51 protein-coding genes, 3 pseudogenes and 1 riboswitch (1 of these 55 cut by a window edge) are annotated in these 56241 nt (G+C 72.8%); of the genes and pseudogenes, 22 read left to right on the plus strand and 32 right to left on the minus strand.

Annotated elements, in window-relative coordinates; all coding sequences use genetic code 11:
• Positions 1-83 carry the start of a hypothetical protein gene (locus ACWC94_RS18110; RefSeq protein ID WP_450797582.1) on the minus strand. The gene continues 337 nt to the left of window position 1, outside the view, so 83 of the gene's 420 nt are visible here — the first part of the coding sequence; it begins with the start codon at positions 81-83; the stop codon falls past the left edge of the window.
• A 174-nt stretch (positions 84-257) separates the two neighbouring features.
• Here ACWC94_RS18110 and ACWC94_RS18115 point away from each other — a divergent pair, with 174 nt between their 5' ends.
• Positions 258-743, plus strand: coding sequence for a heme-binding protein (locus ACWC94_RS18115; protein WP_450797583.1), 486 nt, complete (start codon positions 258-260; stop codon positions 741-743).
• A complete protein-coding gene (locus ACWC94_RS18120; protein ID WP_450797585.1) occupies positions 674-1687 on the plus strand; it encodes an aminoglycoside phosphotransferase family protein in 1014 nt (337 codons plus the stop codon). The genes ACWC94_RS18115 and ACWC94_RS18120 overlap by 70 nt, the downstream gene beginning before the upstream one ends.
• A gap of 25 nt (positions 1688-1712) precedes the next feature.
• On the opposite strand, the gene ACWC94_RS18125 is transcribed toward ACWC94_RS18120, so the two are convergent.
• The 6 genes and pseudogenes from ACWC94_RS18125 to ACWC94_RS18150 form a co-directional block, all read right to left on the minus strand.
• Positions 1713-2417, minus strand: a complete 705-nt coding sequence (locus ACWC94_RS18125) for a hypothetical protein (RefSeq protein WP_450797586.1) — start codon at positions 2415-2417, stop codon at positions 1713-1715.
• A gap of 207 nt (positions 2418-2624) precedes the next feature.
• A complete protein-coding gene (locus tag ACWC94_RS18130; RefSeq protein ID WP_450797587.1) occupies positions 2625-3242 on the minus strand; it encodes a TOPRIM nucleotidyl transferase/hydrolase domain-containing protein in 618 nt (205 codons plus the stop codon).
• Positions 3243-3754: 512 nt separating this feature from the next.
• Positions 3755-3895, minus strand: a pseudogene (locus ACWC94_RS18135) (MerR family transcriptional regulator); the annotation flags it as partial.
• A 13-nt stretch (positions 3896-3908) separates the two neighbouring features.
• Positions 3909-5804 (minus strand): GMC family oxidoreductase N-terminal domain-containing protein, encoded by a 1896-nt coding sequence (locus tag ACWC94_RS18140; protein WP_450797588.1) that lies wholly within the window; start codon positions 5802-5804, stop codon positions 3909-3911.
• Positions 5801-7195 carry a hypothetical protein gene (locus ACWC94_RS18145; protein WP_450797590.1) on the minus strand — a complete coding sequence of 465 codons (1395 nt, stop codon included), beginning with the start codon at positions 7193-7195 and terminating at the stop codon, positions 5801-5803. The genes ACWC94_RS18140 and ACWC94_RS18145 overlap by 4 nt, the downstream gene beginning before the upstream one ends.
• Entirely contained in the window at positions 7192-7908 is a 717-nt protein-coding gene (locus ACWC94_RS18150; protein WP_450797591.1) for a FadR/GntR family transcriptional regulator, read from the minus strand. The genes ACWC94_RS18145 and ACWC94_RS18150 overlap by 4 nt, the downstream gene beginning before the upstream one ends.
• A 132-nt stretch (positions 7909-8040) precedes the next feature.
• Here ACWC94_RS18150 and ACWC94_RS18155 point away from each other — a divergent pair, with 132 nt between their 5' ends.
• Both ACWC94_RS18155 and ACWC94_RS18160 read left to right on the plus strand, forming a co-directional pair.
• On the plus strand, positions 8041-9237 hold the full coding sequence (locus ACWC94_RS18155; protein WP_450797593.1) for an NAD(P)/FAD-dependent oxidoreductase: 1197 nt from the start codon (positions 8041-8043) through the stop codon (positions 9235-9237).
• Between the two features lie 22 nt (positions 9238-9259).
• Entirely contained in the window at positions 9260-9658 is a 399-nt protein-coding gene (locus ACWC94_RS18160) for an orotidine 5'-phosphate decarboxylase / HUMPS family protein (protein ID WP_450797594.1), read from the plus strand.
• A 201-nt stretch (positions 9659-9859) separates the two neighbouring features.
• Here ACWC94_RS18160 and ACWC94_RS18165 read toward each other — a convergent pair whose 3' ends face one another.
• Positions 9860-10906, minus strand: a complete 1047-nt coding sequence (locus ACWC94_RS18165) for an aldo/keto reductase (protein ID WP_450797596.1) — start codon at positions 10904-10906, stop codon at positions 9860-9862.
• 106 nt (positions 10907-11012) lie between these two features.
• Between ACWC94_RS18165 and ACWC94_RS18170 the strand changes: the two genes are divergently transcribed.
• On the plus strand, positions 11013-11639 hold the full coding sequence (locus ACWC94_RS18170) for a TetR/AcrR family transcriptional regulator (protein ID WP_450797598.1): 627 nt from the start codon (positions 11013-11015) through the stop codon (positions 11637-11639).
• Positions 11640-11767: 128 nt separating this feature from the next.
• Here the strand turns inward: ACWC94_RS18170 and ACWC94_RS18175 are convergent, their stop codons facing one another.
• Positions 11768-12052, minus strand: a complete 285-nt coding sequence (locus tag ACWC94_RS18175; protein ID WP_450797600.1) for a hypothetical protein — start codon at positions 12050-12052, stop codon at positions 11768-11770.
• A gap of 98 nt (positions 12053-12150) precedes the next feature.
• Complete coding sequence (locus ACWC94_RS18180; RefSeq protein WP_450797601.1) at positions 12151-13287, minus strand: CapA family protein; 1137 nt, start codon at positions 13285-13287, stop codon at positions 12151-12153.
• Between the two features lie 170 nt (positions 13288-13457).
• Between ACWC94_RS18180 and ACWC94_RS18185 the strand changes: the two are divergent.
• From ACWC94_RS18185 to ACWC94_RS18205, 5 genes and pseudogenes are all read left to right on the plus strand, one after another.
• A pseudogene (locus tag ACWC94_RS18185) lies at positions 13458-14237 on the plus strand (SAM-dependent methyltransferase).
• A 12-nt stretch (positions 14238-14249) separates the two neighbouring features.
• On the plus strand, positions 14250-14807 hold the full coding sequence (locus tag ACWC94_RS18190; protein ID WP_450797602.1) for a GNAT family N-acetyltransferase: 558 nt from the start codon (positions 14250-14252) through the stop codon (positions 14805-14807).
• 106 nt (positions 14808-14913) lie between these two features.
• On the plus strand, positions 14914-15426 hold the full coding sequence (locus ACWC94_RS18195) for a DUF2231 domain-containing protein (protein WP_450797604.1): 513 nt from the start codon (positions 14914-14916) through the stop codon (positions 15424-15426).
• A 390-nt stretch (positions 15427-15816) separates the two neighbouring features.
• Positions 15817-16275 carry a cyclic nucleotide-binding domain-containing protein gene (locus ACWC94_RS18200; RefSeq protein WP_450797606.1) on the plus strand — a complete coding sequence of 153 codons (459 nt, stop codon included), beginning with the start codon at positions 15817-15819 and terminating at the stop codon, positions 16273-16275.
• Between the two features lie 26 nt (positions 16276-16301).
• Complete coding sequence (locus ACWC94_RS18205) at positions 16302-16955, plus strand: CBS domain-containing protein (protein WP_450797607.1); 654 nt, start codon at positions 16302-16304, stop codon at positions 16953-16955.
• Positions 16956-17059: 104 nt separating this feature from the next.
• Here ACWC94_RS18205 and ACWC94_RS18210 read toward each other — a convergent pair whose 3' ends face one another.
• The 3 genes from ACWC94_RS18210 to ACWC94_RS18220 form a co-directional block, all read right to left on the minus strand.
• Positions 17060-17761, minus strand: a complete 702-nt coding sequence (locus tag ACWC94_RS18210; RefSeq protein ID WP_450797609.1) for a CBS domain-containing protein — start codon at positions 17759-17761, stop codon at positions 17060-17062.
• A 126-nt stretch (positions 17762-17887) separates the two neighbouring features.
• Positions 17888-19606, minus strand: coding sequence for a sensor histidine kinase (locus ACWC94_RS18215; RefSeq protein ID WP_450797610.1), 1719 nt, complete (start codon positions 19604-19606; stop codon positions 17888-17890).
• A 266-nt stretch (positions 19607-19872) separates the two neighbouring features.
• Positions 19873-20940 carry a zinc-dependent alcohol dehydrogenase family protein gene (locus ACWC94_RS18220; RefSeq protein ID WP_450797611.1) on the minus strand — a complete coding sequence of 356 codons (1068 nt, stop codon included), beginning with the start codon at positions 20938-20940 and terminating at the stop codon, positions 19873-19875.
• Between the two features lie 248 nt (positions 20941-21188).
• On the opposite strand from ACWC94_RS18220, the gene ACWC94_RS18225 reads away from it, so the two are divergent.
• The gene (locus ACWC94_RS18225; protein WP_450797613.1) at positions 21189-21584 is read left to right on the plus strand and encodes an STAS domain-containing protein; all 396 of its coding nucleotides are present in this window, start codon (positions 21189-21191) and stop codon (positions 21582-21584) included.
• A 194-nt stretch (positions 21585-21778) separates the two neighbouring features.
• Here the strand turns inward: ACWC94_RS18225 and ACWC94_RS18230 are convergent, their stop codons facing one another.
• Positions 21779-22678, minus strand: coding sequence for a universal stress protein (locus ACWC94_RS18230; RefSeq protein WP_450797614.1), 900 nt, complete (start codon positions 22676-22678; stop codon positions 21779-21781).
• Positions 22679-22694: 16 nt separating this feature from the next.
• Complete coding sequence (locus tag ACWC94_RS18235; protein WP_450797616.1) at positions 22695-23600, minus strand: universal stress protein; 906 nt, start codon at positions 23598-23600, stop codon at positions 22695-22697.
• Between the two features lie 197 nt (positions 23601-23797).
• On the opposite strand from ACWC94_RS18235, the gene ACWC94_RS18240 reads away from it, so the two are divergent.
• Positions 23798-24556 (plus strand): CBS domain-containing protein, encoded by a 759-nt coding sequence (locus ACWC94_RS18240; RefSeq protein WP_450797617.1) that lies wholly within the window; start codon positions 23798-23800, stop codon positions 24554-24556.
• A complete protein-coding gene (locus ACWC94_RS18245; RefSeq protein WP_450797618.1) occupies positions 24553-25254 on the plus strand; it encodes a response regulator in 702 nt (233 codons plus the stop codon). The genes ACWC94_RS18240 and ACWC94_RS18245 overlap by 4 nt, the downstream gene beginning before the upstream one ends.
• A 468-nt stretch (positions 25255-25722) precedes the next feature.
• Here the strand turns inward: ACWC94_RS18245 and ACWC94_RS18250 are convergent, their stop codons facing one another.
• The 7 genes and pseudogenes from ACWC94_RS18250 to ACWC94_RS18280 all read right to left on the minus strand — a co-directional run bounded on the left by ACWC94_RS18250 (position 25723) and on the right by ACWC94_RS18280 (position 35147).
• Positions 25723-26592 carry a winged helix-turn-helix transcriptional regulator gene (locus ACWC94_RS18250; RefSeq protein ID WP_450797619.1) on the minus strand — a complete coding sequence of 290 codons (870 nt, stop codon included), beginning with the start codon at positions 26590-26592 and terminating at the stop codon, positions 25723-25725.
• 107 nt (positions 26593-26699) lie between these two features.
• A complete protein-coding gene (locus ACWC94_RS18255) occupies positions 26700-29447 on the minus strand; it encodes an alkaline phosphatase family protein (RefSeq protein ID WP_450797620.1) in 2748 nt (915 codons plus the stop codon).
• Positions 29448-29451: 4 nt separating this feature from the next.
• Entirely contained in the window at positions 29452-30822 is a 1371-nt protein-coding gene (locus ACWC94_RS18260; RefSeq protein WP_450797621.1) for an ABC transporter permease, read from the minus strand.
• On the minus strand, positions 30819-31796 hold the full coding sequence (locus ACWC94_RS18265; protein ID WP_450797622.1) for an ABC transporter ATP-binding protein: 978 nt from the start codon (positions 31794-31796) through the stop codon (positions 30819-30821). The genes ACWC94_RS18260 and ACWC94_RS18265 overlap by 4 nt, the downstream gene beginning before the upstream one ends.
• 193 nt (positions 31797-31989) lie before the next feature.
• Positions 31990-32967 (minus strand): asparaginase, encoded by a 978-nt coding sequence (locus tag ACWC94_RS18270; RefSeq protein ID WP_450797623.1) that lies wholly within the window; start codon positions 32965-32967, stop codon positions 31990-31992.
• 103 nt (positions 32968-33070) lie between these two features.
• A pseudogene (locus tag ACWC94_RS18275) lies at positions 33071-33626 on the minus strand (dihydrofolate reductase family protein); the annotation flags it as partial.
• Positions 33627-33737: 111 nt separating this feature from the next.
• Entirely contained in the window at positions 33738-35147 is a 1410-nt protein-coding gene (locus tag ACWC94_RS18280) for a hypothetical protein (protein WP_450797624.1), read from the minus strand.
• A 281-nt stretch (positions 35148-35428) separates the two neighbouring features.
• Between ACWC94_RS18280 and ACWC94_RS18285 the strand changes: the two genes are divergently transcribed.
• A complete protein-coding gene (locus tag ACWC94_RS18285) occupies positions 35429-36337 on the plus strand; it encodes a hypothetical protein (protein ID WP_450797626.1) in 909 nt (302 codons plus the stop codon).
• A gap of 48 nt (positions 36338-36385) precedes the next feature.
• Here ACWC94_RS18285 and ACWC94_RS18290 read toward each other — a convergent pair whose 3' ends face one another.
• Entirely contained in the window at positions 36386-36901 is a 516-nt protein-coding gene (locus ACWC94_RS18290; protein ID WP_450797627.1) for a hypothetical protein, read from the minus strand.
• A 258-nt stretch (positions 36902-37159) separates the two neighbouring features.
• Between ACWC94_RS18290 and ACWC94_RS18295 the strand changes: the two genes are divergently transcribed.
• Complete coding sequence (locus ACWC94_RS18295; RefSeq protein WP_450797628.1) at positions 37160-38191, plus strand: alpha/beta hydrolase; 1032 nt, start codon at positions 37160-37162, stop codon at positions 38189-38191.
• A gap of 429 nt (positions 38192-38620) precedes the next feature.
• Here ACWC94_RS18295 and ACWC94_RS18300 read toward each other — a convergent pair whose 3' ends face one another.
• From ACWC94_RS18300 to ACWC94_RS18315, 4 genes are all read right to left on the minus strand, one after another.
• On the minus strand, positions 38621-41155 hold the full coding sequence (locus tag ACWC94_RS18300; protein WP_450797629.1) for an FUSC family protein: 2535 nt from the start codon (positions 41153-41155) through the stop codon (positions 38621-38623).
• 93 nt (positions 41156-41248) lie between these two features.
• Positions 41249-42106: a 5-oxoprolinase subunit C family protein gene (locus ACWC94_RS18305; protein ID WP_450797630.1), complete on the minus strand. Its 858-nt coding sequence runs from the start codon at positions 42104-42106 to the stop codon at positions 41249-41251.
• Positions 42103-42780: a 5-oxoprolinase subunit B family protein gene (locus ACWC94_RS18310; protein WP_450797631.1), complete on the minus strand. Its 678-nt coding sequence runs from the start codon at positions 42778-42780 to the stop codon at positions 42103-42105. The genes ACWC94_RS18305 and ACWC94_RS18310 overlap by 4 nt, the downstream gene beginning before the upstream one ends.
• Positions 42777-43529: a LamB/YcsF family protein gene (locus tag ACWC94_RS18315; RefSeq protein WP_450797632.1), complete on the minus strand. Its 753-nt coding sequence runs from the start codon at positions 43527-43529 to the stop codon at positions 42777-42779. The genes ACWC94_RS18310 and ACWC94_RS18315 overlap by 4 nt, the downstream gene beginning before the upstream one ends.
• A gap of 169 nt (positions 43530-43698) precedes the next feature.
• Between ACWC94_RS18315 and ACWC94_RS18320 the strand changes: the two genes are divergently transcribed.
• From ACWC94_RS18320 to ACWC94_RS18335, 4 genes are all read left to right on the plus strand, one after another.
• Positions 43699-44418 carry a DUF969 domain-containing protein gene (locus tag ACWC94_RS18320; RefSeq protein ID WP_450797634.1) on the plus strand — a complete coding sequence of 240 codons (720 nt, stop codon included), beginning with the start codon at positions 43699-43701 and terminating at the stop codon, positions 44416-44418.
• A complete protein-coding gene (locus tag ACWC94_RS18325; RefSeq protein ID WP_450797635.1) occupies positions 44415-45389 on the plus strand; it encodes a DUF979 domain-containing protein in 975 nt (324 codons plus the stop codon). The genes ACWC94_RS18320 and ACWC94_RS18325 overlap by 4 nt, the downstream gene beginning before the upstream one ends.
• Positions 45390-45420: 31 nt before the next feature.
• A complete protein-coding gene (gene pcp, locus ACWC94_RS18330) occupies positions 45421-46071 on the plus strand; it encodes a pyroglutamyl-peptidase I (protein ID WP_450797636.1) in 651 nt (216 codons plus the stop codon).
• Between the two features lie 308 nt (positions 46072-46379).
• A complete protein-coding gene (locus ACWC94_RS18335) occupies positions 46380-46532 on the plus strand; it encodes a hypothetical protein (protein WP_450797637.1) in 153 nt (50 codons plus the stop codon).
• 39 nt (positions 46533-46571) lie between these two features.
• On the opposite strand, the gene ACWC94_RS18340 is transcribed toward ACWC94_RS18335, so the two are convergent.
• Positions 46572-47366 carry a hypothetical protein gene (locus ACWC94_RS18340; protein WP_450797638.1) on the minus strand — a complete coding sequence of 265 codons (795 nt, stop codon included), beginning with the start codon at positions 47364-47366 and terminating at the stop codon, positions 46572-46574.
• A 387-nt stretch (positions 47367-47753) separates the two neighbouring features.
• Between ACWC94_RS18340 and ACWC94_RS18345 the strand changes: the two genes are divergently transcribed.
• Complete coding sequence (locus ACWC94_RS18345) at positions 47754-47891, plus strand: hypothetical protein (protein ID WP_450797639.1); 138 nt, start codon at positions 47754-47756, stop codon at positions 47889-47891.
• Here the strand turns inward: ACWC94_RS18345 and ACWC94_RS18350 are convergent.
• From ACWC94_RS18350 to ACWC94_RS18360, 3 genes are all read right to left on the minus strand, one after another.
• The gene (locus ACWC94_RS18350) at positions 47874-48878 is read right to left on the minus strand and encodes a pirin family protein (protein ID WP_450797640.1); all 1005 of its coding nucleotides are present in this window, start codon (positions 48876-48878) and stop codon (positions 47874-47876) included. The genes ACWC94_RS18345 and ACWC94_RS18350 overlap by 18 nt on opposite strands.
• Before the next feature lie 40 nt (positions 48879-48918).
• Positions 48919-49938 carry an NADPH:quinone reductase gene (locus tag ACWC94_RS18355; RefSeq protein WP_450797641.1) on the minus strand — a complete coding sequence of 340 codons (1020 nt, stop codon included), beginning with the start codon at positions 49936-49938 and terminating at the stop codon, positions 48919-48921.
• A 94-nt stretch (positions 49939-50032) separates the two neighbouring features.
• Positions 50033-50920: an MBL fold metallo-hydrolase gene (locus ACWC94_RS18360; protein WP_450797642.1), complete on the minus strand. Its 888-nt coding sequence runs from the start codon at positions 50918-50920 to the stop codon at positions 50033-50035.
• Between the two features lie 1023 nt (positions 50921-51943).
• A riboswitch (cobalamin riboswitch) is annotated at positions 51944-52171 on the plus strand.
• A 154-nt stretch (positions 52172-52325) separates the two neighbouring features.
• On the opposite strand from ACWC94_RS18360, the gene metE reads away from it, so the two are divergent.
• Entirely contained in the window at positions 52326-54635 is a 2310-nt protein-coding gene (metE, locus tag ACWC94_RS18365; RefSeq protein ID WP_450797643.1) for a 5-methyltetrahydropteroyltriglutamate--homocysteine S-methyltransferase, read from the plus strand.
• 126 nt (positions 54636-54761) lie between these two features.
• Positions 54762-55148 carry a DUF2267 domain-containing protein gene (locus ACWC94_RS18370; protein ID WP_450797644.1) on the plus strand — a complete coding sequence of 129 codons (387 nt, stop codon included), beginning with the start codon at positions 54762-54764 and terminating at the stop codon, positions 55146-55148.
• Between the two features lie 57 nt (positions 55149-55205).
• Here the strand turns inward: ACWC94_RS18370 and ACWC94_RS18375 are convergent, their stop codons facing one another.
• Positions 55206-55898 carry a dienelactone hydrolase family protein gene (locus tag ACWC94_RS18375; RefSeq protein ID WP_450797645.1) on the minus strand — a complete coding sequence of 231 codons (693 nt, stop codon included), beginning with the start codon at positions 55896-55898 and terminating at the stop codon, positions 55206-55208.
• Positions 55899-56241: the final 343 nt, after the last annotated feature.

A 56241-nucleotide genomic window follows, 5' to 3' on the forward strand; every position in this document is an offset into this window, starting at 1 on the left:
ATCGCGGTGCCGGCGAGAGCGAGGGAGGCCGCGCCGAGGGCACCGACGACGGCAGTACGCAGAGAGCGCCGCTTCGAGACCATCACAGATATGTCCCTTTCCATGACTGGAACAGCATGTGAGTGAAAAATGCACTACATGCTGATTGATGTAGACATCTGGAGTGACGTCACTGCGGATGCAGGCGTTCATCGGCGTACTGTCGCTGTCTTGTAACAGCGCTGCGCGGCGATCACCGCCTCGCCCAGCAGGCGGCGGTGAACTGGCTTGCGCCCGGGGGCAAATTGGCCGAAGCGGATCGGATCGTGGAAGCCGCGTTGGCGGTGGGTGCGGAGCGCGGCTTCCCCCCGCTGGCGGTGGCCGTCGTCGACGTCGCCGCAGAGGTGATCGTCCTACGGCGGGCCGACGGTGGTATGCCGATGACCAGCCGCATCGCGGTGGCCAAAGCGCGCACCGCGCTACGTGCCCTGCAGCCCTCCGGCCTGATCAACCTGCCCGGGGGAATCGTCGACACCATCCAGCACCTGTACGACGGCGACTCCGTCCCGTGGGCCGGGGGTGTGCTGGTCACCGACGGTGAGGTGATCCTCGGCGCCGCGGGGGCATCCGGTGCCCATGCCGTCGAAGACGAAGAGGCCGTACGGACGGCGGTACGACGGTGGCGGGAGAACCGTTGCGCAGGACGGCCGGAGGTGGTGCCGGGTGCGGTGACACAGGAACCTGTCCGGCGGGAGTCGTCCTGAACGCGGAATCCTCCCCCACCTCCGACTCGTGGCCCGGGTACTTCGCCGACCGCGGGCACCCGAACGCCCACCGCATCGGCTCCGGCGTCGAGGGCATCGTCTACCGCCTGGGAGACGGTCGGGTCGCCAAGGTGTGGACCGGCCGGCCGCCGACCGCGGTCACCCGTCAGGTGTATGCGGACCTCGCACAGCACCCGCTGCCGTTCGCCACCCCGGAGATCCTCGAAGTCGAGGAGCACCAGGGCGTCGTCGTCACGTACGAGCGGGAACTGCCCGGTGTCCCGGTACGGGGCGAGTCCGCGCACGAGGACCACGAGCGAGAGCTGTCCGTCCGGCACAGGAACGCGCTGCTCGCCGTCCTGCGTGGCCTCGCCTCGGTGCCGGGCACAGACGCGATGCGCCGGATGACCGTGCGGGGCGACGACCGTCCGCTGTGGCAGGGCCACCACCGCTTCCAGGACGCGCTCGCGGCGCTGGTCGCCCGCGCCGTGGCCCGGCACGGCACTGCCCTGGCCGTGCGGGTGCCGGACTTCGACTCGGGAGTCGCACGCACGCTGAACGCGCTCAGGTCGCTTCCCGACGCTCCGGTCACGGCGATCCACGGTGACCTCGTCCCGCCGAACATCCACACCGACGGTGCCGGACGACCCGTCGCCGTACTCGACTTCGGCTTCTTCACCACGGCAGGCGATCCGGCCTTCGAAGCGGCGGTCACCGCAGCCGTCTGGGACATGTACGGCCCCTGTGCCAGGGCGCACACCGCGGACCTCACCCGGCTCTTCGCACAGGAGCTCGGCTACGCGCCCGCCGCCCTCGCGGCCTACCAGGCCGTCTACGCCCTCACCACCTACGATCTGTTCGGCACGGACGACAGCGACGGACATTTCCGGTGGTGCGCCCAACAGCTCCGTCACAACGCCGTGTTCGGGACCCGGGTGTCCTGATTCCGTCCCCCGCCGCTCGGGACCGTCAGCGTGGCAGCCCCAACTCGTCGAGGGAAGCGCCGGTCGCCCAGCGCCGCAGTCGCCGGCCGTGCAGGAGGTGGACGTCACCCTGGCGGGAGGCCCACAGCATGTCTGCGCGGCTGAAGCGGCCGGGGTGCACGATGACCTGGATCGGACGGCCGGCGCCCGGGCGGCCCGTCTCGACGAGGGTCGCACGCCAGTTCTCGCCTTGCTCGGCCGTCGTCTCGGAGCGGAACGCGACGTCCAGTTGGCGCCCCTGGCGGTCCCGGGCGTGCAGGCGCCGCCTCCCTTTCTGCAGGGTCAGGTCGACCACGTGCCAGCCGTCGCGCTGCAGGATGCGCGCCGCCGCCTCCGCCAACCCGCGCTCGTCGAGCAGGGCGAGCTCCGCAGCGGTGTAGCGGCCGCCACGTCGGCGCACGACCGCGCGGCGCACGCGCAGGGCCACTACGGCGCTCGAAGCCAGTACGAGGACGCCGAGCGCCAGTCCGACGACGCCCGATGTGTGCTGCAGCCAGACGAGCAGGCACACGGGGACGAGCACGGCCAGGCCGAGGCCCGCGAACCCGGGGAGGACCTCGCGGAGTTCGGGGCCGTACAGCCCCTGGGCCCGGAGTTCGGACACCGCCTGCGTTCGCTGCGCCCGGCGCGCACCGGGAACCGGCCGGCGCCGCCCCCGTACCGGCAGCCGCGGCTGCTGCCACCTCGTCACCAGAGTCCACCCCCACGGTCCTGTCTGCCCCTCGCGGTAGAGGTATCCGGTCAGCGATCCCGCGCCGGCAAGGGTCAACCGTGGGCCACGATGTCATGTCCGACCGGTGGCAGGGTAGCCAGGTGCCGGGGAGTGCTCGGACGGACCGGCCGCCGGCATCGCCCGGCGCTGCGGCTCCAGCGCCCGACCCGACCGGCCCGCGCGTTGTCAGAGGCTGGTGAGCAGGCCGTCGAGTGGGGCGGGCGTGCGGTCCGGGTCGAGGGCCTCGACGAGGACGCGGCCGTAGCGGATCTTGCGCCCCTTCTTCGTGCCGAGGAAGCGCCGCAACTGCTGCTGCGAGGTGCGGCCCTGCTGTGCGGGCTGGCGCAGGAAGGTCCGCAGGGCGCGCAGGTCGCCCTCCGCCCGGACCAGTTCCTCCACCCGGGTCACGCCCAGCGCGCGGATGAGCTCGTCCTCGAGATCCGCCGCGCAGACGAAGAACTCCCGCTGTGCCGCACCGGCCCGCTCCAAGCCGCGGGCGTAGTAGCCACGCTCCCGCTCGTCGCACAGTCCCGTGAGGCAGAGACCCAGGCCGGGTGGCCCGAGGAGGCGGGCGAAGCGTCCGACGCTCATCGCACCGCCCATCGCCAGGACGCAGACACCTTCGGCCGCCAGGTTCCGGCCGCGGCTCGCGGCCAGAGTGTCGACCGCTGCGACGTCGCTCGGCCCTTCGAGCAGCACGGCCGCCCGGACACGCAGCCGATCGGCCAGCTCACGCGCGGGGTCGCCGGGGCCGCCGGCTGCCCATGCGGTGACCGCTGTCCGGAACGACCCCATGTCCGCCATGGGACGAGTCTCCGCCCTCGCCGGCCATGGCGCGAGAGGTTTTCCGCCGGCTCCCGGGTCGTCGGCGGGCGGTCGGCCCGGCGGTCCGGACGAAGGGGGAAGGGCGGCGAGGAAGTGCCGCCAGGGCAGGGCAGCCGGGTCGATTGTCCGTGCCCGGTCGCACACTGACGCCCACGCGGATGACGGAGCGCACGCCCAAGCAGGCATGGCACCGGACAGTCACAGGTTCCGACCTGCTCGGCGGCACGATGCTCCCGCCCACCGGCACATCACCCGAGCAGTACACAGAGCGCACAGGCGATCACGGCGGCCTCTTCCTCGTCCTGCACGAAGACGGCACCGTACACGGCTGCCACGGGCCTACCGGGTGGTCCTCGCCTCCCGGGGTCTCGACCAGGTGCTGTGTTCCGTCGCCGAGGACACGGTCCGTCGTCTCGCCCGGCACATCGTGGCCCACTCCCCCGGCCACGGCCCGGTCGCGAACCTCGTGACCGGGCAGGCCGCGACGCTCGTCGGGCCTGGCCGAGTTCTTCGGGTGCGTAGCGGCGGTACCCGGTCACCGGGTCGACGCGAGCGGGATCCAGCACGCCGAGGTCGTCGTAGAGAGGCAGCGCCTTCGGCGACAGCCGGGACGCCTTCGCGAACGCCCCGATGACCGTTCCGGGCTCAGGACCGCGTGGCGCAGCGCCGGGTGACGGCCAGGGCCGCGGCCATGATGCTCAGTTGCGGGTTCACCTCCGGGCAGCTCGGCAGTACGGAGCCGTCGGCGATCAGTACGCCGTGTACGCCCCGCAGGCGTCCCTCGGGGTCGGCCGGTGACCGTTCCGGGTCGGTGCCGGCCGCCACCGTGCCCGTGGGGTGGAACGCGGACACGTGGAGGTGGCGCGCGCTCACCGTGTCGAGCAGTGCCTCCAGTTGGGCGGGGGTCCGGGCGCGCGGGGCGTGGGGGACGCCCGTGAGCACCTCCTCCGCGCCCGCCGCGAACAGCAGGTGCCCCATGGCCCGTTGGGCCCGCAGCAGCCGCCCGGCGTCGCGCTCGGCCAGGTCGTAGCGCAGCAGCGTACGGTCGCTCCCCAGGACGCGGCCCGAGGGCCGGTCGGCGATCATGGCGCCGAGGGTGGCCAGTCGGTCCGTCTCCTCCAGTTCGCGTCGCAGTTCGCGACCGACACCGGGCAGGACGAAGGAGCTCATGCCGGGTGGCGCCGCGGTGGCTTCGATGAGGATGCCCTCGGCACGCAGGTGCTCCACTCCCACGCTCTGCAGGACACCCTTCCCGCCGGCGACGGGGCGGCCGAAGCGGCCCGCGACGCTGACGGCCGGGTGGACGCTGAGGTGGTGACCGAGCCGCGGGTGTCCGCCCAGGCCGGAGCGGCGCAGCAGCGGCGGCGTGTGCAGAGCCCCCGCGGCGATCACGACCAACGGGCTGAGGATCTCCAGTTCACTGCCGTCCGGGCGGCGGGCCAGCACCCCGGCGGCCCGTGGGCCGCCCGGCCGGTCGCGGTCGGTGAGGACACGCCGTACGCGGGCGCCGGTCAGGATGCGGGCGCCCGACGCGCAGGCTTCGGGAAGCACGGACAGCTGGACGCTCTGTTTGGCGCCGGTGGGGCAGCCCACGACGCACTGGCAGGATCCCCGGCAGCCCGGGGCGTTGCGCCGCAGCGGCGCGGCGGACCAGCCGAGCTGCTCGGCCCCGGCGAGTGCGAGCAGCCCGTTGTCGCCGAGGACGTCCAGCGGCTGGCGTGCCACCCGCAGGGCGCGTTCGACCTCGTCGAGGCGGGAGTCGAAGCCCTCGGCCGCCGCGAATCCGTGCCGGCTCAGCCAGCGGGTGACGACATGGCCGGGGGTGCGGTAGCACGTGCCGGAGTTGACGACGGTCGTACCGCCGACCGCGCGGCCCACCGGCAGGACCAGCGGAGGGCTGCCGACGGCGATCGTCGCGCCGCCGTCCCGGTACAGGTCGATGAAGCGGTCCAGCGGAGCCCGTCGGGTGAACGACGCGGTGGTGTGGTGGTCGCCCTCCTCGACCACGACGACGCTCAGACCGGCCGCTGCGAGCGTCCGCGCGGCCATCGCCCCGCCGGCGCCCGATCCGACGACGACCGCGTCGGCGGTGGACCGCGTGGGCCAGTGGCCGGAGGGTGTGCAGTCGAGCGGCGGATCACCGGGGGCGGACACCGAAGGGGCGGACACCGGGGGCGCCGCGTCGTGGTGCAGTGTCCGCTCGGTGCCGGCGGCCAGCATGACCGGCACCTTGACCGCGTCCAGCAGTGGCAGCAGTGCCCGGCGTGCGGCGAGCGACGCCATGACGTGCTGCCGCCCCGCCGCATCGAGCGAGGACAGTCGCCTGCCGGTGCGGGCGACGGCATAGGCGTCGATGGCCGCGGCCGTGCCGCGTACGGCGAGCCTCGCCGGGGCGGGCATGGCGTCGAGGAGTGCCGCGACACGCCGGGGTACGGCCCGGGTCCACGCGGCCGTGCCGTCGTCGGCGAGGACGGCGGCGACAAGTCCGCTCAGGGCGCGGGACGTCGGGGAGTCCACGGTGGGGGACGTCGGGAACCTCATCGCTCGCCGACCTCCGCGTGGGCGGTGCCCGACAGCCGCCATACGGCCTCCGGCCGCCACCCGCCGCGCCAGCGCTCCAGGTGCACCACCGTGTCCGCCCTCTCGCTGTTGCGGCACACCGCGGCGGAACCGTCCGGATCGGTGTAGTCCAGTGCGAGTGTCCGCTCCGCCGGCTGGGTCACCGTCACCCGGATCCGCCGCAGGCCGGCGCGGCCCTCGATCCGCCACTGCGGCAGGCCGATGTCCGCGCGGAACCGGCCCATGCCCGCCCAGCCCACGGCGGACCGCTCCGCCCGCCGCGGCCAGGTCCGACCGTTTCGGTACAGGCGCAGGAACACCAGCGGGGGCAGCCTGTCCAGTCCTCGCCGTGTCGACACCGCGGCAACGGCCTCCAGGACGTCGCCGCCGCCCAGGTCGGCGTGGAGCCAGGCCCAGCGACGGGCGTTGCCGTGGCCGTAGATCCGGGCGCTCGCTCCGGGCGCGTCCGCGAGCCGTAACTCGCCGGTGCCGTGGCGGACGGTTCCGCTGTAGTGGGAGCGCACGGCGGGCAGCATGTGCGAGGCGGGCAGCCACGGGTGTCTCCACGACCAGCGCGGAAACGTGTACAGCGGCGGGCCCTGCGGCCGCTCCGAGAGCGCCCAGCTGAACGGGCCGGCCGAGCCGGTGAGACGGCCCGGGACGGCACGGATGCCCTCCGTGCCGAATCCCCGGGATCGCCGCTCCCAGGGGGTGGGGCCGAAGCGGGCGTGCTCCACCGGGCCGTCCTTGGGGAACACGGCGGCCCAGCCGTGCGCGTAGGCGGGTGAACCGTCGCTGGGCGCGACGAGCTCGTGGTGCAGCCAGACGCCGGTGCCCGTCACGGGGTCGGTCAGGGTGGTGTACCAGACCTCCGTCCGCCCCGGCGTGCCGTCCCAGCGCGGCGCCGGATCCCGGTCGGTGGCGGGCTCGGCGGCCCGGGGGAACCGGAAGCCGGCGAGGAAGGGCAGCAGGCCTGTGGCGAGAGGGAAGCGCAGGGTGCCCGCACCGGCGCGTTCACCGTCCTCGTACAACGTGTACGGCAGTACGGTCAGGGAGGTCAGGGGGCGCTTGAACGACACCGACTTCCAGCCGTCCAGCAGCAGGCACCGGCCCTCCAGGCCGAAGCGGAGCCGGTAGCGGATCCTGCGGCGCGCCAGCGGTGAGATCTCCAACTCGCCCACGAGGAAGCTGTCGTCGGCCCGTCCGGCTATCCGGATCCGTCCCGTCAGCCGCGCCTGCGTCGTCCGATGGGGCAGCAGCACCTGGTCGGCGCGGACCACGAGGTCGAGCCGCAGGGGGCGGTCGGTCTCCTCGCCGACAAGGCGTACACGGCCGAGCATGGTTTCCCGGAACACTGTTCCGCGTGAGCTCACCGGGCGGCCTCCCCGCGTCCTGCGGACCGTGCCAGGCCCTCGAGCATGATGCGTTCGGTCGCCGACAGGTAGTCGCCGGCGGCGGTGCGTGCCGTGTCCGGGGCGCCGGCCGCCACCGCCTCCACCACGGGCGCCAGGCGGTCGTGAGCGGTGCGGGCGTCCTCGAAGGGCCCGGCCAGGGCGGCGCGCACCGGCATGTACGCGTTGAACAGCGTGTTGGTCAGCAGGACGTACACGCGGTTGCCGGTGGCACGGGCCAGTGCCCGGTGCACCTCGGCGTCCGCCAGCTGTGCCGGGTCGCCGCCGTCCGCCTCCCCGACGGCCGCCAGCAGCCGGCGCAGTTCGACGATCTGGTCCGCCGTGGCGCGGGCCGCGGCCCGTTCCGCGATCAACGCGCCGATGCTGCGGCGCACTTCGAAGATCTCGCCGATCCAGTCGGGGCTGTGGCGCACGAGCATCGGCAGCAGGTCCGCCCCGCCCAGGCGCAGGAAGTCCCGTACGCGCGTGCCCACTCCGTGACGTGTCTCCAGCAGGCCGGCGTGCGCCAGCCGGCCGAAGGCGTGCTTGAGAGTGGTGCGGGTGACCCCGAACCCGTCGGCGAGTTCGCGTTCGGGCGGCAGATAGCTCCCGGCCGGATGGCGGCCGGCGAGGATGTCCTCGCGCAGCTTCCTCTCCAGCACGTCGACGATCGTCTCGCGTGGCAGTGCTTCCATTCCCGGGCCTCCAGCGACACAGTGGTTCAGTGGCTGAGCCACTCAACCAATGACGGTTCCTGGAGTCAATGGCCTTGGCAGCTGAAGGGCATCACCCTGTTACTGACGGCCCGTCCTTGGAAAGGAACCCGGGTGGCCTCTGGAAGGGAGTGGCCGTTGTCCTCCTCCGGCTTCCGTACCGTCCCGGACTTTGCCGATGTGGTGATCGTCGGGGGCGGTGTCATGGGGGTGAGCACCGCGTTCCACCTCGCCGAGGCCGGTGTGCGGAACATCGTCGTCGTCGAGCGCAGCGATCTCGGCTGCGGCAGTTCGGGCAAGCCGATCGGCGGCGTCCGCGCCCAGTTCTCCGATCCGCTCAACATCGAGCTGGGCAACCGCAGCCTGCACGCCTACCGGGAGTTTCCCCGGCGGCCCGGCGCCGACATCGGGCTCGACACCGTCGGCTACCTCTTCCTGCTCGACAGCGAGCGGCAGGCGACCGACTTCGAGGCCGGCGTCGAGCTGCAGAACAGCCTGGCCGTGCCGAGCCGCATGATCAGCCCCGACGACGCCCAGCGCCTGTGTCCCTACCTCAGCACCGACGGACTCGTGGCCGCCGCGTACTCCCCCGCCGACGGGCACGCCCGCCCCGGACTGGTCGTCCAGGGGTACGCGCGGGCCGCGGCCCGGGCCGGTGTCACCCTCGCCACCCGCACCGAGGTCCTGGGCATCGGCACGGCCGGGAGCCGCGTCGTCGCCGTGCACACCGGTCACGGCCGTATCGCGTGCTCCTCCGTCGTCCGTACGGCGGGGGCCTGGTCGGCGCGGATCGGCGCCATGGCCGGCGTCGACCTCCCGGTCCGGCCCGTGCGACGGCAGCTGGCGTTCACCGAGCCCCTCGCGCCGCCCGCCCCGCGCATCCCGTTCACCATCGACTTCTCCTCGAGCGCCTACTTCCACAACAGCGACGACGGTCTGCTGTTCGGGCTGGCCGACCCCGGCGAGGAGGACGGCTTCGACACCACCTGGACCCCGGACTGGCTGGAGCTGTTCCGCACCGTCGCCCGCCACCGCGCCCCGACCCTGGCCGGCCTGCGGACCGCCGGCGGATGGGCCGGCCTGTACGAGGTCACACCGGACCACAACGCGCTCATCGGCCGCTCCGGCGAGCTGCGCGGCTTCCTGTACGCCACCGGGTTCTCCGGTCACGGCTTCCTCCAGGCGCCCGCGGTCGGCGAGGTCGTACGCGACCTGTACCTGGAACGCGAGCCGTTCACCGATGTCTCCCCGCTCAGCGCCGACCGGTTCCGCCACGGTGCCGGCGTCCGCCCCGAAGCCCACGTGGTGTGACCCCCGACCGGGAGGCCGAACCATGTCGACGATCAGTCAGTGGCGGCTGCGGGCCGCCTTCGCGGCGCGGCTGTCGCGGATGTACGGGCAGGAGGTGCCCGCCTACACCATCGGCGTCGGTGACCCCGTGGAGGAGCAGGTGCTCAGGCTTGCCCGCCTGGCGGGCAAGGCCGGATGTCACGGGGTGATCGCCTCGCCTCAGGACGTCGCCGCCCTGCGCGGCGCGCTCGGTACCGATGCCCTGATCGTCGCTCCCGGGGTCACCCTGCCCGGGGACGCTCCAGCCGGCCATGCCCGCCCCGGCACACCGCGTGCCGCCATCGCCGCCGGCGCCTCCCACGCCACCGTGGGGCGAACGGTCACACGCGCCGCGGACCCGGCAGCCGCGTTCCGTGTCGTCCGCACCGGCCTCGCCCGCTGAGAGCGGGCCGCCCAGGCCGCCCGGCACCGGCGTTCCGCCGCAGGCCAAGACCGTCGTGCGTCCCGGGGCACGGCGGGGCTCGGCCGACAGCCCCGTCACGTGGTCTTCCAGACCAACGCGCGGCTGCTCCTCCGCCCGGTGGCCGTGAACGGCACGCTGCCGGGCCGGGCCGGGCCGGTGGGGAGTGGCGGAAGCGATTCCTCAGCGCGGCGCGGCGAAGACCGGCGGGTTCACGCGGGCGAATCCTTCCTGACGCTCGTAGGGGAAGTACGGGTACGGCGCCGGCCGATGGCTCGCCGCATCGAGTTTCGCCATCTGCTCGGCGGTCAGGCTCCAGCCGACGGCACCGAGGTTCTGGCGCAGCTGCCGCTCATCGCGGGCGCCGATGATGACCGAGGACACCGTCGGCCGCTGGAGCAGCCAGTTCAGGGCGATCTGCGGCACGGCCTTGCCCGTCTCCTCCGCGATCTCCTCCAGGGCGTCCACCACGCCGTAGAGGTGTTCGTCGCTGACGGGCGGGCCGTAGTCGGCGGTGCGGTGCAGTCGGCTGCCGGCGGGCAGCGGTACCCCGCGGCGGATCTTGCCGGTGAGGCGACCCCAGCCGAGCGGGCTCCAGACGATCGCGCCGAGGCCCTGGTCCTGGGCGAGCGGCATGAGCTCCCACTCGTAGTCGCGGCCGATGAGGGAGTAGTACACCTGGTGGGCCACATAGCGCGGGTGGCCGTACTTCTCCGCGGTGGCGAGGGACTTCATCACCTGCCAGCCGGAGAAGTTGGAGACGCCGGCGTAGCGCACCTTTCCGGACTGCACGAGGGTGTCGAGGGCGGCCAGCACCTCTTCCACCGGTGTCCCGGCGTCGAAGGCGTGCAGCTGGAACAGGTCGAGATGGTCGGTGCCCAGCCGGCGCAGGGCGTCCTCGCAGGCGGTGATCAGCCGGGAGCGGGAGGAGCCCGCGTCGCCCGGTCCGTCCCCCATGGGCAGACCGGTCTTGGTGGAGATGATCACCTGGTCCCGGCGGCCCTTGATCGCCTCCCCCAGCACCTCCTCGGAGGCGCCGGCGGAGTAGGCGTCAGCGGTGTCGAACATCGTGATGCCGGCGTCCAGGCAGATGTCCACGAGGCGGCGCGCCTCCTGGGCGTCGGTGGTGCCCCAGGCACTGAAGAGCGGCCCCCGGCCGCCGAAGGTGCCGGCCCCGAAGCTCAGCGCGGGAACCATGAGGCCGGACGCGCCCAGTCGCCTGTATTCCATGTCAGACCCTTTCCGAAGACCGAAGACGGTGACTAACGGAGCTATAGTTCCGTTAGCAGTCACCAACGTAGCAGTGTGTGGCGATTAATGGAACTGGAGTGCCGTTATGTCTGGCGAGGCTGGGCCGGGAACCGTACGACCCGGAGGGCGCACGGCGCGTGTACGGGAGGCGGTGTTGCGGGCGGCCGAAGACGCCCTGACCGAACGGGGCTTCACGGGGCTCGACCTGGCCGACATCGCACGCCGAGCCGATGTGGGCAAGACGACCGTCTACCGCCGTTGGGGAACGGTGACGGGACTGGTGGCCGACCTTCTGCTGGACATGGCCGAGCAGTCCGCGCCGCGCACCGAGACCGGCTCACTGATCGGCGACCTGAAGGCCAACGCCCGTCTGGTGCAGCGAACCCTCACGGACCCCCGGCAGGGAGCGCTGTTCAAGGCGCTGATCGCCGCAGCCACGGGCGACGCGAAGACGGCCGCGGCCCTGCACCGCTTCTACGACACCCGCGTCGGAGAATGGGCCCCGTGCGTCCGACAGGCCGTCGAACGGGGCGAGGTACCCGAAGGCACCGACGCCCAGGAGGTGGTCCGCGCGGTCTCCGCCCCGCTCTACTACCACCTGCTCATCAGCGGCGGCCCGCTCGACGAGGCCGCCGCCGACCGGGCCGCCGAGGCCACCGCGGTCGCCGCGCGCGCGGGCGCGTTCGTACGGGACACAGAAGAGCCCGCGTAAGGGCAGCGGGTCGGGACCGAGGCCGCGCCCCACTGACGGGTGACCCGTCCCGGCATCCGCGCCTGAACGCCGCTTCGACGACCTCCTCTGCCGCGTTCAGGCATGCGCCCCCGGTCCCGCCGGCCCCCTCATCCGCCGAGTGCGGTCGCGTCCTGCCGCCTGCGTGTCCAGGGAGCGCCAGGGCGCCGGTGACGGTTGCGGTGGACGGCGCTCGTGGCCGCCATCGCCAGACCCAGACAGAAGATGAGCGCCAGCGCGAGACCGGAGCTGAACAGGGCCAGACCGTTCATGGCGGCGATGTCGTGGCCGAGGACGGAAACGGTGTACTCGGGCCCGCCGGACATGTTGCCGAGAATCGCCAGGGCGGTGAAGGCGCCAGTGCCCGCGAGCAGGAGCAGTCCGAGGAACAGCATCCGAGTCATCTCCTCAGGAAACGTCTGCCGACCGGACGGGTACCCGCGGCTCTCCGGCCCTACCGCCACCGCGGTGCGTGAGGCTCTCCCCGCTGAGGTCAGCGGCGGGACCCCGGTCCGGAGGCGGCGGCGCCGGGTGCGAGGCTGAGCATGCCGTCGGCCTCCACACCGATCCGTACGCCGCGGCTGATCCGGTCGAGGGTGGCGCGCAGCCAGGCGCGGTCCCGCTCCGCCGCGGGCTCCAGCCGCATCCGCCGCGCCCGCAGGGGGAACATCCGGGTGCCGGTCGTACAGCCGGTGTCCGCGTCCACCGAGACGAGGTAGCCGAGCCGGAGGTCGTCGCGGTACTCCTCGTAGCCCGAGATGCCCTCGTAGTCGTCGATGAAGTCGCCACAGCCGTAGAGGATCAGCCGGCCCCGGTACACCTCGACGGGGCGGGGGTGGTGCGAGGAGTGCCCGTGGACGATGTCGACGCCACCGTCGACCAGGGCGCGTGCGAACCGCGTCTGGTCCCGGGGGACGAGATAGCCCCAGTTGGATCCCCAGTGCACCGACACCACCACGATGTCGCCCGGCCGCTTCGACCGCCGCACGCGCTGGACGGCCGCCTCGGCAGCCGACGACGACAGCTCACGGACGTAGGCGACGCCGGGCCGGTCCGTCGTCGCGGCCCAGTCGGGCGGGATGCCGCTGGACAGCGCCCCGAGGGCGAGGACCAGGACGCGGCGGCCGGGACCGACGGGGACCGCTACGGGCGCGTGGGCCTCGTCGGCGTCGCGTCCCGCGCCCGCGGCCCGCAGCCCGGCACCAGCGAGCGAGTCCAGGGTTTCCTCCAGGCCCGGCCGGCCGAAGTCCAGCACATGGTTGTTGGACAGTACGCACACGTCGGGCCGGGCCACCGTCAGAGCGGGCAGGTTGGCCGGGTGCATCCGGTAGTGGACCGCCTTGCCCCGCGCGAACTCCGCACTCTCGGTGACAGCCGTCTCCAGATTCACGATCCGGGCGTCCGGTACGGACAGGTCGAGCAACCGCAGCGCCTCGCCCCACGGCCAGGCAGGGTCGACCGGCGCGGGGATCGGCCCGCTGACCGCTTCGGCCAGCTCCACGTACGACCGGGCGTCCGTCACGTACCCCTCGCGCAGCACCGGGCTCCCGGGGTGCGGAAGGATCTGGTCGACACCGCGCCCGAGCATCACGTCCCCGCACAGGAACAGCGTCACCACACCGCCGCCCATATCCCCACACTAAGCTCGTTCTTTCACACCCGCACCGTCAGCCCGCTCGTCGCGGTCCGCCGGCAGGGAACGCCAACCGGCAGGCGGGAAACGGGTGTTCGGACGCGGGTTGTCCCGTGAATGATCCACGCCACGACGGACAGTCACGACGGAAAAGACGGACACGGCTGATGACCGACCCCGCGACGACACCCGACGCAGCGACCCGTCAGATCGACACTTCGGTACCGCACTCCGCCCGTATCTGGAACTCCTCGTGGCAGCCGGGCCTTCCTGCGCCGCACCATCTCGTATCTGGTCCGTGAGGCGGGCATCCGGCGGTTCCTGGACGTCGGCACCGGTCTGCCCACCGCCGAGAACACGCACGAGGTCGCCCAGCGGCTCGCCCCCGGGGCACGGATCGTCTACGCCGACAACGACCCGACGGTCCTCGCGCACGCCCGCGCCCTGCTCCACTCGTCCCCCGAGGGTGCGACCGCCTACATCGACGCCGATGTGACCGACCCGGACCGCATCCTCGCGGCCGCCGCGCGGACACTCGACTTCGGCCGCCCCACCGCGCCGGTCCTGAGCAACATCCTCGGCCACGTCGCCGACCACGATCAGGCCCGCTCCATCGCCGCCCCGTCTTCGAGCAGGCCCAGGACGCCTACAACAACAGCGGTGCCGTCCCGTACGACCTGCGGACCGTCGACGAGATCGCCGCGTTCTTCGACGGCCTGGAGCTCATCGAGCCGGGCGTCGTGTCCGTCACGCAGTGGCGTCCGGAGCCGGGCTCGCCCGCCCCGGAGGTCATCGCCGAGCACGGAGGACTCGCCGCAAGCCGTAACGGGCAACCGGCCGAGCGCCGTTCACCGGCTGACCCGTGCTTGCGGCCGAGGCCGCCGGACGGCGCTCCCGGCCTGCTCCGAGGGTGGCGAAAGCCCTGGACGTCGCGCCTCGCACCATGATCGGATGACGCGATGACATCGTTCTGGAGGGGCGAGCGGATACGCCTGCGCGGTATCGAACCCGACGACTGGGCCGCGTTCATGCGGTTCGTCGAGGACGAGGAGCAGTTGGGAGACCTGCTGAACCCGCCGCGCTCCGCGGAGGGGTTCCGCACCTGGGCCAAGGAGCAGGCCGTCGCCACACCCGGCGGTGACTGCTTCCAACTCGCCATCGAGGCCGTCGACTCGGGGGAACTGGTCGGCGCTGTCGGCTCGTACCACGCCGACCCACGCGCGGGCTGGTTCGAGTACGGCATCACGATCGGCGCGGAACACCGGCGCAAGGGCTATGCGGCCCAGGCCGCCGTACTGCTGCTGCGCTTCATGTTCGCCGAGCGGCGTTTCCACCGGTGCGAAGCACGGATCTTCGCGCACAACGCGGCTTCGCTCGCCTTGCACCAGCGGTTGGGGTTCGTCGAGGAGGGCCGGCTGCGTGATCGCGTGTTCCTCTCCGGCCGGCACCGCGATCTCGTCGTGATGGGTCTGCTCTCGGAGGAGTTCGCCCGACGGCACCCGGTACCCGAGGCATGATCACGGTCGTGAGCGGCGACACCGTTCCTGCCGCGCACGGGCTGAGAGGCAACTGAGAGGTTGCTGTGCCAGGCTGGCGCGCCCTCACCCCCTCTGGAGCCCCCTGATGAATCTGGTCAACGGACTGCCCACCCATGTCCTGCTGGTCCATGTGGTCGTCGTGCTGATCCCCCTCACCGCGCTGGCCCTGGTGACGGCCGCGCTGTGGCCGCGGGCCGCCCGGCGGCTGGGTCCCCTGCTGCCGCTGCTCGCTCTTGTGGCCCTGGTCAGCGTTCCGCTGACCACGCACGCCGGGGAGTGGCTCGAACAGCATGTGGACGACGACGCACTGGTACGCCGGCACACCGAGCTGGGCGACGGGCTGCTGCCGTGGGCGCTGGGTCTGTTCCTGCTGGCGGCGCTCGTGTGGTGGGCGGGGCGCAGTGCTCCCGCGCGGTCCGGACACGGCGGCGCCGCGCGCTGGTCCGCACTCCCCGTGCGGATCGTCGTGGGCGTGCTCTCGCTGGCCGTCGCGGTGGGGGCGGTCGTGGACGTCTACCGGATCGGCGACTCGGGGGCGAAGGCCGCGTGGCACGACGCCTACTCCAAGACGGCGACGCGGTCACAGGGCGGCTCCTGACGCGCGCGGACGGCCGCGCGGCGCAGCCGGTGCGCCGTCGCGGAGCACCGCTGCCGTGGCACCGGCCTCGCCCGTGACCTGCGCCGAGGAGGCGACGCCGCTCCACTGAAGTACCGCCGCCTGTCGAGGGCCCTGCACGAAATGACGTGCGGGGCCCTCGATGCGTGCGCTGAGCGGACGGGAAGGTATCTCGGGGCGCGGGACCGGCCGGCCGACGGCGCGCTCGCACTGCGGTGCCGGGACCAGCCGTGCTCCGTGAGGCGGCCATCCGGTGGCTCCGGCGCCGCAGAGTGGGCCGAAGGACCCCCCGGTCGGGCCCTGGCGGCCCGTGGTGCGGTGGGCCGGACGGGACCAGGCTGGAAGCACAAACCCCTGAAGGGAGCCGGTGCGATGACCTCCACCACCACCATGACCACGGCTCTGGAGCCCGTGCACCGCGAACGGCTGATGCGCCTCGCCCGCGAGGTCTCCTTCGAGGCCGGGGCCCGCCTGTTCGAGGAGGGCCGGCGCGCCGACCGGTTCTGGATCATTCGCACCGGCACCGTCGCCCTCGACCTGCATGTGCCCGGCCGTCGGCCCGCCGTGATCGAGACCCTGGGCCACGGCGAACTCATCGGCTGGTCCTGGCACTTCCCGCCGCACATCTGGCACCTGGGCGCCGAGGCGATGAGCCCGGTGCGGGCCTGGGAATTCGATGCCGAGGCGGTCCGGGCCATGTGCGCCGAGGACGCCGAGTTCGGCCGGGCGGCAGCGTGCTGGGTCGGACGGGTGGTCGCCCAGCGGCTGCACGCCTCCCGGATCCGCTTGCTCGATCTGTACGCCCCCTACGGCAGCGGCGACCTGATATGACCGCTCGTCCGTGTGGGGAGGAGTCCATGCGGATCGGCCCGCACCGGGTCGGTGACGTGATGACGCGCGCCGTCGTCGCGGTGGGCCGCGGCGCCCTGTTCAAGGACATCGTGGATCGCATGGAGCAGTGGCGGGTCAGCGCCCTTCCCGTGCTGGAGGGCGACGGCCGGGTGATCGGGCTCGTGTCCGAGGCCGATCTGCTGCCCAAGGAGGAGTTCCGCGACAGCGATCCGGACCGTCTCACCCAGTCGCGCCGGCTGTCCGACCTGGCCAAGGCCGGGGCGGTGACCGCCGAGGAGCTGATGAACACGCCGGCCGTCACCGTGCACGCCGACGCCACGCTTCCCGAAGCCGCGCGCATCATGGCCCTGCGACACGTCAAGCGGCTGCCCGTGGTGAACTCCGAGGGCGTACTCGAAGGCCTGGTCAGCAGACGGGATCTGCTCAAGGTGTTCCTGCGCCCGGACGACGACCTGGCCGACGAGATCCGGCGTGAGGTGATCGATGTGCTGTTCCCCGCTCCGGTCGAGCCCGTGCACATCATGGTCGACGACGGTGTGGTGACGCTCACCGGCCGGGTCCGGGACGCCGCCCGGATCCCGCTCGCCGGCCGCCTGGTGCGAGGCGTCGAGGGTGTGGTGGGCGTGGACTGCCGGCTCACCACACCCCGCGAGGGGTGACACCGCGGAGGACGCCGCGCGCACGGCGCATGCGGCCGTCGGCGGTGCGGCCGTCAGAGGATGCACCGCAGAAGGATGAACCGCGCGGCCACGCCCTCGCGCCGTCACACCGTGCGAGCCCGGCCGGCCTCCGGGAGGTCGGGGTCGAGGTCCGGGTGGCGGGGCCGTCCGACCAGCGCGCAGTGGACGTCGACCACGCCCGGCACGGACCGGGCGAGCCGGGCGGCCAGCGGGATCAGGGGAGTCTCACGGACCCGCCCGGCGAGCGTGACGACACCGTCGTGCACCTCGACCAGGATCGCTTCGGTGTGCGGTCCGAAGAGCCGTACGACGACCTCTCGCCGCACCTCCCCGGCGATGTCCACGTCGTCCCGCAGGAACACCTTCAGCAGGTCGGAGCGGCTGACGATGCCCTTCAGGGTGCCGTCACGGCCGACGACCGGCAGCCGCTTGACCCGGGTGCGGGCCATGATGCGGGCGGCGTGGGCGAGCGGGGCGTCCGGCGCCACGGTGACGGCCGGGACGGTCATCAACTCGCCCGCGGTCACCGCGTCCGCCTTGCCCGCGTCGGCGAGACGGCCCGCCGGCCCGTACCGCCCGACAGCACCGTCGCCGTACTCCTCCTTGCACAGCAGATCGGCCTCCGACACGACGCCGACGACGACGCCGACGTCGTTCAGCACCGGGAGGGCGCTGATCCGCCACTCACGCATGACCTTCACGATGTCCTTGAAGGGCGCGCCGGTGCGCAGGGCGACGACCCGGTGTGTCATCACGTCGCTCACGACGGTCGGAGTGCCGTTCATGGTGTCCTCCATGGGCTCGGCTGCCGCCATCGGACACCTTCAGGCTGCGGCTTCGGGCCGTCCGGGTCATGGGCCGAGTGGGCCCCAGACGCTACCCCGCCGGCCCCTCACCGAGCGCGCGACCGCCTACTCCCGGGCCAGCGGGGCGTGCCACTCCAGCGTGGTCCCAGCGTGGTCACGGGTGGCCAGTTCCAGATGCCCGCCGAGTTGTTCCGCCCGCTCGGCCATGTTCCGCAGTCCGCTGCGCCGGCCGTCGGCCGGGATGCCCACCCCGTTGTCCGAGACCTTCAGGCGGACCTCGCGGCCGTCGGTGGTCAGTGCCACGTCGGCCCGGTCGGCGCGGGCGTGCCGGGCGACGTTGGTCAGGGCCTCGGAGAGCACCGCGACGACGTGGTCGGCGATGTCGCGCGGCACATCGGTGTCGAGCAGGCCTTCCATGCGCACACTGGGTGCGAAGCCCAGGACCGCCGCGGTCTCACCGGCCACGTGGACGACCCTGGCGCGCAGCCCGGTGCCGCTGCCGCCCTCTCGGGCGCGCAGCCCGAAGATCGCCGACCTGATGATCTTGATGGTCTCGTCCAGGTCGTCCACGGCCCGCAGCACCCGCTCGGACGCCTCCGGGTGCTCGATGAACCGGCCGGCGCTCTGCAGGGTCATCCCGGTGGCGAAGAGTCGCTGGATGGCCAGGTCGTGGAGGTCCCTGGCGATCCGGTCGCGGTCCTGGAGCACCGCGATCCGCTGGGCGTCCTGCCGGCGCTCGGCCAGTTCCATCGCGATCGCGGCCTGCGCGGCGAACCCCAGCAGTGTCTCGGTCTCCTTGGGGGTGTACACCGGCCGGCCGACCTCGCGGGCCAGCAGCACCACACCGCGCGCGCCGCCCTCGCCGGTGCCGATGGGGACGGCCACGGCGGGGCCGAGCCCCGCGAAGCGCGGGGGTTCGGGAGAGATCCGCTCGTCGTGGCCGACGTCGTCGCTGGCGACCGGGGCGGCGGTGGAGAACGCCAGTCCCATCAGGGTGTCGTGCAGGGGCAGCACCAGTCCCCGGTGCGCCTCCGCGTCCACTCCGACAGCGATCTCCACGCTGAGCGAACCGCTGCCCTCCAGGGGTCTCGCGACCGCGGCCAGGGCCGAGCCGGAGATCTCCCGGGCGCGTTCGGCGATCAGGCCGAGCGCGTCGTCGGGATCGCTGCCGGACATCAGGCGGTGGGTGATCTCCGCGTTCGCCCGCAGCCAGCGCTCGCGCAGCCGGGACTCCTCGTACAGGCGGGCGTTGTCGATGGCGACGCCGGCCGCCACGGCCAGCGTGGAGAGGACCGACTCGTCCTCTTCGTCGAACTGGACCCCGCCCCGCTTCTCGGTCAGGTACAGGTTGCCGAAGATCTGGTCGCGGACCCGGATCGGCACGCCCAGGAAGCTGTTCATCGGCGGGTGGTGGGCCGGGAAGCCGTACGAGGCGGAGTGCTGGGAGATCTTCTCCAGGCGCAGGGGCTCGGGATGGCGGATCAGCTCACCGAGGATGCCGTGCCCCTCCGGGAAGGAGCCGATTTCGGCGATCTGGCCGTCGGTGACGCCGACGGTGTGGAACGCCGACAAGGTGTTGCCGTCGGGCCCGATGACGCCGAGGGCCGCGTATTCGGCGTCCACCAGCGCCGCGGCCGCCTCGACGATGGAGTGCAGGGCCTGTTCCAGGTCCAGTTCGCGGCCGACGGAGAGCACCGCTCCCAGCAGGCTGTGCACACGGTCGCGGGTGCCCCGGGCGGCATCGATCCTGGCCTGCAGTTCCTCCAGCAGTTCATCGAGCTTCAGCTGCGGCAGCAGTACGCGGAGCTCCTCCGGGGTTCCCACCGTGCTCCTCCCGGTCCCTCGGCGTACGGGCCCGACGCCGATGGGACGTCCCCACTGTATCCCTCCGCCATGGGCACGGTCAGCCGAAGAGGCGGCCGGCCACCGCACCGGGACGACCTTGGCCGCGCCCGCCCTGCGGGGGCGGCCGGCCCCCTCGGGAGGACCGGGAACGCCTTCCCGGCGATCCGCTCCGCGGCCGGCGCCGGACGGTGCGGCCGGGCGGCGGCCCGGATCACCCGGGGGCGGTTCGGGCCGGTCCTGCCGGGTCAGGCCGCGGGAACGGCCAAGTCGTGCCGCTCCCCGCCGAGCACGACCTTGAGCGCGCCCGTCTCGGCGGCCTTGGCGAAGACCTCGTAGGCCTCCTCCATGTGCTCCAACGGGAAGGTGTGGGTGATCAGTTGCCGGGTGGGGAGCCGGCCGGCGGCGGCCATCCGCAGCAGCGTCGGGGTGGAGTAGGTGTCCACCAGGCCCGTCGTGATGGTCACGTTCTTGATCCACAGGTCTTCCAGGTGCAGGGTGGCCGGCCGGCCGTGCACGCCGACGTTGGCCACGTGGCCCCCCGGTCGCACCATGCGTGTGCACAGCTCGAAGCTCTCGGGGACGCCGACCGCCTCGATGACCACGTCCGCGCCGAGTCCGTCGGTCAGGTCGGCGACCAGCTGGCCGGGAGCCTCGTGGACGTCCGCGACCGCGTCGGCGCCGAGCCGGTGGGCGGCCTCCAGCCGGGCCGGGGCCAGGTCCACGGCGATGATCCGCTCGGGGGCGAAGAGGCGTGCCGTGGTGATGGCCGCGAGTCCGACGGGGCCGACGCCGACGATGGCCACGGTGTCGCCGGGCCGTACCCGTCCGTTGAGGACTCCCACCTCGTAGGACGTCGGGAAGATGTCCGCGAGCAGGACGGCGTCCTCGCTGCGTACGGCGCCGGGCAGCGGATGGACGGAGAGGTCCGCGTGGGGGACGCGGACGTACTCGGCCTGCGTGCCGTCGATCAGGTGGCCGAGGATCCAGCCACCGCCGCCCCGGCACTGGCCGTAGCTGCGCTCCCGGCAGAAGCGGCACCGGCCGCAGGAGGTGATGCAGGACATCAGTACCCGGTCACCGGGCCGCACGCTGCGCACGTCGTCACCGGCCTCGACGATCTCCCCGACCGCCTCATGGCCGAGTACCGTGCCGGGTCGCACCTCGGGCACGTCGCCCTTGAGGATGTGCAGGTCCGTCCCGCAGATCGTCACGACGCCGACCTTCACGATGGCGTCCGTCGGCTCCTTGATGCCGGGATCCGGGACGTCCTGCCAGGACGCCTGTCCGGGACCCCGGAAGACAAAGCCCTTCATGGCGTTCCTCACCGTCTTCGGTCGGTCCATCGCGGGATCGGCGGTCTCGGGCACGGCCTGGAGCCCGCCCGTTCAGCTTCGCCGGAGGACGAACGGCTCCGCTTGGGCCGCAAGGCCCTCGCGCCCGGCCGGTCGGCGCCCACCGCGGGTGCGCGGTCCCCGCGCACGGCGCGGGTGGCCCGGACGGACCGAAGGCGGGGGCCGGATGGCCCTTCCGCCCGGTCCGGCGGCGCGGGTTCGCTCTTCTCATGTCCGAGAACGACACCGCTCACCTGCCGGACCGTCACACCGCACGGGAAGTGGTCGTGGCCCACGGTGTGGCGGACGGGACGACCTTCGTGTCCCTGCGGGGCGAGATAGATGTGCTGACCGCGTCGACGCTGGCGGAACGACTCGATGCGCTCACGGCCGGTTCACGCCCCGATCTGGTGCTGGACCTGCGGTTGGTCACCTTCATCGACTGCACCGGGCTCGGTGTCCTGTGCCGTGCGCGCAACCGGACACTCGCGCGGCGGGGCCGGCTGCGCCTGGTCACGGAGAGCGCCGGCTTCCGGCGGATGCTCCGGGCCACGGGACTCGGGGGCGTCTTCGAGGTGCACCCCCGGCTCCCGCTGCCTCTGCCAGGGGTCAGCGGCTCCTCGTGACGGCGACGTGCCGCCCGGGGCGGTGGCCCGCGCCGCACCCGTGCCGACAGAAGACGTGTTGCGCGCAGCAGCACGCGCACCGGCGCCCCGTCACAGCCGCGCGCCTGCGGCGAACAGCACGCGGGGGGGGCTCGGACAGCACCAGGGGGCAGTCGTCCGGAGTCCGTGCTGTACGGGAGATCCCGTCCGGTGTGTCAGGAGAATTCGGGTACGACGGCCACCGGGCACGCGGCGTGGTGCAGCACCCCGTGGGCGACGGAGCCGAGGTGGGGTATGTGGTGACCGTGCCGGCGCCGGGAACCGACGACGAGCAGGTCGGCTTCGTAGGACGCGGAGATCAGCGCGTCGCGGGGGTGGCCCTCGACGGTGCGGCGCTCCACTTCGAGGCCGGCCGGTGCGTCGCGCAGCGCTTCCTCCACCACCTCGACGGCTTCCCGCTGCTCGAGACGTGCCGGCTCGCCGACGAGCCGGGGGCGCCCGCGGAGGGGGTCCGGGGGAAGGTGACCGGTGGTCGCGTGCGCGGGGCGACGCCAAGCCCGTACGGCTTCCAGGGCCACGCCCCGCAGCCGCGCCTCCTCGGTCGCGAACCGTACGGCCGCCGAGCCCGCCGGTTTCTCGCCGACGCCGAGGACGACACGGCCGTGGATCCCGGCGCGGGCCTGGTTGTCGTGGCTGCCGCGCAGCACGATCACCGGGCAGTGGGCGCGCCCTGCGACCGTCAGGCTGACCGAGCCGAGGAGCGCCTCGGCGATCCGGCTGCGCCCTCGGCACCCCAGGACCATGGCGAGGGCGGTGCGGCTCTCCCGTACGAGTCCGTACTCCGGCTCCTCGGGCAGCACATCGGTGGTGATCTCCAGGCCCGGCTGGCGGAGCTGTGCGCGGTGGCGGGCGACGCCGACGACGTCCAGGGCCATGACCTCCTCCACCGGTTTGTCCAGCTCCTGCGCGAGCAGGGCGCCTTCGTAGCGTTCCCAGAGCGAGGCGTGGACCAGCCGGAGTGACGCCCCGCGCAGGGCGGCCTCGTCGGCCGCCCAGTCCACGGCCCGCAGACCCGGCTCGGAGCCGTCCACGCCGACCACGATCAATGAGTTCATCGGTCTCACCTGTGTGTCAGTCATGCGCGACCACGGCCACGGGCGCGACGACGTGGTGCAGAACGGCGTGGGTGACATGGCCGATGTGCGCACCGAGAGGGCTGCTGCGGATGCGCCGGCCGACGACGACCAGCGAAGCGTCGCGGGAGGCGGCGACGAGGACCTGTGCGGCGCTGCCGCAGTGGCTCGCCTCGGTCACCTCGACGTCGGGGAACTTCTGCCGCCAGGGCCGCAGTACCTCGGTCAGCCCGGTGGCCTGCCGGCGCGCGAGCGAGCCGTAGAGTTCCGCGTCGCCGTAGAAGCGGTAGAAGGAGGTGGGCGGCGCGCTCCAGCCGTGCACGACCGTGAGGGACGCGCCCCGGCGCGCGGCGGCGTCGAAGGCGAACTCGAGGAGCGTCCCGGCCGGGTCCGCGATGTCGAGGCCGACGACGACGGGGCGGAAGGCGGTCGCGGCCGACGGCACACCCGCGGGATCCGTCCTGTGTTCGTCGGCGGCCTGCTCTCCGGCCCGGACCAGCACCACCGGGTGCGCGGCGTGGGCGATGACGGACAGGCTGACCGAGCCGACCATGAACCCGCCGATCCCGCCCAAGCCCCGTGAGCCGAGCACCAGGAGCTCCGCGGCGTCCGCCGCCTCGGCCAGCGCCTGCGCCGGGGTGCCGGTGACGCGGCCGGTGATCACCTCTACACCAGGGTGGCGCAGCCGGATGCCCTCCGCCGCCTCGACCGGGATCCTCTCGGACCAGTCCTGGCCGGTCTCGGCGCCGAGCAGAGGGGCCTGGGCCACGGGCACGGGCACGGGCTCGAAGACGTGCAGGATCTTCAACGGCAGGGCGCGCAGCCGCGCTTCACGGGCCGCCCATTCGGCGGCGGCCCGGCTTTCGGGAGAGTCGTCGAGACCTACGGTGATGGTTCGGGCCATGGCGCCCACCTCCCCGGACGAGTGATCCGATACCAGCGTGCTGACGCCGCCGTCGCGGGGTCAGGGGCCGCAGGTCCCTGGGCCGGGCCGACCGGCCCTGGTGTCCGGGATCCATGGGCCGGGTGGCCCCTGGCCACGGCTTCCGCACCGGCACAGGCTGGTCGTGGCAGGACCGACGCCGACCTCTCGGAGTCATCATGTACGGCACCCCGCGCCTCGTCAGCGATGTCATGACCCAGACGGTCGCCGCCATCGGCCCGCGGGCTCCCTTCAAGCAGATCGTGCAGCTGATGCAGGACTGGCGGGTCAGCGCCCTGCCGGTGATCGAGGGCGAGGGGCGGGTGGTCGGCGTGGTCTCCGAGGCCGACCTGCTGCCCAAGGAGGAACTCCGGGACGACCCCGTCACGGGCGACCTCCGGCCGCGTCGGCCGGTCGACGTCGTGAAGGCCGGCGCGCTCACCGCGGGAGACCTCATGTCCTCCCCGGCCGTCACCGTCCGGGCCGGCGCCACCCTCGCCGAGGCCGCGCGCGCCATGGCACACGCGGGGGTCAAGAGACTGCCGGTGGTGGACGAGGCGGATCTGCTGGCGGGCGTCGTCAGCCGCGCCGACCTGCTCAAGGTCTTCCTGCGCGACGACGAGGACATCGCCGAGGAGGTCCGGCGGGAGCTCGTGTCGTACCTCTTCCCGCCGCCGGCCTCGGCCGTCCAGGTGGAGGTCCACGACGGCGTCGCCACGCTGACGGGCCGCCTGCGCGACACCTCTCTCGTCCCGGTGGCCGCGCGCCTGGTGCGGGCCGTCGAGGGGGTGGTGGACGTGCGGTTCGACCTGGCGCGCGGCGACCGTGGAGTGACTGGGGCCGGTCGGCCCCTGGTGCGGAGGCGGCCGACACGTGATGATCGGCCGCATGGACAGTCCGCAGTCTGTCCGCCCCCGGGGAACGAGAGGTCCCGATGACCGAGCCACGCACCTTCAGCGAGCAGGACCCGATCCGCGTGTTCCTGCTGGATGATCACGAGGTCGTGCGACGTGGGCTGACCGACCTGCTCGACGCCGAACCGGACATCCGCGTGGTGGGCGACGCCGACACCGCCGAGCACGCACTCACCCGGGGCCCCGCGCTGCGTCCGCACGTCGCCGTGCTCGACGTCCGCCTGCCCGACGGTGACGGCATCACGGTCTGCCGGGAACTGCGCGACAGCATGCCGGAACTGGCGTGCCTGATGCTGACCTCGTTCGACGACGAGGAAGCCCTGCTGGACGCGATCATGGCCGGAGCCTCCGGATACGTCCTGAAGCAGATCAAGGGTTCCGACCTGGTCTCGGCGGTCCGCACCGTCGCCTCGGGGCAGTCGATGCTGGACCCCGCGACCACGGCGCGCCTCATGCGCTCCCTGCGGGCCGACCCGGCCGGGGCTTCCTCGGTGCCGCCGGAGCTGGCCGGCCTGTCGCCCCGGGAACGGGACATCCTCGCCCTGATCGGTGACGGCCTGACCAACCGCGAGATCGGCAAGAGGCTGTACCTGTCGGAGAAGACCGTCAAGAACCACATCTCACGGCTGCTGTCCAAGCTGGGTGTCCAGCGCCGGGTGCAGGCGGCGGTCCTCGCCTCCCATCTGGAGCCCCAGGGCTCAGCGGGGCACTCGGAGCGCTGAGCCGGGCCCCGGGCGCGGTCGGCGGCCCGGGGGGGGGCGCGGTGGTGCCGTTCGACCCCGCTGGACCGGGTACCCGGTCCAGTGACGCCGGAAGCGGCCGTCTCCGTGTCGAGGAGGGACAATGGCGGGACGATGAACAGGCGGAACAGGAACAAGCGCAGCCGCGTCGACCCCCGTGCCGGGCGCGCCCGCTGCGGTGCCCGTCTGCCGTCGGGCACGAAAGCGCGGCGATCGGCCGCACAGCCGGTCGTCGGCTCCGTCCGTGTCAGGGCCCGCGGCGCGGACGGCGAGTGTCTGCTGCTGCCGGACGGCACTTGGCGGCGCGTCGAAACCCTCAGGGTGCGGAGTCTGTTCGGCTGAGAGCGGGGCGTACCGGCCGAGCGGCGCGCGGGCCTGCGCCGGGCACGCACCACGTCCAGGAGGACACAGCCACTCTCGGAGCCGGCCCCGGTGCGACCCCGAGGGGGCTCAGGTCGCAGGTCGGGCGCAGTCCGCGGCCAGGCGCAGGGTCTGGGTCACCGCGTGCGGGATGTCGACGACCGGGAAGAGCGCGTGCCGCACGACGCGCTCGGCGTCGACGATGAGGATCAGCCGTTTGTGCCGCAGTCGTCCCGCGCCACGGAACGTCGGCAGCCGCAAAGCGGCGGCCAGCTGGTTCCGGGCGTCGGAGAGGAGGTCGTACGGCAGCCCCTCGGTTCGCGCGAAGTCGGCCTGTTCGTAAGGGAGTTGGGTGCTGATGCCGCGCACCTCCACGCCCGACCGCCGGAACTTCGGCCAGGCGTCCCGGAAGAGCCGGTTCTCCAGTGTGCAGCCTGCGGCGCCGGGGATCGCCTCGGACCACTCGACTCCCGTGCCGGGGTAGGTGAAGAGCACGGTCGCGGCCGCGTCCGGGGCGACCAGGGGCAGGACGGCGCCCCGCGCGCCCGGCAGCCGGAGTCCCTCGGGTACGCGGGTGCCGGGCAGGGCGTGCACTCGGGCGTGTTCGGCGCTGTCCTCCGCGGCCGTCCCGGTGACGCTGCCGTCGCCCAGCACCCAGCGGTCACCCCAGTCCTGCATGGCGACGAGCAGCGGCAACAGCGCGACTCCGGCGTCCGTGAGCAGGTACTCGTAGCGCTCCGGCCGGCGCTGGTAGATGCTCCGGTGCAGGACGCCCTGGGCGACGAGCCGGCCGAGCCGCTCGGTGAGGACCTTGCGGGACAGGCCGATCTCCGCGGCGAGCGCGTCGAAACGGACGTGCCCGCGAGCGACTTCCCGCAGCACCAGCACGTTCCACCAGTCCCCCAGGACCAGGGCGGCCTGGGCGATGCCGCAGGTCTCGTCGGCGTCTCGCATCCTCATGCACCCATAGTAGGTTCCCTTTCGGGACTCACCGTGGCCGGGCGGACAGCGGGCCCCCTGGCAGGCGGTGCGGCCGGCCAGGGGACCTCGAGGGGGGCGGGCGTGGGTCAGCCGTCGGACTCCGGCGACGGAAGGTACGCACCCGGCACGTCGTTCGGGGCGTAGATCTTCTTCTCACCGGGGTACGGCTTGGCCCAGTTGTGCGTCTGGTACCACGTCAAGTGGTTCATCTGCGCGGGGTTGGCGAAGTCGGGTATGGCGTGGGGGCCGGTCAGGCGCTGCTTCGCCTTCCAGGCGTCCCACTCGGCAGCGAGCCTCTGCTTGTCCGCCGGGACCTTGGCCGACGGCACGGCCGCCGCGCTCGGGTTCTGCGGCGCGGGGGTGTCCACGCCGCAGGTGGGCGGGGTCTTCAGGCCGTCGGTCAGCGAGGTCCGGTTGGGCAGCGCGGTGAACGGCGTGAAGTCCGGGCGCCAGGTGAAGGCGCGGGTCATGGGGGTGGCCGCGCTGTCCTTCTGGTTCATCGGGTGGATCCCGAGGATCTGCTCGATGGTCCGGATCAGCGTGATCTGGGAGTAGTAGTGGTGGTCGACGGTGCCGTGCCGGGCCCAGGGGCTGATGATCTGGATCGGGGCACGATGGCCGTCGACGTGGTCGAGGCCGGCCTGGGAGTCGTCCTCGGCGACGAAGATCGCCGAGTCCTTCCAGTACGGGCTGTGGGAGATCTCGTCGACCATCCTGCCGACCGCGAGGTCGTTGTCCGCCACCTGGGCCGCCGGGCTCGCCGGGCCACCGGTGTGGTCGTTGGAGAACCAGAACATGTTCAGGTTCGCCGGTCCGTTCTTCTCGAAGTCCTGCTTCCAGATCTCGTACTTGTAGATGTCGGGGACGTCGAGGTCGAACATCGGGAAACCGGGCGCGGACACGGCGTTGAGCGAGGGGATCGCCGAGCCCGTCTGAATGGGGTAGGCGGTCGTCCGACCGGTCGCGTCCATGTCCTTGGCGTCGCAGTACAGGTTCTGCCAGGTCGCGTCGGCCGGCTTGCTCTCGATCGACTGGAACTCGCCGAAGTCCCGCACCGTCTTCCCGGCCGCCTGCGCACCGGTCCAGATGAAGCCGGACTTCTGGTGGCCGAGGGCGTCGTTCTCGGTGTCGTAGCTGCGCTGGTACTCACCGGCCGAGGACTCGGTGTACTCCGGGTCGTCGGCCTGCATCAGCCAGTTGTGGCCCTCGGCGGAGTTCGTGCCGATGTCGTACGTGTTGTCGTACAGGCCGAACTGCCTGGCCAGCGCGTGCTGGTTCGGCGTCACGTTCTCGCCGAACTGCGTCACCGACGGGTCGCCGTTGCCCTCGGGCATGTCACCGTAGACCTGGTCGTAGGTCCGGTTCTCCTTGACGATCAGGAAGACGTGCTTGATCGTCGAGGGGTCGCCGAGCCGTGCCGGGACCGGTATCGGGCGGGCGTGGCCCTTGCCCTTGGCCAGCTCGACCGAGCCGGGGGTCCAGCCGTTCTGCCGGAAGACCTTGACCGTCTCGGACCTGATGACGCTGTCGTCCGGCAGCGTGAACTGCTGCACGCTCGACGTCGTGTCGTGGGTGCCGTGCCCGGCGGGGTTGTTCGGGCGGCGGGCGTCGATACCACGGGTGTTGGAGACCAGCACCTGGTCGCCGACGGTCGTGATCTCCGCCGGGAAGTAGTCCGTCGGGAGCAGACCGACGAGACCGACCGGCTCCAGCGGGCTCCTGTAACGGTAGACGGCGACCGCGTTGGCGCGGCCGAGCGTCACCAGCAGACGACCGTCGTCGGTGAGCGTCACCGCGTTGGGCTCGTAGCCCACCGACGCCTCGGGCCACGGCTGGGTCGAGATGGTCTGTACGACCTTGTCCCGGGCGGTGTCGATGACCGACACGTCGTTGCTGGCCGTGTTGGTGACGAACAGGGCCCTGCCCCTGGCGTACAGGGCGGTCGGGTGCAGACCGACGTCGATGCTCGCGGGGTCCGCGGTCGGGTTCGCCAGGTCGATGACGCTGACCGTGCCGGTGGTGGTGGCACCGGTCTCCGGGTCGGCCGGCACCTGTGTTCCGTACGAGTTCATGGTCGTGTCGTCGGAACGGGCCGGGCGTCCGCCCTCGTTGCTGACGTAGAGTTTGCCGCCGGCCAGGACCATGTCGCGCGGAGCGTTGCCCACGGGCCAGCTCTGCTTGACGGCTCCGGTCGCCGCGTCGATGGCGACCACCCGGTTCTGGCCGTTGACCGCGGAGTACACGGTGGAGCCGTCGGGCGAGAACACGGCCTGACCGACCAGCGCGCGCTTGGCTCCGTCCGCCGGGATCTTGACCGGCGTCGGGTTGGCGACCGTGCCGTCCGGGTTGACCGTGAACCTGGTGTAGCCGTCGGTCTGGCCCAGCCACAGCTGCTTGCCGTCGGGCGAGTACGTCGGGCCTTCCTGGCCCACGGAGTTGCTGCTGAGGCGCGGGGTCGACGACGCGGCGGTGCCGACGACCTGCTGCACCTTCCAGTTCTGCACGTCGACGACGGCCAGTGCGCTGCCGCCGTCGGTGACCGCGGCGGCGAGGTGGGTGCCGTCCGGGCTGACCGAGGACGACATGATCTTGCCGTTGTTGAGGACGAGGCGGTCGCCGTACGGGGCGATGTACTGGTCGCTGGAGATGACCTGGCCGTGATCGGTCACCTGGCCGACCTGGTCGGTGCCGAACTGGCACGTCTGGGCGTAACCGATGCCGGCGGTGACGGCGAGGACGACCGCGGTGGCGCCGGCCGTGAGGGTGCTCCGACGGCCCGTCCGTCTACCGGGAACCGTCTTCCCGGCGCGGCGGCGGTTGCGGGTTACCTGCATGAAGTCATCCCTTCGAGGTGCGAAGAAGTCCGACGTTGCCGTCGAACTGCCAAAGCGGGTTCGGTGCGTCCCCGGTGGGGGTCCGCACCAGGAAGTAGCCGTTCACTTCCTTCGGTCCGTCGCCGTCGGCCACGAACCGCCCGTCCGAGGTGACGTCGAGCTGGTACACGGCCGTCCCGGTGGCCTCGACGCCGGGCAGGTGCCAGGAGACGACGCAACGCCAGTCGTTGCCGGGTCCCTCGGCGGCGACCCTGACGCTGCCCTTGTCGCACGCCGCCGTGGCCTTCAGCTGCGCTTCGGTGACGGCAGGGCGGTTGAGCTGCCCGGTCTGCATGCGATAGAGGTGGGCGAACTCCGTGGCGAGCGAGCGTTGCACCTTGTCCTGCGAGATCCCGGAGCCCGTGGCCCCGGTCGCCGCCGCCACCACGGCGACCGTCGCGGCGACCAGCCCGGCGAGCGGCAGAAGCCCGGCGGTGACCGCGCGGCGCCCCGAGCCGTCGTCGGTCAGGTTGGTGAAGTCCCGCCGCAGGAAGAGGAAATGGGCCAGCGCAGTGGCGGTCACGGCCCACACCAGGCTGACACCGATGCCGGTCAGGAGCGGGCCGAGCTGTGCGGGGCTGGTGAACAGACCGTTCCAGGCGATGAACGCCCAGCTGGGCAGGGCGAGTCGTACGGCGACGGGCAGGGGCAGCATCTGGGCGAGCTGCAGCACGAGGGCGACGACCGCCGGCAGCAGCAGTCCCATCGGGGACCGTCCCAGGACGACGGACCCGAGGAGGCCGATCCCGGCGAGGGCCAGGGTGGGGGCGAGGACGCAGGCCCAGGCGAGCAGCACCTTGCCGGCGGCGTCCCCCGGGGTCAGCAGGTGGCCGTCGAGGCCGACCAGTGGCCGGTTGCCGACCGCCGCGAGTCCGCCGACCGTACTGGAAGCGGCCAGCCCGAGCACCAGCAGCAGGATCACGGTGAGGCTCGCCAGCGCCTTCGCGGCGAAGATCCGACGCGGCGAGCGGACCGCCACCAGCAGGTGACGCCAGGTGCCCAGCCGGTCCTCCGAGGCGAACACGTCACCGGCGACCACGGAGGTCAGCAGCGGGAGCGCCCAGGTGCCCGAGAAACCGAGGATCACCAGGGGCCCGGCCCACCCCGTGGCGAGCATCCAGCGGCCGAAGAGCGTGTCGGAGGGGAGGGTGCTCTGCTGACTCACTCCGGCGACGAAGAGCGCCGGTGCGATCCAGCAGGCGAGCACCAGCAGCCGGATCCGCCATTGCGAGACGAGCTTGACCAGTTCGAAGCGGTAGCCGCGGGCCACCGAGACACGGCCGGCACCGGCGGCGGGGCGGGGGGCCACGGCGGTGGGGGTTGTGGTCGCGGTCATCGGCCGGCCTCCCGTGGCCGGGTCTGCGGCTGGGCCGTGGCGTCCTGTTGCTCGGTCAGGGCCAGGAAGGCGGCCTCGAGGGGGGAGACCACGGGGGCGAGTTCGCGCAGGGCGACGCCCGACTGCACGAGCCGTGCCACCAGTCCGTCGAGGTCGGGCACGAGCGCGCGTACGACGAGCGCGTCGCCCCCCTGGCGCCTTCCCGTGCCGTCGGCCACCTGGATCCCGGGCGTCTCGGCGGCCAGTCGGCGGGCTGCCCGCGGGTCGGAGGTGACCAGGCGGTAGTCGAGTTCACGGTTCTCGGCGGCCAGCTTGCCCAGGGGACCCGAGAAGACGACCCGTCCGGTGGCGAGGATGGTGACCTCGGAGCACAGTGCCTCGAGGTCGTCCATGCGGTGACTCGACAGCACGACGCCCGTGCCTTCCGCCGCGAGCCCGCTCAGCACACCGTGCACGTGTTTCTTGCCGGCCGGGTCGAGGCCGTTGGACGGCTCGTCGAGCACGAGGACCCGCGGCTTGGTGAGCAACGCGGCGCCCAGACCGAGCCGTTGGCGCATGCCCAGGGAGAAGCCGCGGACCCGGTCGTCGGCGACATCGGTCAGCCCGACCCGGCCGAGCACGTCGTCGATGCCCGCCGTCCGCGCGTCCTGGCCGCGCAGAGCGGCCAGCGCGGCGAGATTCTGCCGGGCGGTGAGCGAAGGGTACAGGCCCGGCCCGTCCACGAACCCGGCGACACCGTCGGGAGCGGTGAACGTCCGGCCCACCGGCGTCCCGAGGATCTCCAGGTGGCCGGTGTCGGCCACGGCCAGGCCGAGCAGGAGCCCGAGGAGTGTCGTCTTGCCGGCACCGTTCGGTCCGACCAGGCCGTGGATCTGCCCCTGCGCCACATCCAGATCGATGCCGTCGAGTGCGACGACGTCACCGAAACACTTGGTGATCCCGCGAGCCCGGACCGCGAGGAGTGAGTCGTTCATGAACCCCTTCTTTCCGCAACCTCAAGGAGGCTAGGGAGAGCACACAACACTCACAGGGATTCCCAGTTGAACGGTCAGGGAACGGCAGACAACAGCCGTTCGCCATGCCAATAGACGGTAAATCCCGCAATTTGAAAGGGAGTTGATGGCGCATCAGCTGCGACTGCCGGACGAATGCCGCATAGTGGTGTTCTCAGAACACCGCCCGCACCTCTCCCACCTCGCGTCCCCCACCCAGCACCGGCGTACGCCCGACGCGGTCAATGACCGGTTCCGTCACGCCCATGAGACGCAACGCGCGGGCGAGGACCGGGCCGAGGGCCCGGACGCCGCCGTCGTCAATCTTGAGGGCCAGGGAGCGGCCGTCGGGCAGTGCCAGAGCCTGGACGGCTTCCGCGCCCGCCTTCGACAGCACGCCGGGTATCTCCCTCATGAGCCAGGTGTCGTGGCGGCGGGTGCCGGCGACGTACTCGGGGTGGGCGCGCATGGCGTCGGCGACCCGCCGTTCGGGCGTTCCGGGCGCGGCGAGGACGTACGAGCGCAAGGAGCGGGCGAGCCCGGTCAGGCTGATCGCCATCAGGGGCGCCCCGCAGCCGTCCACGCCGACGGCGGCCACCGGCTCGCCGGCCGCCTCCTCCACGACCGTGCGGATGAGCAGTTGCAGCGGATGGTCCGGGTCACGGTAGGACTCCAGCGGCCAGCCCCGGAGCGCGGCGGCGGCCAGCATCGCCGTGTGTTTGCCGGAGCAGTTCATGGCCACGCGGTCGCGCCGGCCGCCCGCTGCCAGGTGGGCCTCCTGCTCCACCTGGTCCAGCGGGAGGGCGGGCGGGCACTGCAGGTGGTCCGGGGTCAGCCCGTGCTCGTCGAGCATCGCTCGCACCAGGTCGCGGTGGAAGGGCTCGCCCGAGTGGCTCGCGGCCGCCAGGGCCAGCCGCTCTCCCGCGAGGTCGAGACCGGCCCGCAGCACGCCCGCCGCCTGCATCGGCTTGTTGGCGGAACGCGGGAAGACGGGGGACGTCACGTCACCGACGGCCGACTCCACCGAGCCGTCGGCGGCGAGCAGCACCACACTCCCCCGGTGCCGCCCTTCGACGAATCCGGAGCGGACGACCTCGGCGAGAACCGGGTCGCGGGGTTCGCCTGAGGGGGTGGCTGTGGCGGGCTGCGGCATCGGCAGGTCACCTTCCGGTGGGACATCGGCTCGCGTCACGGTACCCACGGACCGGCCACGGCGCCGCGGAGGTACCGTGCGGCCGGAGACCCTCGCGCCACGTGCGCCAGAACAGGTGGTGCGTGACGCCGCTCGGGCTGGGGACGGCATCGAGGTGGAAGCGGTCGAGCAGCTCGTCGGGGGACTCCCGCAGGCGTGCCCCGGCTCCGAGCCTCACCGGTGAGACCGCCAGGTGCAGGGTGTCGACCAGGCCGGCGTCGAGGAACTCGCGGATGGTGGTGGCCCCGCCCCCCGAGTCGCACGTCCTTGCCCTGTGCCGCCTCCCGTGCCTGTTCGAGGACCGTGCCCGGGTCGCCGTCGACGAAGTGGAAGGTGGTGTCGGCGAGCGTGAACGAAGGACGTTCGTGGTGGGTCATGACGAACACCGGGGTGTGGAACGGGGGCTCGGCGCCCCACCAGCCCTGCCACCCGCGGTCCTGCCAGAGGCCACGCCGGGAACCGAACTTGTTGCGGTCCGTGATCTCGGCGCCGATGCTGCGGGCGTAGTCCCGCGTGAAGTAGTCGTCGAGGCCCCGGCTGCCCCCGGGGTCGGTGCGCATGGGCCGGCTCGCGATGGCACCGGCCCAGGCCCCGGGATCGGCGTGACCGAACGGCCTGTCCGCATGGTCGACGACGGTGGGACCACCGAGGCCGGAAGAAGTCGTCGGTGCGGCGGCGGGGGTCGCCCGAGCTGGCGACCCCCGCCGTGTGCGCGCCGTGGCCGTCGCGGCTCAGTTCAGCGTGAGGGCCGCGGAGTCGTCGCGGCTGTTCGGGTCGAACGCCGGCCGGCGGGAGTGGGACGGATCCGGGCCCCAGACCACCTGGACGCCTCCCTTGGCACGGGTGACCACTTTGTCGACCCGGAGGGTCAGGGTGAAGCCGGTGACCGTCCCCTTGGGCAGGACGAGGCCCGACGGGCCGCAGACGTACGGGCCGTGCGCCTCGGCCGTCGGATTGTTCTCCTGCCACGGAGCACAGTTGGCCGAGTGGCCGACCGCGGTGGTACCGGTCGGGAGCGTCACCCAGACGGAGGGCACTCCTTCACCGCCGCTGCGGTCGTACAGCGTCGCCGGGCCGTTCGCGGACAGGTGGAAGGCGAAGGTCGCGTTCTTGCCCCGCCCGGCCCGGGCACTCGCGCCGGTGACACCGAAGTCGGCGGTGTTGCGGGCCTTGAGGGAAGCGATCCAGTAGTCGGTGACCTCGCCCGTCTGCGGCAGGGAGACGGAGCCCGCCGGAGCCGAGGACCACCGGCCCGCCTTGATCACCTTGAGTTTCAGTGTGGCGCCCTTGCCCCAGGTCCACTTGATGCCCTGCCCCTCCGGCCAGCCCGGCTGGCCGAGGGGCGCGGTGCGGGTGTCGAGGTAGGTGTACAGCGCCGTCGAGTTCACGCGCAGCCGCACCGGTGCGGCCAGGGCCGCCGTCTCTCCGATGCCGATCGCGCCCTTGGGATAGCACTCCGCGAAGCGGATGGTGCCGTTGGACCCGTACTTGCAGTTGGCGTAGTGGTCGGCGAAGTCGAGGCCGGGTGAGGCGGCCAGGGCGGTCTGGACGCCCCTGGCGGGTCGGTTGCCCACGTTGCTGAACCGGACCGGTTCGGACACCGTGCTGCCGACCTTCAGGTCGGTGTGGTCGGTGAGCCTGTCGAGGCCGAAGGAGGGGCCGCCCACCTCGACCTTGCCGGTGCCGCCCACGATCTGCGCGTGCGCGGACCGCCCGGTGACCTCGTACGTGCCCGCCGCACCGAGCGCGGCCCCCTTGAGCGGGGTCAGGGTCAGCCCGGTCATGGCGCCCATGTGCGTGGTGGGAGAGGAGTCGGACTCGAGCGACTCCGAGCAGGTCGCCACCAGGGCCTTGACCGTGCAGTTGCCCGAGAACGTCACCTTGGCGATCTTCGACAGGCCCCGGGCGTCCACGGTCAGGGTGACGTCGTCCGCCTGGAGGTTCTTCGCCTTGGTCTGGAACTCCAGGTGCACGTCCGCGGTGGCGGGCGCCGCCGGCAGGGCGACCGGCTCCGGGGCGTCCAGGGTGATCACCGGCTGGCCGGTGACGGCGCCGGCCGGGGCGGCGCCCAGCAGTGCCGCGGCCAGACCCGCGGCGGACAGGAACGCCGCGGCCGTACCGGTGAGGGATCTTCGTCTCATCAAAGTCCTTTGGTCAGAAGGAGGTTCACGCGCATGGTCTGCGCGGTCAGGGGGACCCTAGTCCCTGGACCCTCCGCGCTCACCAGCGGTACCGGTCCTCACGGTGTTACGCCCCTGTGACGCTGAACGGACGATTCGAGAATCATGGCCTGTCAGGCTCGTCGTCGAACAGAGCGGCAGGCGGTCGCGTGGCCTTCAGCGACCAGGACGACGCCGGAGCGGCTCTGCCACAGCTGCATCCAACGACCTGACCTGTCGACGTTCCCTGGGGGAATCCCGCCATGACCACCCGTACCCGCACCATGGCCGCCGCCATCGCCGTGGCCGCGGCCGTCACCGGCTCGGCGCTGCTGGGCGCCTCGGGCGCCGCCTCGGCCGCCACCAGCGCCTCGCACGGCACCCTGACCGTCAGCAACGGCACCAAGTACGTGCTGATCGGCGGCCACAAGGTGAACTTCGGGGTACCCGTCCGGGACCTCGCCTGGTCCCCGGACGGCGCCAAGGCCGCCTTCGTCGACGGCTCCGGCAACCTGGACATCGCCAACCCCGACGGCAGCGGGCGCGTCGTCGTCGCGAAGAACCCCGGGAACCAGAACTGGTCGCACCCGACGTGGCAGGTGACCGCGAAGGACACCCAGAACAACATCCCCGCCAAGGACAACCTCATCTTCGCGGCGCGCGCGAACAACGTCTCCCGGCTGAAGGTCATCTCCGCCAAGGCGGTCCACGGCACGCCCAAGACGCTGTCCCTGTACGGCGAGCCCGGTCCGGACGGTGCGCTTCCGCAGACCGGCAACGTCTGGCCGAACGCGGCAGGCCACTACGGCACCTCGGTGTACGCCAACGACCACACCGGCGACGTCTACATCCGGGACGACTACCTCCGCCAGCAGGGCAGCAAGCTCACCAAGGGCTCCCAGCCGGACCTGTCCCCGAACGAGGAGGAGGTCGTCTTCGTGCGCTCGGTCGCCGGCCACGACCACGTGCTGGTCGAGGACTTCACGCACGGCAACCACATCAAGGACCTCACGCCGCACGCCACGACCGACTACACCGAGCCGGCCTGGTCGCCCGACGGCAAGACCCTCGCGGTGCGCACCCCGTCCGGCACGGTGACTCTGCCGGCCGACGGCTCGGGTCACCCGACCAAGGTCACCTCGACGGTCGGTCTGGCGGCGTACCGCCCCTGACCCAGGTCCACGGAACGGGCCGGGCCCGTCCGGGGCGCGAGGTGCCGGTCACTTCGCCATCCGGGCGAGCTCGGCCCGCAGTTCGTCCAGGTGCGCGTCGGACGTGTCGTGCGGCAGGAACTCAACGACGTCGAGGAACCGGAAGAGCACCCGGCTGCCGGTGACGGCGTACTCGTACTCGGCGAACCCCACCACCGCCCCCATGGCACCCCGGACGGTGCCCCGCACCACATGAGAGGTCATGTCGTCGGGCTCCGCCGCCGACATGCCGCGCCGGGCGTTGGGCCGGGCCAGATAGGGGCACACCATGGAGGCGTACAGCATGCACGCCCGGTGCCCCGGCCCTTCGAGGGTCGGCGCGAGATTGCGGTAGGGCCGCCCGGCGGCCAGCGCCTCCCCGATCGCCGCGCTCTCCGCCGCGCCCACCACACGCCACACCGGCCCCTGCGGCATGCCCTGGTTGCACACCGAGCACAGACGCTTCCGCGCGCACACGGCGCTGCGCTCGTAGTCGGTCAGCGCGAACTGGGGCTCCTCCCCTTCCCAGGGAGTGATCGCCGGCACCGGATACCCACGAGCGTCACGGGGTCGGGCCTCGACCGCCGCCGGCATGGGAACACTCTCGAATCGCACAAGCCATGCCTACCAGGCCCGACGCCTTGCGGCCAAGGCTCACGGGAGACGACCGCCGGGGGACGGAGGGCCGGCGGGGATCAGCCCACCCGGCATGGGGCACGCGGGTGCCGGCCGCCCGGAAGAGCGCGGCGGTGCCTGCTCCGGCCCGTCTCCCGGCCGGTACCGGTAGGTGGTTGGCTACGCCGTATGAACCTCGCGGATGACATGCCGTCGCCGGACTCCGGCCCTGCCTCGACAGCTTGGAGCGCGCCTCCGTTCGCCCCCGAACTGGCCGCGGCGCTCAACGGTTCGGCGGAGGCGGACCGGGAGCCCTTCACCCCGCAGAACCTCACGGAACGGCAGGAGCGGGATGCGGCGGCCCGGCCCAGGCCGACGGTCCGGGAACTGCGGGCCGACGGCCGTTTCGAGGTGGAGGAGCTGCGTGTGCCGGGGCCGCCGGGAGGGCCGGACGTCACGCTCGTGAGCGGACGGCCCGCCGGGATCGCGGGACCGCTGCCCCTGCTGTACTACATGCACGGCGGCGGAATGATCACGGGAAACGCGTGGTCCGTCCTTCCGCGGCTCCTCCGTGAGTGGGCGGTGCCCCTCGAACTGGCCGTGGTCTCCGTCGAATACCGGCTGGCACCCGGGGCGCAGTACCCCGCGGCACTGGACGACTGTTACGCCGGACTGGCCTGGCTGACCGCGCACGCGGCCGGACTGGGCATCGACGCCGGCCGTGTCGTCATAGGGGGAAAGAGCGCAGGCGCCGGACTGGCCGCGGCCCTCGCCCTGTTCGCCCGCGACCGGGGCGGGCCCACGCCGATCGGGCAACTGCTGCTGTGCCCGATGCTCGACGACCGCAACGACACGTTCTCCAGTCACCAGATGGCCGGCATCGACCTCTGGGACCGTACCTCCAACGCGACCGCCTGGCAGGCGGCGCTGGGCGACCGGTGCGGCGCCGCGGACCTGCCGCCGTACGCCGCTCCCGCCCGCGCCACGGATCTGTCCGGGTTGCCCCCGGCCTACATCGAGGTCGGGTCGGCGGAGACCTTGAGGGACGAGAACGTCGCCTATGCCCAGGCGATCTGGCGGGCAGGCGGCCATGCCGAGTTGCATGTGTGGCCCGGTGCCTTCCACGGCTTCGACACCTTCGCACCGGGTGCGGCTCTCAGCCAGGACGCCCGCGCCGCCCGTACCCGCTGGCTTCGGCGCATCCTCACGCGGACGCGATGACCCCGTAACAGACCGTAGGCCAGGTGCGGGATCGCGTCCGCGGTCCGTTCGGTGGCCGGCCAGGTGCGGGGGTCGCTGACGCCGAGGCGTGCCAGCGGTGCGTCGGTCAGGGTCATCGCCAGGGCTCCCGGCCCGGACAGCCGGTTGTCGCGTCCCTCCCCGTCCGGGACCGGGTGTCCGGCCCCGGCGGTGACCCTCTCCACCATCGGCTTCGGGAGTGCTGCTCGAAGGCCGGCCGCGCAGTGCCATGTCCAGGTAGGTCACGGCGTTCAACGCGGTGGTACCGGCAGCCCCGGCGGCGCAGCCGCGCGCGATGCTTCGGACATGCGGCTGCGGGTCCCCGCCGTGGTCCGGGTCAAACGGTGCGGGCCGAACGGTCCGGGCCGAACGGTTCCGGTGCCGTCCCGGTCCGCCGGTGGCGCGGCGCCGTCACGGCGTCTCGGGGCCTGGTCCGGTCTCGGGGCTGCCCCGTGGGATCCGTCTCAGGTCGGTCATCAGCGAGTCCAGCCACGACACCGTCGCGTAGTACAGGCGCGGTGCACCGGGCGGCTCGGTGCCGCGCCCCTCGAGGTCCGGATCGACCAGCGGAATCCGCGCCGTGGGGGTGTCCGCTCCGGGATCCAGCGCGGCCGACACCAGCAGCATCCGCCCGGCCACCCGTTCCCCCATCCCGCTGACCGACCCGGCCGCCGCAGGGCCCAGTCCGGTCAGCGGCGGTGTCAGCAGCCGGTCGGACCCCCACAGGGTGTGGTGACCGGCCATCAGCGTGGCCTGCCAGTCCACGGCACGCAGCCCGGCCCGGCGCGCCGTCCCGCCGAAGGGCACCGGCTCGCTCAGGAACTGCGCGTACGCGGACTCGGCGAGGATGATCGCGCGCTGCAGCGACCGGTGGCCGGGGACGCCCGAGGAGGCGGCCACCGCGCCACCGCCCGCCACCGAGGCGCCGGTCGCCACCACGATCTCGGCGGCCCGGCGCATCAGTTCCGCCGCGGCGTGGCGCATCTCGTCATGGGCGCCGCGCGGCCAGGCCAGCAGGCCGAAGACGGCGCCGATCACGCTGCCGACCAGCACGTCCAGCATCCTGACCTCCGCCAGTCTCCAGGTCGGCGGGGCCAACTGCGCGAAGACCAGCGCCACGAGCACCGTGAACAGGCCCTGCGCCCAGCCCACGCCCTTGACCGGACCGACCGTGAAGGCGCACAGCATCCACACGGGCAGTACGACGGCGTAGACGGCGGTGTCCGTCCCGGCCAGGCTCAGTACGCCGGCCGTGACGAGGGCTCCCGCCAGGGTGCCTGCGAGTGCCAGACGGATGGTGTGCCAGGTCTCGTCCATGGTGGTGCGGGTGAGGGTGAGCGTGGCCAGCGTGGCCCAGAATCCATGGGGCAGCGTGTCCACCCCCGCCACGAGCCGGGCGGCGGTCAGGGCCAGGGCGATGCGGACCGCGTTCTGGAAGAACACCGACCGGCGCCCGGCATGGCCCCGTACCCGGTGCCACCACAGCATCGGCGCCCGGGTTCTGGCGTACCAGAAGCGTCCGTGCGGAATCCCCACCAGGGCGTGTCTGCCGTGGACCGCCAGATCGGCCGCCGTGGCCATGGCGAGTGCGGCGTCGGCGATCTCCAGGACGGCGGCGTGCCGGCGCAGTACGGCGGCCGGGAATTCCGGCGCGCGAGCGGCTCCGGGTACGGAATTCCCTGCGGGAGGCGGGTCGGCGGACGTGGAATCCCCGACAGGGACCAGACCGGCGGACGCCGAAGGCCCGGCAGGGGCCCGGCCCTCGGACGCGGAACCCCCGGCGGGATCCCGGCCATCGGACGCCGAACCCCCGACACGAGCCCGGCCATCGGACGCCGAACCCCCGGCGGGAGCGGGACCCCCGCCGAGAGCCGGGGCATCGGACGCCGTGTCCTCGGCGAGAGCCGGGGCACCGGACGTGGTCTCCTCGGCGAGAGCCGGGCCGTCCGGTGCCTCGGCGGTGGCCGGGCCCGCGGACGCCGAACCCTCGGGGGTGGCCGGGTCCGCGGGTGCGAAAGACCCGGTCGGGGCCGGGCTCGCGGACACCGCCGACAGGCGCGCACGCGTCCTGACCAGGACCTCGTACGGCGCCACCGGCGAAGCCCCGGCGTTCAGGCAGGTCGCGGTCGCGGTGGCCAGTCGTGCCACGGCCTGCAGCACGGCGGTCACCTCGGGGCCCGGGTGCCCGCCCGGCGCGGCGGGCAGTTGCACGAGGCGGCTCAGGAGGGTGCGCGTGGCGAGGCCGGTGTGGGCGAGGGCACGGTCGCGCACTCCTGGTCCGGCCGGGCGTTCCGCCTCCGGCACGGTCAGGGACCGCAGTGACCGAGCGGTCTCCCAGGCTGCCCGGATGTCCGGGTCGGTCAGGGCGTACGGCGGTGCCGCGAGGAGGGTCGCGCAGTGTGCGGCGGTGCGCGCGGCGTGGGTGGCCCGGGCCCGGTAGGACGGCGGGCTGGGCTCGGGGAGGATCAGTGCCTCGGCGGCGATGAAGAGGGCCAGTCCGGTGGTCGTGCCGATCAGCCGCTCGGCGAGCGTGCCGGGAGCGTACGGCGGGAAGGACGGGAGGATGTAGAGGAGTTGCAGGCCCGGCGCCGCTCCCGCCGGGCGCGGGCCGCCCACGGCGGCGAAGGCCAGCGCGAAGCCGACCGCCAGCATGCCGACGACGGCGCTCCAGGTCCGCACCGACAGAAAGGTCCCGACCACGACCAGCACCCAGCACACAGGAAGCAGCCGCAGCACGGTCGCGGCCCGCTGCCGGCCGGTGCCCGGGATCTTGGCGAGTCCGCCCAGGGCGACGGCCGCGAACAGGGCGTACGTGGCCGCCACGGGACGATCGAGGCCGTAGCGGAAGAGGTAGAAACCGGCCGCGGCGACCAGCGTCACGCGTACCGCCCGGCGGCCCGAGGCGGCGTAGTCCGGCGGAATCCGACGGGCTGGGACTCGACCCACCCCTCCAGAATCGCCCACCGCCGATCGCCCGGCACGCCGCCGCCCGGCCCGCCGTCGGGAGGCGAACCCCGGCGAACCCGTCCTGCCGGCGGGTCACCCCAGGGTGAAGCGGATCGGTGTGCCCGCCGCGGCCTGGGCTGCCGCCGCGAGGGCGAGCTCGGCGACGACGCCGATCACCGGGTAGCCACCGGTCGTCGGGTGGTCGTGCAGGAACACCACCGGACGCCCGTCCGGAGGCACCTGCACGGCGCCCAGGACCATGCCCTCGCTCGCCAGCTCGCCGCTCGACACCCGCTCCAGCGACGGTCCTTCGGTGCGCAGGCCGATGCGGTTGCTGTGCTGCGACACGCGGTACGCCGCCGAGGTGAGGGTGCGCAGCGCGGCGGGCGTGAACCAGTCGGCGCGGGGGCCGAGGCGCAGCGGCAGGGTCAGTTCGGTGGGCGGCGCCGGCCAGGGAGCGCTGTCCGGCGGTACCGGCTGCCGGGCGGGAGTGCCCAGCGGGAGGACGTCCCCGTCGCGCAGGGGTGCCGGGCCGAGTCCGGAGAGCAGGTCCGTCGCGCGGCTGCCGAGAACGGGTTCGACGGCGATGCCGCCGGCGACGGCCACGTAGGAGCGCACGCCCGCCGTCACACCGCCCACGTTCAGGACGGCGCCCGCGGGCACCCGTACGGGCACTCCCCAGCCCGCCGGCCGGCCGGCGACCGTCACCGGGCAGGGCGCGCCGCCGACCACGACGCTCACGCCGTGGTCGGGGCGCAGGGCGCAGCCGGTCAGGGTGGTCTCCAGGACGGCGGCGTCGGGGGCGTTGCCGAGGAGCAGGTTGGCCAGGCGCATGGCGGGGGCGTCCAGCGCGCCGGAGCGGGGCACGCCCAAGTGGGCATGGCCGCGCCGGCCGCGGTCCTGGACGGTGGTGAGGGCGCCGGACCGTACGACGGCGAGCTTGACGGTCATGGCGTGCCGTCCTCGTCCACGAACCGCACCCGCGTTCCCGGTGTGAGGAGCGCCGGTTCCTCCCGGGTGAGGTCCCACAGCGGGGTCGGGTCCGGCATGGTCCCGATCAGCTGCCAGCCGCCGGGGGTGGCACGCGGGTACACGGCGCTGTAGGGGCCGGCGAGCGCGACCGCTCCGGCCGGGACCCGGGTGCGGGGTGTGTCGCGGCGCGGTACGTGCAGCTCGGCGGGCAGGCCGGTGAGGTAGCCGAAGCCGGGGGCGAAGCCGCAGAAGGCGACGCGGTAGGTGTACGAGGAGTGGCGGGTGGCGACCTCGTCGGCGTCGATACCCCACAGAGCGGCCACATGGGCCAGGTCCGGGCCGTCGTAGCGCACCGGGATCTCCACCAGCGCCCCGTCGTCGGCCGCATGGCCGGGCAGGTCCCAGTCGGCGATCCGGCGGGCCAGTTCCCGCGGGTCGGTGACACCGTCCAGGAGTACGGTCCGCGCGCCCGGCACGATCTCCTCGACCGGGGGCAGGGTTCCCGCGGCACGCCGTCGCAGGAGTTCGGTGTGGAAGGCCCCGGTGCGCTCGCCGTCGGGCAGTTCGACGAGCAGGGCGTGCCGCCCGGCGGGACGCACCTCGACGGACCGGCTCCCGGTCATGCGCCCCTCGACGGGCCGGCTGCCGGTCATGCGAACGCCCTCACCTCGACGCCGGTCGCGTCGAGTGCCTCACGGACCCGCGCGGCGATCCGGGCGGCGCCCGGGGTGTCGCCGTGGACGCACAGCGAGCGGGCGGCCACCGGGACGGTCGTACCGTCCACGGCCCGTACGGTCCGGTCCACCGCGAACGCCAGCGCACGCCGGACCACCGCGTCCTCGTCGGTCACCACCGCGCCCGGCTCACGGCGCGGCACGAGTGTGCCGGCGGGGGTGTAGGCACGGTCCGCGAAGGCCTCGGGTACGGCGGTGAGGCCCGCCTCCTCGGAGGCGGCGAGCAGCCGTGACCCGGGCAGGCCGAGCACCGGTGGTGTTCCGCCCGCCAGGCGCACGCCGGCCACCACGGCCGCGGCCTGTTCGGCGTCGTGCACGGTGCGGTTGTACAGGGCGCCGTGCGGCTTGACGTAGGCCACCTCGGCACCGGCGGCCTCGGCGAAGACCCGCAGTGCCCCGATCTGGTAGGCGATCTCGGCAGCCAGCTCGTCGCCGGGCACGTCCATGGCGCGGCGGCCGAAGCCGGCCAGGTCGCGGTAGGAGACCTGGGCTCCGATCCGGACGCCGCGTGCGGCGGCGAGGTCGCAGACGCGGCGCATCACCGAGGGGTCGCCGGCGTGGAAGCCGCAGGCGACGTTGGCGCTGGTCACGACGGAGAGCAGGGCGTCGTCGTCGGTGAGGGTCCAGCGGCCGAAGCCTTCACCGAGGTCTGCGTTGAGGTCGATCACACCTCCAACGTAGGCGATTGTTGAACGATCCGACAAGAGATGGATTTCCGGTCCTACCTCTTGTTCGATCGTTGAACGATCCTCTAGGGTCCCGGGCATCCCTCACGGATTCGGTCCCCCGGATCCGCGCCGCTCGGGCGTCCAGCCCGCTCACGCCTAAGGCAGCCGCATGATCGTTCTCCTCGGCGTGGTCGTGGTGATCCTCGGATTCGTCACGCGCCGCAATCCCGTCCTCGTGGTGGGCGTCGCCGGTGTCTTCACCGGACTGATCGGCGGAATGAACCCGCTGGAGGTCCTCGCGGCCTTCGGCCGGTCCTTCGCCGACAGCCGCTCGGTCACCGTCTTCGCCGTCGTCCTCCCCGTGATCGGCCTGCTGGAACGCTACGGCCTGCGCGAACAGGCACGCAGGCTCATCGGCCGGCTCGGCGGCCTGAGCACCGGCCGGTTCCTCACCGCCTACCTCCTGATCCGTCAGATCACCGCGGCCCTCGGCCTCACCAGCGTGTGCGGTCCCGCGCAGACGGTACGGCCGCTGGTCGCGCCCATGGCCGAGGCCGCCGCCGAACGCACGGCGGGAGCGGCGCTGCCCGAGCGCCTCCGGGAGAAGGTGCGTTCCTACTCCGCGTCCTCGGACACCGTGGGTCTCTTCTTCGGCGAGGACTGCTTCATCGCGATCGGCTCGATCCTCCTGATCACCGGCTTCGTCAACTCGACGTACCACCAGGACCTCGAGCCGACCCAGCTGGCCCTGTGGGCGATACCGCTCGCCGTCTGCGCCTTCCTCGTCCACGGCGCCCGCCTGCTGCTCCTGGACCGGCGGCTGCAGCGGGAGATGGCCCTCGCCGCCGCCGAACACGACCTGCCGCTTCCGAAGGAGAACAGCAAGTGATCAAGGTCGAGTGGCTCTACTGGCTGGTGGGGCTCGTCTTCGTCGTCATGGCCGTGCAGATGGCCGCCGACCGCAGCAACCCCAAGCGGTGGACGTCCGCCGCGTTCTGGGGCCTGCTGGGGCTCACCTTCCCCTATGGCACCGGCGTCGCCGACGCCACCGCGAAGAACGGCGGCTGGACCCTGCCCGCCGAACCGCTCGGGGCCGCGGTCCTCGCCCTGATCGTGCTCGCCGGATTCAACTTCCTCGGCAAGGGCACCCCCGTCACCAGCACCACCGAGGAACGCGAGGCCTCCGCCGCCCGGCTCGGCAGCAGGATCTTCCTCCCCGCCCTGACGATCCCGCTCGTCGCCATCGTCTGCGCCTCCCTCCTCGACACGTCCGGCCTGTTCGAGACGGGCAAGGCCACCCTGATCGGACTCGGTGCCGGCTGTCTCGTCGCCCTCGTCGTCGGCATGCTGGTCACCGGCGAGCGGAGGCTGTCCGTGCCGCTCCACTCCGGCCGCTCCATGCTGGAGGCGATGGGGTCCGCCCTGCTGCTGCCCCAGCTCCTCGCCGTGCTCGGCTCGATCTTCGCACTGGCCGGGGTCGGCACCCAGGTCGGCAAGATCGTGCACGACGTCCTGCCGGACCACTCGAAGTACCTCGCCGTCATCGCGTACTGCGTCGGCATGTTCCTGTTCACCCTGATCATGGGCAACGCGTTCGCCGCGTTCCCCGTGATGACCGCCGCGATCGGCTGGCCGGTCCTCATCGAGCAGATGCACGGCAATCCGCCCGCGGTCCTCGCGATCGGCATGCTGGCCGGATTCTCCGGGACGCTGTGTACGCCCATGGCCGCCAACTTCAACATCGTCCCGGCCACCCTGCTCGAGCTGAGGGACCAGTACGGGCCCATCAAGGCACAGATCCCGACGGCTCTTCCGCTGCTGGTCTGCTCCACCGTGACCATGGCGCTGTTCGCGTTCTGAGCAGGCCGACGCCCCTCGTGAAGGAAGTGCCATGACCCGCGTGCTCATCACCGGTTTCGCCCCCTTCGACGGCCAGCGGGTCAACCCGTCCTGGCGGGCCGCGTCCCTGGTGGCCGCCGAGCCTCCGGCGGGACTCACGGTCACCGCCACCGAACTCCCCTGTGTCTTCGGCACATCCGTCGACACCCTGCGCGACGCCGTCCGCGCCGCCCGCCCCGACCTGGTCCTGTCTCTGGGCCAGGCGGGCGGGCGCCCAGGCGTCACCGTCGAACGCGTCGCCATCAACGTCGACGACGCGCGCATCCCCGACAACGCCGGCAACCAGCCCATCGACGAGCCCGTGGTCCCGGGCGGTCCCGCCGCCTACTTCTCCACCCTCCCCGTCAAGGCCTGCGTCGCCGCGCTGCGTGCCGCCGGTGTGCCGGCCGCCGTCTCCCACACGGCCGGCACGTTCGTCTGCAACCACGTCGCGTACGGCCTCGGTCACCTCCTCGCCACCGAATTCCCGCACGCCCGGGGTGGTTTCGTGCACGTGCCCTGGGCGCCGGAACAGGTCACCGACGGCACCGCCCCGGCCCTGGAGCCCACCACGGTCGCCCACGGACTGCGCGCCCTGCTGCTGGCCGCCGCCGGCACGCCCGCGGGCCACGACCTGAAGGCCACCGAGGGAGCCACCCACTGATCCGCCCGACTCCCCCGTCCAGCCGGTGACTTCACTGGACGAGGAGGGCCGCCCGCCTTGCATCCGGCCTTCCACGGCGCCTACGACCGGCATTCGCCGGTTCCACAGGCACTGGCTGCCGGTCCCGGTCCACCTGCCGGCCGCCGCCGGAGCACCCGCCTTCCCGCACAGGGCGCCGGTCATCGCCGCACTCGACGGACGCGGGTACGGCGGGCGCCCGCTGGGCCGAGGTGCCGGCAGCAGCAGCCGCCACCGCTCGACCGGTCTCTGCCCGCGGCTGCGCTGAGCGCCGCGGCACCGGTACGTCCGTGCGCCGAGCGGAGTCCGCCCAAGCGCACCTGGTGGCGGTCCTGGCCGCCGTGGACGGCGGGGACTTCACGACCGGCCACGGGCCGGCCGCCTTCGCGGCGTCGGCCCTCGCCGCGGGATGTGAAGCCGTCCCGGCCGGCGTGTCCCGCTGACACGTCCGCGTGTCGTGGGCTGTGCCCACCGCGCCTCGCTCAGCCGTTCAGGACTCCGCCCTTGATGCTGACGGGGACCGTGTCGTCGGGGCGAGGGGTCTTCACCGACACCGGTGTGCCGAGGCCGGACAGTTCCATCGTCGCCTCCACGCGGCCGCCGGCCAGGTTCAGTGTCATGCGGGTCTGCACCAGGCGCCCTCGGCCGTCGACCCACGCGTCGGCGAACACCGGGATGTCGTCTCCCAGGAGGTCCCGGGCCCGGTCCATCTTCGCGCGCACATCCCGGGCCATCCTCAGGGTGAGGGTCTTGTGGTCGAGCGTCCCGCGGTAGTGCACGGCCCGTACCCCGTGGACGGTCTCCTCCCCCTCACGGGAGACGCTCCGCAGAGCGGATATCTGCCTCAGGACGTGCTCCGGGTCGTTGGCCGGGGCCCGCAGCGCGGCGTGTGCCTCGGCCTTGTCACGGGGCATCACCCCCCACTTCCCGCCGTCGGGGCCGGAGGCACCCCCGATGTAGACCTTGCCGTCCGCGAAGGTCTCGTCGCTGTGCGAGATGGCGCCACCGGGGAAGTCGACGGCGACGGATCCCCGGCCGCGGCCGAAGTCGAACCCGCCGGTGATGGTGAGCCGGTACACCTTCCCCTCACCGGCGACCTCGATCCGTTCGTGCAGACGGGCGGACGTCGCACCGGTCCTGGCGACGGCCGCGCGCACGGCGGCCCCGGGCGGGGTCGAACCGGTCTTCGGCCGCGCGTCACCCGTCCCTTCACCGGTCGCGGCACAGCCCGCGCACAGCAGAACGGCAACGGCGGCCAAGGGGACGGCACAACGCATCGGCTCTCCAGAGAAGTCGGAAGTCGTGAGGGAGCACTACGTCAGATGCGTCGTTCGATGCGTCCTGCGTGGCTCGGCACGGGGGCGCTGCCGGTGGTCTGGCCGACGCGCCTCCCAGGGCGATTTTATAATGATCTCACCGCTGGGCCGTAAGCGATTTTCCTGGGCCGCCTCGGGTTTGACCGGGACGCACAGTGCGGCGAGAGCGCCGGCGGCCATGCTGATCGGCGGGGTCAAGGCGTCCGGCACCGGCTCCCGGTCGGCGGAGCCGCCGCCCATGCCGAGGCGTTCACCGAGACGCAATGGGTCACCGTCCGCCCGGACATCGCGGACTACCCGTTCTGAGCCGCCGCGCTCCCCCGGCGATGACGGCCGGACACAAGCGGCGTGTTCGACCAAGTGGACGGTCAGGCCGGCGTGCTTGCCGTCGGCCAGGACGTCGCATGGTCCTCGGCGTCGTTCCGCGCGACGGTGGGGGCGGCGGAAGGCCGGCTCATCGAGCGCCTGTCAGAGAACGGTCGGTGAGTGGCGCGGCGGGTTCCTGCGCGGGGTGATGACGGCGTTCGGCAGCGCGGGCGCGGGCAGACGGTCGCCCGGATACCCTTCGACGGCGCCGAAGCGGTCGGAGGAGTTCTGCCAGTCGTCCCGGGCCCTGGCGATGTCCTCGTGGCTGCGCCCGACGAAGTTCCACCACATGACGATGTCCTCCTCGAACGGCGGTCCGCCGAGCAGCACCGTCCGCGCGATGCCGTCCGACTCGTTCACCAGCGTCAACGCGCCGACGCCCGGAGGGACGTAGCCCAGCTGCGCGGATCCGAGCAGCGTGCCGGCAAGGCGCACCTCGCCCTGGTCGACGAGGAGGCCGTGCTCGAAACCGGCGTCCACGGCGAGCGTGACGCTCGCGCGTGGCTGCAGGACGATCTCGGCGCCGAGCAGGGGCGTGAAGGTCCGCACCGGGGAGACGCACCCGGCCAGGGAGCCGAGGAACACCCTGATCCGGGCCCCGTCGGTCAGCACGGGCTCCGGTGCGTAGTGCTGGAAGTCCCGTTCGGTGTCACGGTGCTCCTCCGGCAGCGCCACCCACAGCTGGACGCCGTGCAGGACGGTCGTACGCGGGGTGGAGACCTCCGAGTGGGCTATGCCGTGTCCGCCCGTCATCAGGTTCAGCTCGCCGGGTCGTACGCGGGCGTGGCTGCCCATGCTGTCCCGGTGCTCGATCTCCCCGGTGAACAGCCAGCTCACCGTCTGCAGCCCGGTGTGCGGATGCGGGGCGACGTCCATGCCACCCGTCGTCGAGACGTCGTCGGGGCCGTAGTGATCGGCGAAGCACCAGGCTCCGATCAGGGTGCGGGCGCGCTGCGGCAGTGTCCGCCGTACGGTCATCGCCCGGGGGCCGCCGAGGGGGACGTCGCGCGGGGTCAGCACCTCGACCGGCGCCGTCCCGGCCGGTCGCGGGCCGTCCACCGCTGCACCGCAGCGCACTTCCGCGGGTGTCGTTTCGACGTTGCTCACCGTGGACCGCCTCCCGGAAGCGTTGTTCTATATTCAACCATCATGCCATGATCGTAGACGGCCGGCCGGGGTCCGTGGCCGTGAGGTCCGTCCGCAGGACGGCGCGTCGCCCCCGCAGCTCACCCCTCTCCACCCGGGCGTGGACGTCGGCTGCCGCGCTCAGCGGGAAGACCTCGATGCTCCGTGGGCGCAGAGCGCCCCGGCCGAACAGGTCGTTGACGTACGCGGCTGCTGCGGCGAGTTCGTCGGGTGTCGCGTGCGAGATCACGAACCCCACGACGGAGCGGTCGTTCAGGTACAGCGCCCCGGCGGGCAGCACGGGGCGGGTCCCGAGGCCGGCCAGCAGCACCACGCGGCCCCTGCGGGCGAGCAGTTCGACCGTGGTCTCCAGGTCGTTGACGCCCGCCGTGTCCAGGCACAGACCGAGCCCGGCCGGCGCCGCCCTGCGGATCTTCTCGGTCAGTTCCGGATCCCGGTAGTCGAACACCTCGGCCGCGCCCAGGTCCGCGCAGTACTCCGCGTCCCGCGCGCCGGCCGTGGCGAGGACACGGGCGCCGGCCCGCACCGCCATCGTGACCAGCGCACTGCCGACACTGCCCGCGGCGCCGGCGACCAGCACGGTCTCGCCCACACTGAGCCGCCCGTGGACGAACAGCCCCAGATACGCGGTCGCCGCCGGATGGACCACCGCCACCGCCGCGTACGGATCGACTCCGTCGGGCAGGGGGTAGAGCCGATCGGCCGCCACCACCGCCTGCTCGGCCGCCGCGCCCTGCCGTCCTCCGTGCCCGAGGCTGTTGCACCACACCCGGTCCCCGGCGCGGAAGCCCGTGACGCCGGGGCCCACCTCCGCCACCGTGCCGACCAGGTCGCGGCCCACGACGAAGGGGAAGACCACCTGTGTGGGGAACCGCCCCGACCGTACGAAGGTGTCCACCGGGTTGACCGTGGTGGCGAGCACGTTCACCAGGACGTCGGTGGGACCCGGCCGGGGAGCCGCGATCTCGCCGTACCGGATGACGTCCGCGGACCCCAGCTCCTCAATGTACGCAGCACGCATGGCACCGCATGCTTCCACCCGTGCCCCCGGAATCAGCTCAGGGCGCGGGGGACACGGCGCCGAGCGACCCGCACGGGTCGCTCCGGCGGTCGCCTCACCAGCGCACCGCGGTGAAATCGATGGGCTGTGGCCGCAGTTCCCGGGTACGGACCGCCAGCCGCCGCAGTCGCCGGGCCATCTCGTCGGCGGGGAGACGACGGCGGTCGCCGTGGCCCGGCAACAGCCACTCGAAGCGCAAGCCGCCGGCGGTCCGGGCCAAGGAGGCGGCCAGCTCACCGATCGAGTACCAGGTGACGCTCTCCACCACCTCGATGTCCCCCGTGGTGCGCGACCAGTAGAAGCTGTCTCCGCTGAAGCAGTACCGCTCGTCCGCGACGAAGAGCACGCTGCCGCGTGTGTGGCCGGGCAGGGGGTGGGCGATCACGCCCTCGGCGATCTCGGCCGGGTCGGTGCCCCGCAGCACCCCGTCGGCGTCCGGGGCGGCATCGAGGTCTCCCTCGTGGATCCAGAGCCGGGCACCGAAGTGGTCGGCGTATCGGCGCCCGTGCGCGGCGTGGTCGCGGTGGGTGAGCAGGACGTCGGTGACGGGGCCCAGCGCCTCGTAGCGCGCGGCCAGCGCGGTGCTCCAGCGCGGGGTGTCCACCATCATCGCGGTGCCGCCGGGGCGGCCTAACAGGTAGGAGTTGGCCCCCGCGGTCTGCCTGGAGTTGTGTCCGCACAGGTACACGGTGTCGTCCAGGGCCATCGGGAAGGGGTCCAGCTCTGTGTCCAGCCGCCCGCCCGGAGGGCGGATCGACCGCGTCTGGCAGGCGTAGGCGGCGGCGTGCAGCTGCCTCACCTCCGTCCGGTCGCGCGGCTGGCGCAGCACCGCCGCGCGACCGTCGACCTCACCGATCAGGCCGGGGGCGAGCTGCCGTGCGACATCGCAGTTCGTGCACCGCTCGTCCACGTACCAGCCGTCCTCGAACCGTTCCTCGCTCATGGCCGATTCCTCCCCGCGTCGTGGCCGTCCGGCCCGGCTTCTCACTCTCCAGGGGTATCGGGACCCCACGGAGAATGGAAGGGGGCCCGGATCTTGTACTTGCGGCATCGTGCTGCTCCGAGCGGGCCGGCGCGCCGGCGCCGACAGACCGCCCGCCGACGCTGATGACCGCTTGGCGTGCTGTGGGCACCGGCAGGCACCCGAGGCCCTCGTCCCCTGGGGCCGGCAGCACGAGACCGCCCCGGTGCCGTGTGCCGCTGCGCCGCCGAGGGTTTCCCTGTCGTCGCGACAGACGGGCCCCACCACGGCGCCCGGACCCAGGACGAGCGGTTCGGCCGGATCGCGGCCGGGAGGCGGGCCGGCAAGGATGCGGGCGCGCTGGTCGCCGGCATACACCGCTGTCCGGCCGGTCGGGCCCGGCAGGCAGTCCTGACCGGGGTCCGGCGCCCGACCAGGTCGGCGTCGGCACGTGGGTCACGTGCGGCATGCCGATGGACGCGGGCCCGGCGTCCCGCTCATGGCCGCGGTGCTCCCGACCCGCGCCGCCGTACCGGTCCTGCTCGGTGTGCACGGGCCGGGCGACGCCACCGCCCGGATCACCGTGCCGGTGCGGGTTTCGCCGCGATTCCTCGCCCGGCCTGCGAACGGACCCGAGATCGCGTGCTCGACGACCCGGCGTGGCCGGGCCGCGCCGGTACGGACGCTCGGAGACGACACGGGCGCTCGGCTCATGCGGACCGTGCGACGCGGCGCCGGTTCGGTGTCGACGCGAGGCGGACGGGGGCGGTGTTGCTGTCGGGCATCCACGGCACCGCCCTGCACGGGCGAGCCGTTCCACGGCACTCGGCAGCCGAGCGGGGCGGGCAGTTCCCGACCGACGGCTTCCCTGGCCTCGGTGCGCACCGCCGAGGTGAAAGCCCGTGCCATTTCCCACCGTTGGCCCCGCTCACACCCTTCGGCCGCGTGTCCGACCTCACCCTCCGCATGCCGGACACGATCCACCGCGCCCCCGGGCCGCCCCTTAGGCTGACTCCTGCAGCTGGTTCGCCCCGTCAGCCAGGCGGGACGCGTCGTAAGAGGGAACCCGGTGGGAATCCGGGACTGCCCCGCAGCGGTGAGCGGGAACGACCGCCGTCATACGCACTGGGTCCGCACCGGGCCTGGGAAGCGACGGCCAGTAGGTGTCCTCGCCTTGGTACAGGCAAGGGCGCGCCCGCGAGTCCGAAGACCTGCCACCTGCCCGCGTGCGGGACTGTCCGTACGCGGACATCCCGGTGACCTCGAGGGCGGGTCGGCGTAGACAACCGCACGGACGGCCGTGGGCCGCCGCCGTCGGGTCCGTCATCCCTTCGCGCTCTCGTCCCGCCCCGGGATCTCAGGGATTCATCTCGCGAAGGAGATCTCCGTGACCAGCAAGTCCGCAGCCGCGGCAGCACGAGCCACCGTGTACGGCTACCCACGCCAGGGCCGGAACCGGGAACTGAAGAAGGCGATCGAGGGCTACTGGAAGGGACGCGTCACCGCCGACTCCCTCCGGGCCACCGCCGCCGGACTGCGCCGTGGCACCTGGCAGCAGCTGACGGACGCCGGCATCGACGAGGTGCCGACCGGCGACTTCTCGTACTACGACCACGTACTCGACACCACCGTCATGCTCGGCGCGATCCCCTCACGCCACCGGGAAGCCGTCGCCGCGGATCCCCTCGCCGGCTACTTCGCCATGGCGCGCGGCACCCAGGACGTCGCACCCCTGGAGATGACCAAGTGGTTCGACACCAACTACCACTACCTCGTCCCCGAGTTGGGCCCGGACACGGTGTTCACGGCCGACTCCGCCAAGCAGGTCACCGAACTGCGGGAGGCCCTCGCCCTGGGTCTGACCGCCCGGCCCGTCCTCGTCGGGCCCGTCACCTACCTGCTGCTGGCCAAGCCCGCACCCGGCGTGTCCGGCGACTTCGACCCGCTCACCCTCCTGGACCGCGTGCTGCCGGTGTACGGCGAGATCCTCGCCGACCTGCGCGCGGCCGGCGCCGAGTGGGTCCAGCTCGACGAACCCGCCCTCGTCCAGGACCGCACCCCCGCCGAACAGAACGCCGTCGCCCGCGCCTACCGCGACCTCGGCGCCCGCACCGACCGGCCCAGGCTGCTGGTGGCCTCCTACTTCGACCGGCTCGGCGAGGCCCTGCCGGTGCTGGCCAAGGCACCCGTCGAAGGCCTGGCCCTCGACTTCACCGACGCGGCCGCCGCCAACCTGGACGCCCTCGCAGCCGTCGGCGGTCTGCCCGGCAAGCGCCTGGTCGCCGGAGTCGTCAACGGCCGGAACATCTGGGTCGACGACCTGCAGCAGTCCCTCGCCACCCTGGGCACCCTGCTCGGTCTGGCGGACCGGGTCGACGTATCGGCGTCCTGCTCCCTCCTGCACGTGCCCCTCGACGCCGCGGCGGAACGGGACATCGAACCGCAGATCCTGCGCTGGCTCGCCTTCGCCCGGCAGAAGACCACCGAGATCGTCACCCTCGCCAAGGGCCTCACCCACGGCATCGACACGATCAGCGCGGAACTGGCCGCGAACCGGGCCGACCTGGCCTCCCGCGCGCGCTCCCCCCTCACCCACGACAGGGCCGTACGCGCCCGTGCCGCCGCCGTCGTCGAGTCCGACACCCGCCGCTCCCAGCCGTACGCCGAGCGGGCCTCGGCCCAACGCGCCCGCCTCGGCCTGCCGCTGCTGCCCACGACCACCATCGGTTCCTTCCCGCAGACCGCCGAACTGCGCGCGGCGCGCGCCGACTTGCGTGCCGGCCGGATCGGCGCGGACGGCTACGAGGAGCGCATCAAGGCGGAGATCCGGGAGGTGATCGGCTTCCAGGAGAAGACGGGACTGGACGTCCTCGTGCACGGTGAGCCCGAACGCAACGACATGGTCCAGTACTTCGCCGAACAGCTCACCGGTTACCTCGCCACCCGGCACGGCTGGGTCCAGTCGTACGGGACCCGCTACGTCCGCCCGCCGATCCTCGCCGGTGACATCGCGCGGCCGGCGCCGATGACCGTGCGCTGGACGACGTACGCCCAGTCGCTCACGAACCGGCCCGTCAAGGGCATGCTCACCGGACCCGTCACGATGCTCGCCTGGTCCTTCGTCCGCGACGACCAGCCGCTCGCCGAGACCGCCCGGCAGGTCGCGCTCGCGCTGCGCGACGAGGTGGGCGACCTGGAGGCTGCCGGAACCGCGGTGATCCAGGTCGACGAGCCGGCGCTGCGCGAGACCCTCCCGCTGCGCGCCGCCGACCGCCCCGCCTATCTCGCCTGGGCCACCGAGGCGTTCGGGCTCACCACCGGCGGCGTACGCCCGGACACCCAGATCCACACCCACATGTGCTACGCCGAGTTCGGTGACATCGTCCAGGCCATCGACGATCTCGACGCCGACGTCATCAGTCTCGAAGCCGCCCGCTCGCACATGCAGGTCGCCCGGGAACTGGCCGCCCACGGCTACCCCCGTGCGGCCGGACCCGGTGTGTACGACATCCACTCCCCGCGCGTACCCGGTACCCGGGAAGCCGCCGAGCTGCTCCGCACCGGCCTGCGGGCGATCCCCGCCGAACGGCTGTGGGTGAACCCCGACTGCGGCCTGAAGACACGCGGCTGGCCGGAGACCCGCGCCTCCCTGGAGAACCTGGTGACCGCCGCCCGCACGGTGCGAGCGGAGCTGTAGCCGCAGCGGTCCGGGCCGCTCCCTCTTGATCGTCACGAGGTGACGCTGTCGAGGACGTCGCCCTCCGGGGCAGACTGGAAGGGAGCGGCTCGCCGTGATGGCGTGCGACGACATTGGGAGGCCGCCGTGCGATTGGAAGAGTTCCTGGCCCAGGTCCGTGACCGGGGGGAGTACCGCAGCCGGGAGGAGGCCGAGCAGGTCTGCGAGGCGGTGCTCTGGGTGCTCGCGACCCGGATCTCCCCGGAGGAGGCCGACGAACTGGCGGCCCGGTTGCCCGCGCCCTTGGACGAGGCCCTGCATCTGGACCGGGGGCGTCCGGAGTCGTTCGACTGTGACGAGTTCCTCCGGCGCGTGTCCGTACAGACCGGCGCCCGGCCGCGCACCGCGGAGTGGGACGCGGACGCCGTCCTGTCCACGGTCGCCGACGCGGTCCCGGACCGGCAGCTCGACCACCTCCTGTCCCAGCTGCCGACCCGCTACGCCGAGTACTTCGGCAGGCCGAGTCCGAGCTGACGGACGGATTCCCGGACGGCCTCACCCGGGCCCCCGCCCGAGCGGGGGCCCGGCCGGTCACTCGTCCTGCTGCGTGGCCTCCCCGGGCCGCTCCGGCTCCCCCGGGGTGCGCAGCTGGTCGTCGCACCAGTGCCTGGCGGCCTCGGCGACCTGTTCCAGGGCGCCGGGTTCGGAGAACAAGTGCGTCGCTCCCGGAACGACGAACAGGGAATGGGGGGCCCGCAACCGCCGGGCCGCTTCCTCGTTCAGCTCCTGCACCTGCTGGTCCTGGCCGCCGACGATCAGCAGGACCGGGGCCCGCACCTCTTCCAGGGCTCCGCCCGCCAGATCGGGCCGGCCGCCCCGGGACACCACGGTCAGCACCCGGTCCGGCCGCTCCGCCGCGGCCACCAGCGCCGCGGCGGCACCCGTACTGGCACCGAACAGGACGACCGGGAGGCCGCGGGTGTCGGGCTGCGTGCCCAGCCAGTCGATCGCGGCCACGAGGCGCCGGCCGAGGAGCGGGATGTCGAAGCGGTGCTCGCCCGTCAGCGCGTCGTGCCGCTCCTCCCGTTCGCTGAGCAGATCCATCAGCAGCGTGCCGAACCCGGCGGTACGCAGCTCGGCGGCCACCATCCGGTTGCGCGGACTGTGCCGGGAGCTGCCGCTGCCGTGCGCGAAGAGCACCACGGCCCGCGCCGCCGTCGGGACGACGAGGTCACCGGAGAGCCTGACCTCGCTGGTGGGCACCAGAACCATGTCGGAGATCATCGGCCTCACTTCTTCCACGCCTGCCGATCCGGCGGATCGCGACGAGCCGGACGTCCCCCGCCGCGTAATCCACCATATCGGCCGGAACCTCCCGGTGCCGGGTCGAGGCCGCGGGGAGCCACGGCTGCGCCGCAAGCAGCGCGCCGGCCCGCACGACGCTCCCAGCGGCGCCTCGCCGTGCACGCCCAGCGGTGCCAGGCCCACCCAGGGGTTTCTTCTGGATCCGCCCGGGTCCACGACGCCCGGCACGGCACCTCGCCACGTGGTCGGAACACCCGAGTACACCCCGTAGCGGGGGTCCAGGTGTCGGCAGGCGAGTTCGCCGGGTGGTGGGGCCGGACTC

The organism is Streptomyces sp. NPDC001135, from assembly GCF_053598395.1.

Coding starts and splice junctions, on each gene's coding strand:
- pcp (WP_450797636.1), top strand. CDS start 45,421: ATGACCCGCGTGCTCATCACCGGTTTCGCCCCCTTCGACGGCCAGCGG.
- ACWC94_RS18280 (WP_450797624.1), bottom strand. CDS start 35,147: ATGAGACGAAGATCCCTCACCGGTACGGCCGCGGCGTTCCTGTCCGCC.
- ACWC94_RS18225 (WP_450797613.1), top strand. CDS start 21,189: ATGTCCGAGAACGACACCGCTCACCTGCCGGACCGTCACACCGCACGG.
- ACWC94_RS18340 (WP_450797638.1), bottom strand. CDS start 47,366: ATGCGTTGTGCCGTCCCCTTGGCCGCCGTTGCCGTTCTGCTGTGCGCG.
- ACWC94_RS18175 (WP_450797600.1), bottom strand. CDS start 12,052: ATGCTGTTCCTCGGACTGCTCCTGCTCGCGGGCACTGGCGCCTTCACC.
- ACWC94_RS18295 (WP_450797628.1), top strand. CDS start 37,160: ATGAACCTCGCGGATGACATGCCGTCGCCGGACTCCGGCCCTGCCTCG.
- ACWC94_RS18195 (WP_450797604.1), top strand. CDS start 14,914: ATGAATCTGGTCAACGGACTGCCCACCCATGTCCTGCTGGTCCATGTG.
- ACWC94_RS18130 (WP_450797587.1), bottom strand. CDS start 3,242: ATGGCGGACATGGGGTCGTTCCGGACAGCGGTCACCGCATGGGCAGCC.
- ACWC94_RS18265 (WP_450797622.1), bottom strand. CDS start 31,796: ATGAACGACTCACTCCTCGCGGTCCGGGCTCGCGGGATCACCAAGTGT.
- ACWC94_RS18140 (WP_450797588.1), bottom strand. CDS start 5,804: ATGAGGTTCCCGACGTCCCCCACCGTGGACTCCCCGACGTCCCGCGCC.
- ACWC94_RS18305 (WP_450797630.1), bottom strand. CDS start 42,106: ATGACCGTCAAGCTCGCCGTCGTACGGTCCGGCGCCCTCACCACCGTC.
- ACWC94_RS18160 (WP_450797594.1), top strand. CDS start 9,260: ATGTCGACGATCAGTCAGTGGCGGCTGCGGGCCGCCTTCGCGGCGCGG.
- ACWC94_RS18235 (WP_450797616.1), bottom strand. CDS start 23,600: ATGGCCCGAACCATCACCGTAGGTCTCGACGACTCTCCCGAAAGCCGG.
- ACWC94_RS18200 (WP_450797606.1), top strand. CDS start 15,817: ATGACCTCCACCACCACCATGACCACGGCTCTGGAGCCCGTGCACCGC.
- ACWC94_RS18320 (WP_450797634.1), top strand. CDS start 43,699: ATGATCGTTCTCCTCGGCGTGGTCGTGGTGATCCTCGGATTCGTCACG.
- ACWC94_RS18205 (WP_450797607.1), top strand. CDS start 16,302: ATGCGGATCGGCCCGCACCGGGTCGGTGACGTGATGACGCGCGCCGTC.
- ACWC94_RS18375 (WP_450797645.1), bottom strand. CDS start 55,898: ATGATCTCCGACATGGTTCTGGTGCCCACCAGCGAGGTCAGGCTCTCC.
- ACWC94_RS18285 (WP_450797626.1), top strand. CDS start 35,429: ATGACCACCCGTACCCGCACCATGGCCGCCGCCATCGCCGTGGCCGCG.
- ACWC94_RS18255 (WP_450797620.1), bottom strand. CDS start 29,447: ATGCAGGTAACCCGCAACCGCCGCCGCGCCGGGAAGACGGTTCCCGGT.
- ACWC94_RS18260 (WP_450797621.1), bottom strand. CDS start 30,822: ATGACCGCGACCACAACCCCCACCGCCGTGGCCCCCCGCCCCGCCGCC.
- ACWC94_RS18245 (WP_450797618.1), top strand. CDS start 24,553: ATGACCGAGCCACGCACCTTCAGCGAGCAGGACCCGATCCGCGTGTTC.
- ACWC94_RS18210 (WP_450797609.1), bottom strand. CDS start 17,761: ATGAACGGCACTCCGACCGTCGTGAGCGACGTGATGACACACCGGGTC.
- ACWC94_RS18240 (WP_450797617.1), top strand. CDS start 23,798: ATGTACGGCACCCCGCGCCTCGTCAGCGATGTCATGACCCAGACGGTC.
- ACWC94_RS18220 (WP_450797611.1), bottom strand. CDS start 20,940: ATGAAGGGCTTTGTCTTCCGGGGTCCCGGACAGGCGTCCTGGCAGGAC.
- ACWC94_RS18180 (WP_450797601.1), bottom strand. CDS start 13,287: ATGGGCGGCGGTGTGGTGACGCTGTTCCTGTGCGGGGACGTGATGCTC.
- ACWC94_RS18165 (WP_450797596.1), bottom strand. CDS start 10,906: ATGGAATACAGGCGACTGGGCGCGTCCGGCCTCATGGTTCCCGCGCTG.
- ACWC94_RS18250 (WP_450797619.1), bottom strand. CDS start 26,592: ATGAGGATGCGAGACGCCGACGAGACCTGCGGCATCGCCCAGGCCGCC.
- ACWC94_RS18310 (WP_450797631.1), bottom strand. CDS start 42,780: ATGACCGGCAGCCGGCCCGTCGAGGGGCGCATGACCGGGAGCCGGTCC.
- ACWC94_RS18190 (WP_450797602.1), top strand. CDS start 14,250: ATGACATCGTTCTGGAGGGGCGAGCGGATACGCCTGCGCGGTATCGAA.
- ACWC94_RS18170 (WP_450797598.1), top strand. CDS start 11,013: ATGTCTGGCGAGGCTGGGCCGGGAACCGTACGACCCGGAGGGCGCACG.
- ACWC94_RS18360 (WP_450797642.1), bottom strand. CDS start 50,920: ATGAGCGAGGAACGGTTCGAGGACGGCTGGTACGTGGACGAGCGGTGC.
- ACWC94_RS18270 (WP_450797623.1), bottom strand. CDS start 32,967: ATGCCGCAGCCCGCCACAGCCACCCCCTCAGGCGAACCCCGCGACCCG.
- ACWC94_RS18230 (WP_450797614.1), bottom strand. CDS start 22,678: ATGAACTCATTGATCGTGGTCGGCGTGGACGGCTCCGAGCCGGGTCTG.
- ACWC94_RS18355 (WP_450797641.1), bottom strand. CDS start 49,938: ATGCGTGCTGCGTACATTGAGGAGCTGGGGTCCGCGGACGTCATCCGG.
- ACWC94_RS18150 (WP_450797591.1), bottom strand. CDS start 7,908: ATGGAAGCACTGCCACGCGAGACGATCGTCGACGTGCTGGAGAGGAAG.